Here is a 47,255-nt window from a genome sequence, read left to right as displayed (position 1 = left end):
CCCTCGAACCTCGTCACAAGTCAAGGGTTCGCGGGGCAAATTGCGATTTTATTGGCGGCTTAACTTGGATGGATTGGACACCAAAGGAGGTGTCATTCGACAGTGGGATGAATGATGTGCCAGTGACGCGTCGGAGGTTTGGGGCCGAAGGGTGGAGTATGGGCTCTACCCGGATGTCGTCGCCGACCCGGCCTAAGCTGGCCGAGAGGTAGTTACGAATGGCCTGCTCAACGATTCGCTCAGCCTTGGCAGAAGGCAGTTCCGTGACAGGGCCCGACACCAGCATGCGCATCGGTCGCACGAGTTGTCCGCCACCGAATTTCGGTTCACTCATGCCGCCGATAAGCAGTGCCTTGGCCGCGCGGCGGGGGCGAGCGGCTGGGCGGGACCGCGATGGCCTACCGCAACGACTGGAACTCGACCGACCAGGTGCCGCAGCGGGCCGTCAATGAGGGCCTGATCCAGCGCTTCGGCAATATCGATCCAACCGACGGCGGCTATGCGTCGCGCTACAGCGTGTCGGCGGACTGGCTGAGGCCGCTGGGGAACGGCGTGATGCAGGCCAATACCTACGTCATCAAGAGCCGCCTGCAACTATTCTCGAACTTCACCTATGCGCTGAACAACCCGGAGCGGGGCGACCAGTTCGAGCAATTCGAGAATCGCGTGACGGCAGAGCCAACGTCTCGCGCATCTGGTTCGGCAAGCTCGGCGAACGCGACTCGGAGACCGAGATCGGCACGCAGGTCCGCTTCGACCGACTTGACCCGATCACGCTCGCGAACTCGGAGGCGCGGCAGATCTACGAGACGGTGCGCACCGACACCGTCAATGAGACCAGCGCGGCGCTGTACCTGCGCAACACGACCGCCTGGCTGTCGTGGCTGCGAACGGTGGCCGGGCTGCGGGCGGACCAGTTCTGGTACTGGGTGTCAAGCGACAATCCTGCCAACTCGGGCAACGGCAGCGAACGAATCGTCAGTCCAAAGCTGAGCATCGTGATGTCGCCGGCGGACCGGACCGAGATCTTCCTGAACTGGGGACGCGGCTTCCACAGTAACGACGTGCGAGGCGCAACGACCACCGTCGACCCGTCGACGGGGGAGCCGGCGCAGAAGGTCAGCGTGCTGGTACCGGCCACCGGCTACGAGATCGGCGTGCGCACGGCGCGGTTTGTCCCGGGCCTGCAGTCGTCGGCCTCTCTCTGGCAACTCGACATCGGCTCGGAGTTGGTGTTCTCCGGCGACCGCGGCACCACCGAGCCGAGCCGGCCGAGCCGCCGCACCGGCATTGAGCTCGCCGGCTACTACGCTCCGCCGGGTGGCCCGCTTGCCGGCCTCATCCTCGACGCCGACGCCGGATTCTCCCGCGCCCGCTACCGCGACCACGAAGACGTGGGCAACTATATTCCCGAGTCGATCGAGACCACCGCCTCGGCCGGGGTCTCGCTGAACCGGGGCCGCTGGTCGGTCGGCGCGCGGGCGCGCTACTTCGGCCCGCGTCCGCTGGTGGAGGACAACAGCGTGCGCTCGGCGTCGTCGTTCCTGGTCAACCTTAAGGTGGGGTATCGCGTGCTGAAGGACGTGCGGGTCTTCGCAGAAGTGCTGAACGTGTTCGACAAGCGCGTCAACGACATGGACTACTACTACGCGTCGCTGCTGAAGGGCGACACGTCGATCGTTGATGCCAGCGGCGTCGCAACCGGCATCAACGACCACCATATCCATCCGGCGGAGCCGCGGACGTTCCGTGTGGGGGTGCTCTGGAGTTTCTGAAGGCAATGCAGTGATTAGCCTGTGCCGCAATGCCGGGCGCCAACGACCGCACTGATTCATACCAGATGGTTACGCGAGACGATGCGGCAACATCGCCCCACTTCCTGGCTACGCAACCTTCCACGAGAATTGCGCCCGCGTCCTTTTGTACTTCCGCATTGGTCGACAAGCCACACTTCAACATTGTGTTGGCCCTTCCAAAAAAAACCTCGGTCGCAGTGACCGAGGGGCGGACGTCTCACCATTGCGGACGGAATTATTCTCTCTTCTGTTTTCCCCCGCGTTCAGCTTAGTCGTTCGGAGGCCATCCCGGTGGGGCTACTACGTGCTCTACCTCACACGAACCCTCTTTGCGAGAGACCAAAAGCTGAAATGGCGTGCGCTGGGGACGAGCTTCTTGCGGAATTGCTCTCGGAGAATGGACGTCTTTTGAAGACTGCGGAGAATTCTGTTGTATGGCAAACATACTAATCTCGGCAGGGAACGTATCCTCATTGAACTACGGCCAAAATTTTCCGTGACGGCGAGCGACCTTGGGAATGAGTCGCAATGTACTAGCCTGACGTCAGGCCGGTTGAACCATTGATTGAGGTCAAGCAGTGAGCGCAATCACGACCGTACCTTGTCTACTATGCGGTGGCACTGGCGCGACGCTGGCCTGACCGACAAGATCACCTGCGTGGTGGTCGCATGTACCGCTGCGCTGCCTGTGGTGGGCCGCGATGGGCCGCTTTTCCATGTTCGACCCGTGCGAGCGCCGCATGGGAAGATGTTTTTCCGCATTGACCAGCTCCTCTTTCAGCCAGGTCTTCTAGCGCCCCGTCCTGGCCGCATGCCCGTAGTTGGCGCTGGCCGGTAACCGTAAGACGTCAGACCACGTGTGGAGCGCGCAGCGAAACTGCACCGTATGGAAAGCGGGGCGAGTGGCCCTCGACAGGCAGAGACCGACCCTGAAGCGCCGTTCGAGATTGGGCCAGTGCAACGGCGGCTTCCGGACGTACTGCAGCCGTTCGCGAGTTGAGTTAATCGTTGAGTAATCGGCTATCTCAGCTTTTCCTATAGAGGGGCCATACCTTCTGACTGCCGACTTAGCTCCCGGCACGAGATCCCATCGAGGATCCAGATCATGCGTTCCTGGCGAACTGTAAGCGGCCGCGATAGTTGTCGATGAAACTAGAGCCGTCGGGGGAGAAATTCGTCCGAACGACCATTGATGCTCTGAACGCTCTAATCGAAAGCCGAGTTCCCAGTGCAGCCAGGTTGAACCGCCAGGCGTGTGGGAGATGGCTGTACAGCATTGTGAGCTGAAATGCTTTCGCATGATGGCTTTTTTCTTCATCACGATTGGAGTTAGGTCCTCACGGCTGGCTTCCTCGGACTACTGGCGTTGAGTTAGCATGCGCGCCACCTTATGACGCCGCGTAGCCACGGCCAAATCTATCTCACTGCCGGACACAGAGAAAGCCTGCCCACTGCCGGTGGTGGATCGCTCGGCTTGCTGACATTTACTCGGGCGTCGGCGGAACCGTGGTTGCGACTTCCTTGAGCATCCAGGAGGAAATTGTTGCTCTGGCGTGACCAGGGGAATTCCTTGGGCCATGGCGCTCCCAGCCAGACCCTTACCCTACTCGATGGCGCCCGGAAGATGGTGGCTGTATCTTCGGTGTGCGCAACCGAACGGCCGGAGGGGCGGCTCAGCCGGACAATAGTGATCTCTTCATGACGGTCCGGCCGTATAGCGCGGCTTCTTGCGCTTATAGCTTCTTTGATCCAGCCCAAATCCGTGAATGGTTCATCACCTACCTTACGAACATGACCATGTGACTTGTGCGGTAGAAGAGGGCCGCCGAGGCCTGTGATCCGTCGCGTTTCGCGATACCCTGCGGCGCAACATGCGATCGTCGCCGTCTTTGCTATTCAAGGAGAAAGTGATGCAAATCGTACTTGCGGCCGATGGGTCATCGTACAGCGATGCGGCGGCACAATGTGTGGCTGCCGGGAAATTACTGAAGGGGCCGTTGCTCGTACACCTGGTTCACTGCATGCCAGACGTGTCGGGAGAGGTGAAGTCCTACATCAGCGCCGCTGACCTTGCAGCATGGCACTCGGACGAGAGTGGCCGGACGTTGCGCTCTGCTGCTGAGATCCTGAGCGCAGCGGGTGTTCCCTTCGAACAGCACGCGCTGACCGGTTTTGCCCCAGAGCGCATCGTCGAGTTTGCACGTTCTGTCGATGCGGAGGCGATCGTGATGGGCACTCACGGCCGTGGCGCATTCCTGGATGCCATTGTCGGTTCCGTAACGGGCCGCGTCATTGCCCACGCCCCATGCCCCGTCCTTCTGGTGAAGGCTGGCACTGCCAATAGCTAATGACTGGGAATCCCATACGGTTTGACCTCCGGTAATGAGGTCAGATCTGCTATGTCCAGCGATCGCAGTCCGCTCTTTCGCGTGCGCAGCGTCTACAAGACGTATCAAACGGGCGAGGTGGTCGTCCACGCGCTGAACGGTGTGGACCTCGACCTTTATGACCGGGAGTTTGTTGTCCTATTGGGAGCATCGGGAAGCGGAAAATCGACGTTGCTGCATATTCTTGGCGGACTGGACCGCCCCACGTCCGGGACCATCGAATACCGGGACCATGACTTGGCACACGCCGATGAGGCGGGTCTTACCCGTTACCGCCGCGAGCACGTCGGCTTTGTATTTCAGTTCTACAATCTGATTCCGAGCTTGACGGCCCTGGAAAACGTCGCACTGGTGGCCGATATCGCCGAGCACCCCATGAATCCACTCGATGCCCTTGAGTTGGTAGGGCTATCGGCGCGCAAGGACCACTTTCCAGCGCAACTCTCCGGCGGAGAACAGCAGCGCATCGCCATTGCCCGTGCCGTCGTCAAGCAGCCGGACATTCTTCTCTGCGACGAGCCGACCGGTGCGCTGGACTACAGCACGGGGAGGCTTGTACTTGAGGTTCTTCAGCGCGTAAATACGGAGCGGGGCGCAATTACCGCCGTTATCACCCATAACACAGCCATAGCTGCAATGGCTGACCGGGTGCTGCACATCAGCAGTGGCCGCATTACGGAGATTGAGCAGCATGTGAGTCGGGCAAATCCATCGGAGTTGCGATGGTAGCCGCACGCTTCACCATGTTATCGCGCGAGTTGTGGCGGCTTCGCGCCCAGGTTGCTGCCGCGGCGCTTGTCGTCGCATGCGGCATAGCCGTGCTGGTCGCGATGAATGGGGCATGGCGCTCTCTTGCATCCGCCAAGGACCGCTACTACGAGATGCAGCGCTTTGCCGATGTGTTTGCCAATGTAAAACGAGCGCCAGTTTCCCTCGAAGGTCCCATTCGGGCCATCCCGGGGGTGCGCGAAATCCTCATGCGCATCGTCCATGACGTTAATGCGGATGTACCGGGCACGCGCGAGCCGGCCACGCTACGCCTGATATCCCTGCCAGCCCCTGGCAAAGCCGGCATCAATGCGCTATGGGTTTCACGGGGCCGACTTCCCGACCCTTCCCGTGACGACGAAGTCGTCCTTAGTGTCGCCTTCGCAAATGCCAATGCACTGGATGTCGGGGGGCACGTGACAGCCATACTCAATGGTCATGCCCGCCGGTTGACGATCACAGGCCTGGGAATGTCACCAGAGTATGTTTATGAGGTAGGGCAGGGCATGGTGTTTCCGGACAACCGCCGGTTCGGCATCATTTGGATGGGGCACGCCGCAATGGAGTCCGCCTTCGATATGGAGGGGGGCTTCAATGATCTGGTCATCCTGCTTGACGCCGAGGCCCGCCCCCAGGAGGTCGTCACAAGGCTGGACCGGATGCTTCTCCGTTACGGCTGCCTCGGGGTGTATGAACGGACGCTGCAACAGTCGAATCGATTCCTTAGCGATGAACTCGATGAGATCCGCGTGATCGCCAGCTATGTTCCGGCCCTATTTCTGGCGGTGGCGGCGTTCCTGTTGTATACGTTGCTGAGTCGCCTCGTTACCTTGCAGCGGGCTGAGGTTGGCTTGCTGAAGGCGTTTGGCTACAGCACCGGGACTGTGGCTCTCCAATATGTGTATTTTGGCGTGGCGACGGTATTGCTTGGGGTGCTGCTCGGCGTGCCTGGCGGGCTGTATCTGGAGAAACTGCTGGTCGGCCTATACCGCCAGTATTTCCACTTCCCCGCGCTGAACGCCGAGGTCTCCCCCGGGATCGTGGTCGGCGCTGTCATGGCGAGTGTGTGTGCGGCCTCCGTGGGCAGTGCATCGGCCGCCCTGCGCGCAGCGCGCTTGTCGCCAGTTGAAGCGATGCGCCCTGAGTTACCCCCCGGCTTCCGGGCGAGCTTTCTCGACCGTGCAGGCCTCCTGGCGGTGCTGCCCATTCCCCTGCGGCTGATTTTGCGCAATCTGGCTCGTAGGCCGGGCAAGGCCTTGATGTCCATCACCGCCATCGCGCTGGCCGTGGGGTTGACCATCGTCGGACGGTTCGGACTCGACGGCGTCAACACGATTCTCAACCTTCAGTTCGGCCGCGTTCAGCATGAAGACGTGACGTTGATCTTAAACGAGCCGCGCCCCCTGCGGGTCGTCCATGACTTGGCCCAGATGCCGGGCGTCCTGCGAGTTGAGCCATTTCGGATTGTGCCGGTATGGTTGCGCCACGCTAATCGCTCCAAACGCACCGAGATCACAGGTCTGGAAGCCACGGGCGAGTTACATGAGATTGCGGGCTACACCTCCGGACGTCATCCAGTTGCTTCGGACGGGCTTGTGCTCTCGGCAAGACTGGCAGCGGAGCTGGGCGTATCGGTGGGCGAGCGTGTTGAGGTTGAAGTGCTCGAGGGCCACCGTAACAGTCTGGTCATTCGGGTCGCGGATGTCGTCGATGACCTGCTGGGCGCCGTTGCCTACATGGACTACAAGGTATCGTCCCGCTTGCTGGGCGAAGCGCCGGCAATCAGTGGGGCGTACCTCCGTGTCGACGCCGACAAGGCACAATTGCTGTACCAAAGGCTCAAGGGCCTGCCGGTCGTGAGTTCCGTGATCATACGCTCCGCTGTAATCGCCAGCATCCGAAGAACGCTTGATCGGACGTTCGTCGTCTCCAGTCTGGTGCTGGCGGCGTTCGCCACGGTGATCGTGGCTGGGGTCGTCTACAACAACTTTCGCATTGCGCTGTCCGAGCGCGGGAATGAACTGGCAAGTCTGCGGGTACTCGGATTTTCCCAGCAAGAGGTTGCGGGGATTCTGCTTGGCGAGCAGCTCCTTCTGACGGTCTTGTCCTTGCCGGTCGGCATTGCCGTGGGCTATGGCTTGTGCGCCTTGCTCGTCCCCATGTTCGACCGCGAAGCCTTCCGCATCCCGCTCCACCTGAGCAGGCAAACACTGGCCCAGGCATTGCTGCCGGCCATCGGCGCCGCGGCCGTGGCGGGACTGCTTGTCCAGCAGCGGTTGCGACGGCTGGACCTGATCGCAGTGCTGAAAACCAGAGAGTAAGGCGATGCGGTGGTCAAGAGCCAAGACGTTCCTGATGGCGGGTGCTGCCATGATTGCGGCAGGCCTTGGCTATCTGCTGATGCCAGAGCCGGTGGAAGTGGAGGTGGTCAAGCCGTCCGTTGGTGCGATGGCAGTGATCACAACCGAGGAGGGAGAGACCCGCAGCAGGGAACGCTACGTTGTTGCGGCACCTGTCGCAGGAAGGCTGATGCGGATCAGCTTGCGGGAGGGCGACTGGGTGCATGAAGGGGAAGTGGTGGCAGAACTCGCGCCCCTGCCGCTCACGGCCCAGGAACGCGAAGAAGCCCAAGCACGGGTGGCTGCGGCGCGTGCGGCATACCGTGAGGCGCAAGAGCGCGTCCGGCATGCCGCCGAAGACCACGCTCAGGCCCAGCGCGAACTGCAGCGTGTCGAGAGGCTGGTGCGGGAGCGCTTCCTGTCTCCGCAGGCAGGGGAGCAGGCCGCCAACGCTACCATTACCGCCGGCAATGATCTCGCCGCGGCGCGCGCCCGCGCCAGCACCGCCTTGCAGGAGGTCCGCGTGGCAGAAGCCGGCCTGCTGGCCATCGAGGAGCACAAACGGGGGCGCTGGCCGGTCGTGTCGGTTCATGCACCGTTCACCGGAGCCGTATTATCCATTCCGGAGCGCAGCGAGCGGGTTGTCGCTGCGGGCGAGCCCTTGCTGACGATCGGCAATCCACACGACTTGGAGATCGTGGTCGAGCTACTGTCAACGGAAGCAGTCAAGGTGCGGCCGCAGATGCCGGCGCGCCTGGAAGGATGGGGCGGCGAGCAAGCGGTACAAGGCAAGGTTCGGCTCGTGGAGCCCCATGCGTTCACCAAGGTATCCGCACTGGGCATAGAAGAAAAGCGGACCCGGGTGATTATCGACGTTATTGATCCACCCTCTGGGCTGGGCGACGGATTTCGCGTCATAGCGAGCGTTGTGCTGTGGCAGACCGATCACGCGACAAAGTTGCCCGCGAGTTCGCTGTACCGTTGCGGCGGTGCCCAATGGTGTGTGTTTCGGCTTGAGGGCGACCGGGTGCGCAGGACGGAGGTCAGGATTGGTCACCGGAATTCGGATGAGGTGGAACTGCTTTCTCCCTTGACCGACGGCGTACAAGTAGTTCGATATCCGCAAAGCAGCCTTCAGGATGGCCAGCGGGTAAAGCTGCGTACCGACCCCTAGTCCATTGTGTCAGTCGAAATGCACCCCGAATCGACTGCGCCCCTAGGTTACATGCCATGTCGCCGATGTTCGCAACGGCGGCGCCGTTGCCGCGGATTGCGCTTTTGTACGGTGCCGGAGGTGCAGCTTCCCGGTGCGGTTACTCTGGCGCCGTCTGAGAATGAAGGCTGGTGGTCTCCCAAGGTTGCCGCCGCCGGCCCAGCTTGGTCGAGGTGTCGCGCAGGCGCTAATATTTGGCTTGTCGTCGAATCACAAGGCACTGTCAATGCAAAAGCAAGATGGATTGAGTCCTGACGCGGACGAAATGCCAGGGAGTCAGGCTGCGGCAAGACGAAGCACGCTCGTGAGCGTCGCGGTCAATATCGGCCTGACACTCGCCCAGGTTGCCGCCGGAATCTTTGCTGGCTCCCAGGCACTGGTGGCCGACGCCATTCACTCTCTTTCGGATCTGGTTTCGGATTTCGTTGTCCTGTATGCCAGCCACCATAGCAAGAAAGCGCCAAGCGACTCCTATCATTATGGGCACCAGCGTTTCGAGACTGCTGCCTCGCTGATACTTGGACTTCTCTTGCTAGTTGTCGGCGTCGGCATGCTGTCAAACGCCGTACTCAAGCTTGAACATCCGGATTCAATCCAGCCAGTACGAATAGTCGGGCTTTGGGTCGCCCTGGGTGCGCTGGCAACCAAGGAATTGTTGTTTCGCTATATGCTCGCGATCGCCGAACGAGTCCGTTCGAGCATGCTGGTTGCAAATGCCTGGCACGCTCGGTCGGATGCAGCATCTTCGCTGGTGGTGGCGCTGGGGATCCTGGGCAATACCCTGGGTTACCACCTGCTGGATCCGATCGCGGCACTCGTGGTTGGCCTGATGGTGTCAAGAATGGGCTGGCAATTTTCCCGGAGCGCACTGCGGGACCTAATGGATCGTGCGATCGACGCGGAGACGGTAACGGCGATTCGAAGTGCCATGCTCGAAACGCCAGGCGTGCTAGGTGCGCACGATGTGCGGACCCGGAAAATGGGGGACATGATTCTCGTGGACGTCCACCTTGACATCAATGCAGCGGCGAGCGTGAGAGAGGGTCATGACATTGCGCTTGAGGCGAGACGGCGAGTGATGAGCCGAAAAGATGTCCTCAATGTCATGACGCACGTTGATCCGGTCGACGTGGCATGAAATCTTATGGTCAACCGACCAAATGCACTTGGCGGAACTGGTATGAGAAATTGCGATTTGTTCTCACAGAGATAATCAGGTGCATTTTCTCTTTAGTGCTGACGCGCACTTCGACTCTCGTTTCTTCAATACTGCATGGTCAATTTTGGGACGGTAAGGTGTCGACTGCGCGGGGGCTACATAGACTTCTCCATGGATGGATGCCAGCCTTTGTAATACCCTTCGAGCAAAGAGATGAGCTTTATTTTGCCTTGGGAGGACAGGGATGAGCGACATCGCAGACTTGCTTATCCTGGTCGTCGTGATTTTTGGTTTGAATCTGATGCCAGCCTTTGCCCCGCCGACATGGATGGTAATGTCATGGGTGGGCTTTTCGCTGCCGGAGGCCAACCCCGCCGTTCTGGCGCTTGCAGCGGCATGTGCAGCGACTACCGGTCGCCTGGTTTTGGCCCAGATGGCTTTTGGTTTGGTGCGCCAGCGCTGGATGCGTGAGGATGACAGGCGGAACATCGATGTAGTTGGTGAGTGGCTGGGGCGCCGCAAGAGCATGACGGTGGGATTCATGCTGGCTTATGCCTTCAGCCCATTCCCGTCGAACTATCTCTTTATCGCCTACGGCCTCACGGGGATGCGGCTTTGGATGATTGGGCTGCCGTTCTTTGCAGGACGCCTCATCAGCTACTTTGTGTGGACGCATCTGGCTCAGGTGGGCTCGCGCTATCTGGACACGGATCTTGACGGGGCCTATTTCGGTCTCTATTTCGTTCTCTCGCAGTTGCTTCTTCTGGCGGCCGTGTACCTCTTCACAAGAGTGGACTGGGTATGTCTGCTGCATGAGCGACGCTTGCGTTGGCGACGCTCACGGAAATTGTCTTCCCCACCGTGACGAAGCAACGTGCGCTTGAACCTGTCCGATACGGGCAACCTGCCGGTCGAGACGAGGGGGGCGGTGCGACGCCTATGTCGCCAGGCGGTTCACGCGTGCTTCTGCATCGCTGGCGCACCAAGCAAATCGTCGATGCTGACTTGCAGGCCGTCTTGCCAGCCCGGAACCGGGGAACGTAGCTCAAGGGAGGAACCCGCACCGCGCACAATCGCTTCGACGATAGCAAGGCCAAGTCCGCTGCCCGTGGCTGCCGTCGCTCCACGCTCGAACGGCTTTGTCAGACGTTCAAGCTCGTCGTCCGGCAGCACCGGTCCGTGATTGCTCACAGTGAGCGAACCGGTGGCCAACAGCGAAATCCCCACAGGTTGCCCAGGTGAGCCGTGCTTCTGTGCATTCTCGACCAGATTGCGCACGACAATGGCAAATGCGTCCTGATCGATCCACGATGGAACGGGCTGGTCGGGCAGGTCAAGCTGGATCGGGTGCGCAGAGGCCACACGCCGGAAATCCTCGATGACAAGTTCAAGCACCGGCCGTAGATCCTGCGGCGCATCACCGAGCACGCGTCCATTTTCCGCCTTCGCGAGTTGCATCAGCCTTTCGCTGACCCGCGACAGGGTGTGCAAGGACCGTTCGACGTTCTGCACGCGCTCCCGCATGGCGGCGGAAGGCATTTCGTCCATGAGACGTTGCGTCTGTGCGAGGGCCGCGGCAATCGGCGTGCGCAACTCGTGTGCGCTGTTGGCGGTGAAGCTGCGCTCGGCGGCCAGCGCGCGATCCAGCCGGGCCATCAGGTCATTGACTGCGTCGGCAATCGGCGCGATTTCCGTCGGTAACTCCTTCTTTGCGAGCGGCGTCAGGTCGTTCTGGCCGCGCGCGGCAATGCTGGCGCAGAAGCGTCGGATTGGCCGCAGCCCGCTCCAGACGATCAGCCAGATTCCACACAGGCCCACCGGTAGAAACAGGATGAGGACCTTGGCGACCGCGAGCGCGGCTTCCATCACGGCATGCCGGCGCGTGGCAAGCGGCTCGGCGATCATCAGAGAGATCGTGCCCTGTAAGCCCGGCTCGGCGTAAATCCGGTGCGACGGCGTAGAAGTGAAGCCGGCCTTCAGGCCCGGCGGGAAGATGGCCAAAGTGGCGTCGTGCGATCGCAGCAGCAGTCTGCCCTTGTCGTCGCGGACCGCGTAGGTCAGCAATTCGTCGTGCGGGCGAACAGCTGCGATACGTCGGCTGCTATCCTCATCATCATCCGCATCCCGCCCGACGATGTCCATGATGGCGAGCGGCAACAGGCGCTGCGCGGTCTCCTGCAACGCACTGTCCGACATCCGATCGACCTCGCGGCGCAGTACGTAGAATGAAGCCGCCGCGGCGGCGAGCGACAGCACCGCGAGCCCTGCAACCAGCGCTGCCGCGAGTCGACCTTGCAGGCTGCGCAGCATGGTCAGTCCCGCTTGAGCCGATAGCCGAGCCCACGCAATGTCTCGATGACATCGGCACCAAGCTTCTTGCGTAGCCGGCTCATGTGTACCTCGATGGTGTTGCTGCCAATCTCCTCGTTGAAGGAATAAAGGCGATCCTCCAGGCGGCTCCTTGACACGATCATCCCCGGACGCTGAATCAGGGCTTCGAAAAGTGCCCATTCACTGGCAGTCAGGTCAACGTGCTCGTCCCCGCGCATCACGCTGCGCCCCGCCGTATCGATATGCAGTTCGCCGAGTGTGACCAGGGGATTAGGATTGCCCGAATACCGGCGTGACACCGCGCTCACCCGTGCGGAGAGCTCCGACAGGTCGAACGGCTTGACGAGATAGTCATCCGCGCCGGCGTTCAGGCCGGCGATGCGGTTCGATACCTGATCGAGCGCAGTCAAGATGATGACAGGCACGGTCGAACCACCCGCGCGAATCTCTCGCAGGAAATCGAGCCCCTTACCGTCGGGAAGCAGCAGATCGAGCAGGATCAGGTCGTAGTTAGCGGCCGCAAGGTGTCGGCGCGCCTCGGCGATGCAGGCCACGAAGTCGGTCGGATGTCCATCTTTCTCGATCTGGTCGCGGACGGCCTCGCCGAGCCAAGGTTCATCCTCGATGAGAAGGACTCTCATTAAGAGCTCCTTGATAAATGTCTCGCGTGACTTTGGCACGCGAACCTGTCGCCAACATGAAGAAAATTTCTTGTGTCCGCAAGCTTGGCTTCAGGTTTCAGGTGCATTGTGGAGTCCAAGGATGCAAACGGGAGATGTTAGTCATGAAACACCTGCGAATAGCCAGAGGCTTGGCGCTCACGATGGCTGCACTTGTCGGCGCTGCCGGCATCCATCCCGCACTGGCGCACGACAACGACGATTGCGAGGCGCCGGTGAACGCCTGGAAGCCGCGAGACGCTGTCCGGACGGTGGCGCGGCAAAAAGGCTGGCAGATCGACAGGCTCAGGATTGACGACGGTTGCTATGAGGTCAAGGGGCATGATGCCGATGGCCGACGTTTCAAGGCAAAACTTGATCCGGTCACCCTTGACGTCGTCCGTATGAAGCTTGAAGACGCCGACCACGGCGGAGCACGCGGACAGCGGTCGGACGCGAATGCTGGCAAGCCCCCGGCTGACGCACCCCCCGAGAGCTTGATGAAGCCAGGCACGAAGCCCCAGGTCCAGATCCGCTGACCCCTTATTGCCGACGCACCGCGTACCTCATCGGCATTGTCCCTGCTGAAGCAGCCGCAGGCCAATGCGATGAGTGCGATGCCCCCCTTTTGTCCAAATCAGGAGAATCCAGATGAAACACGCCTTCCCGATCGCCGTGCTTGCCGGCGCGCTTGCCGCGCCTTCACTGGCATCCGCGCGCCAGGTCTTGTTCGAAACGCAACTGTCGAGCTATGGCGGAGATGGCGCGTACGTTGCCATGTATGTCACCGATCGCGCCGGACGGTATCAGGGCACGCTGTGGGTGGCAGGGCAAAAAGCCAAGTACTACCGGCACCTGCGCGACTGGTATCGCGCCACGGGCGGCACCGCAAAGGTGGACGGCATCACCGGCGCCAGCGTCGGCGCCGGCAAGACGCTGCGAGCGACTCTGGATCTGTCAGACGCGCTGATCGATGCCGGATATGAGGTCCACATCGACACGGCGGTCGAGGACATGAAGGAGTACCCGTCCGAGGTGGTCGTGCCGCTGACCTCCTCGGGCGCGAACAAGACGTTCAAGGGGAGTGGCAATGTGAAGTCGTTCCGCTATTCACTGTAACCAGGGGCAGGCGAGGAGGTGCCCGATGTTACGCAAGATCCATTCAATCCCCGGTCTCATCGCTGCATTGCTGATGACGATTGTCGCCTTGGCAGGCGCCGCGCTGTCGGTGAACCCGGCACTTGAGCAGGCAAGTGTCCGCCCTAGCCTGGCTCCACTTAGCGTTGCAACGCTAGCCAGCCGCGTGAGCACCTCGATGCCAGACGTCGAAACTCTCACACGCCGGCCGTCAGGCGCGATCATCGCGCACTACGAGGCCGGCGGGGAACAGCGCGCATCGATCATCGATCCCGCTACAGGAAAGGCCGTCGGCGACTATCGCCCGTCGCCTGTCGAGCGTTGGCTGAAGAACCTGCACCGCAAGCTCTTTCTCGGCGACGCTGGCCGGATCGCCACAGGTGCAACTGCTGCCTTCATGCTGTTCGCCGCGTTGTCCGGGCTTGTATTGCTCGCACGCCGGATGGGCGGGTGGTCGCATATCTTGGCCCCGATCCGGGGTGACGGGTTGCAGCGGTTGCATAACGAAACTGCGCGAGCCGCGCTTGCCGGACTCACGCTTTCGGCGATGACCGGGGTCGTCATGTCGTTGACGACGTTCGGCGTGATCCCGGAAGGCGGTGCGCAGCAGCCCGCCCTCGGCGTTTCGGCAATCACCACGCCCCCGATGCCACTGCGGCAGATGCCCGCACTGGCAATAGATGTCTCCAGCCTGCGTCAGTTGACGTTTGCCAACGCCGCCGACCCGAGCAGCATCATCGAAGTGAATACGATGGACGGCGCCGGTTATGTCGATCCGTCGTCAGGCAGATGGCTTGCCTTTCAGCCGGCCGACGCCTGGCAACGTGTGCACGGGGTTGTCCGCATGCTGCACACGGGCGAAGGACTATGGTGGCTCGGTCTGATTCTCGGCGCATCGTCGGCGTCGGTGCCGTTGCTGGCTGCAACCGGCCTGCTGCTGTGGCTGCGTCGACGACGGGCCATGCCGAAGCTCGCCGGCAACGTGCCGGCACGCGACGCGGATGCTGTGTTGCTGTTGGGCACCGAGGGCAATAGCACGTGGGGCTTTGCTTCGGCGCTGCATGCAGCGCTGACCCGGGCAGGTTTTCGCGTTCATGTCGCACCGATGAACGATTTTGCAGCCGGCAGCCGCAGCCTGCGGTATCTGATGGTCCTGACTGCGACCTACGGTGACGGCGGTGCACCGGAGAGCGCTGCACGCTTCCTGCCGAAGCTCGATCGCGTGACGATCCCTGGCGGGGTAGCATTCGGAGTCTTGGGCTTCGGCGACCGCCAGTTTCCTCATTTTTGCGGCTATGCGCGAACGGTTCATGAAGCACTGACTGCCAGAGGGCTAGAAGCACTGACCGATCTGGGCACGGTTGACCGGCAGTCTGAACCCGAATTCCGGCAGTGGTGCGCGGGGCTCGCCGAAAGGCTCGGCGTTTCGCTCGATATCCGCTACACACCATTGCTGCCGCCCACGATACCGCTCAAGCTCGTTTCACGTGACGACTATGGTGCGGATCCACAGGATATGACTTCGGTGCTGCGCCTCATGCCTGCCGAGGGCGGAAGAACCTGGACAACCGCGCTGCGGCAGCGGCTGCCTCGGTTCGAGACCGGGGATCTACTCGGCGTCGTGCCGCCGGGGGCTACATCGCCCCGGTACTACTCGCTCGCGAGCGCGACAGCGGACGGCCTCGTCGAGATCTGCGTGCGGCGTCATCCGAACGGCGTTTGCTCCGGCTATCTCACAGGCCTGCAGCCCGGCGAAACGATTGAGGCGTTCATGCGGCCGAACGCGCGCTTTCGACCGGACGCGGGGAGTGCTCCCGTGGTCCTGATTGGGGCTGGCACCGGGATTGGTCCACTGATCGGTTTTATCCGGCACAACGCGGCACGCCGTCCGATGCACCTGTATTTCGGTACCCGCAACGATGGCGAAGGCTTCTTGTACCACGCCGAACTTAAGCACCTCGTAGCCGACCGGCGGCTGCAGGCACTCACGACTGCCTTCTCACGCTCCGGTAGCCGGAGTTATGTGCAGGACCGCCTTATCGCGGACGCGCAGAGTCTGCGCACTTTGGTTGCTCACGGTGCGCAAATCATGGTGTGCGGTGGCCGAAGGATGGCGGAGGGTGTCGCACAGGCGTGGGAACGCATTCTGACGGATACCGGCTTGTCCGTCGCACAACTGAGAGCGCAGGGACGCTATGTCGAAGATGTCTATTGAGGCGTTGCCAGACACGCAACTCAAGCTTTGGCGCGTGAGCGGTGCGACAATGGGAACCCGCTACACGGCCGCCTTCCATGCGTCACCGAAGACGGAGGAAAAAGAACTGGCGGCGCGGCTTGCTGCGGCGGTTGGCTCGGTTGACGAGCAGATGTCGAACTGGAAGGAAAGCTCCGACTTGTCGCGGCTGAATCGTGCCGAGCTGGACTGCTGGGTGCCGGTGTCCAGGAATCTCGCGGCTTTGCTCGCACGTGCGCTGGAGATCGGCAGCGATACGCACAATGCCTTCAACATCGGCGTCGGCGGCCTTGTCGGTATATGGGGTTTTGGGCCGCCGAGCGAGCAGCATGCACCTCGCCCAAGCGCGGCTGACACGGTTAAGGTAAGCCCGTGCCCGTCTGTGAACGAACTGATCGATGTGGACGTGCAACGGTGCCGGGTGCGCAAGCGGGGACCCGTTGCGCTGGATCTGTGTGGCATTGCAAAGGGATTCGGCGTCGACGAACTTGCACGCGTGTTGAGTGAGCACGAGATCGGCTCATGGCTTGTCGGCATCGACGGCGAGATGCGCGCGTGCGGAAGCAAGCCGGATGGTTCGCCGTGGGCGATCGCGCTTGAGGCCCCGGATTACAAGCGGCACGCCGCAATGGGCGTCATCGAACTGAGCAACGCCGCTATCGCGACGTCCGGCGACTACCGCCACTGGGCTGACACCGACGGTGCGCGTATCTCGCACACAATGGATCCCCGAACCGGCGCGCCACTGTGCAGTTCCGTTGCGTCGGTGACGGTCATTGCACCGATATGTGCGGACGCGGACGCCTACGCGACAGCCTTGCTAGTGCTCGGCGCGCAGGCGGGGCGAGATTATGCTCAGCGCCGGCACCTCGACGCACTCTTTGTGGTACGCGACGGCGATGCGCTGCGCACGATCGGGACCGGCTGCTTTGCCAATGTGCGCTAGGAACCTGGCCAGTTTTGATGCCGGTATGAGCTGTTGCCATACGCCGAGCGCGGCGCTGTCTTCCGTGACGGCATCCCGGTTACGGACATGATCCGGGCCTGGCTCGATGTCTCTGCGCACGCGACGGCGCTGAGCAGGCCGCTGAACTGGGGCACGGGATTCTTGCAAATGCCGTCGGAGAAGGCGGCGACCTCATCGAAATCGCCCGCGCGGCTAGCCTTCAAACTGATCGAATAGGAACCTGAATTCCTAGACGCGGGCACAAGGCCCGTGTCACCAAAGGCCCCACACGAGGTTGTGGCCGATCAGAGTTTGCCGCGGTGCCGCGTGACGCGGGACGTTGTGGATTTCGTTGTGGGGTAATCGTACTTTTCGTGCAAAATCTGGCGGTTTCCCCGAAAGCCTTTGTCCACAACGCTTTCCGACAAGCCCCGCCCCGTTTACCGCCACGAATGAGAGGAGGGCGTAACATATGCGCCCGCGATTCGGATCGCGCCATCTCGATGGGGGCAAGAGATGCCGGGCTTGGGATTTCGCTATGTGGGAAGTGACCGGTTGCCGACGCGGCTGTCGGAATTCGATGTGGAGCGATATTTCGCACTGACCGACAGCGACGTCGCGGCGCTCAGTGAGCGCTTTCGGCCCGATCGGCGCGCTGGGGCGGCCATCCAACTGGTATTCCTGCGCGCAAGTGGGCATAGCCTCGGCCAGGTCAGTACGCTGCCGCGCCAGTTGCTCCACTACATCGGCCAGCGGCTAGGTTTGCCGACGCCGACGATTGCATCGCTTCGGACCCTATATCGCCGGTACAAAACGCTCTATGACCACCTGATCTGGGCCTGCCGGTATCTGGGCTTGAAGTCAATCGGCCCGGACCAATGGGCAGACCTCGAAGCATGGATGCGCAAAAATGCCAAGGAATCACTCACGCTCGACGAACTGCTCCAGCACGCGAACTACTGGCTGTACGAACGAAGGATTTTGATTCCCGCCGACCGGACGTTGCGGGATCTCGGACGATCAGTCTGGGCTGAGATCGAGCGCGACACTCTCGCCCTGATCGAGGCGACCGTCCCTGAGACGCAACTGAGGCGCGCCGATGCAGCGCTATCGAGCCAACACGACGCCGCAGACATGACCGTTCTCGACTGGCTCAAGACGCCGCCGGCCCGGCACAGTCCGACGACGATCACCGACACGCTGGAAAAGATTCGGTTTTTCAAGGAGATCGGGGTACACACATGGACGCTGGACACCGTGCCGATCGATAAGCAGCGTGCGTGGGCACAGCGGATTCAGGCGCGCCGTCCGGTGAAGACCCGCGAGCTCAAAGGGTCGGCGCGCACTCTTGAGCTGGTATTTTTCCTGCGCGTGACGCTGCTCGAGTTGACCGATTCTCTCCTCTATCAAATAGGGCGCCGCGTTTCCGATCTGGTTCGGCACGCCTGGAATTCTCGGGTCGGGACACAGAACCTAGCCTGCAGCAACTCGAGCTTATCGCCAGGCTGCGCGATGACGGCGCGACGGAGTTGCCCATTGAACACGGCGTCCCGATTAGCGCCAACTGGCGCGCTTTGGTCGACTGCGACGATCGAAAGCGTGCACTGCACGCTCTGGAAGCCGCCGCGATCACGAGCTTGCGCAAAGATCTGCGCCGCGGGTCGGTGTGGATCAACCACAGTCTGTCCTTTCGTGAACGTGACCAGATGTTGATTCCGCCGTCAGAATGGGAGTCCGAGCGAGACCGGCACCTATCATTATTGGGTCTACCAGCTACAGCGGATCCCTTTCTCGAGCGATTGACTGAGAATTTGAAGGCCAGTCTCGCCGCGCTGGAGGAGGCTCGCGAAGCCGGACGCGTGACAATCGGCAAGGATGGCGCTCTGCACCTCTCGACACTTGAGGCGCTACCGACGGACGGGATACCGAGGCGCACACGAGACCTGCTGTTCAAGGCGATCGGCACAGCTCAGTTTGCGGATCTCATGATGGAAGTGGATGTCCACACGGGCTTTAGCGAAGTACTGCTGGCGCGGAAGGCACGCGATGCCAAAGAACTTGTCTCGCTCTACGGCGCGCTGATGGCACACGGCACCGAGATCGATGCGAAAGGCGTTGCCGCCATGATTCAGCAAGTCGATGCTGCGGCGATTTCGAACACAATGCGTGTGCTCGAAATGTCGGGCCGGCTGTCGCGCGCCAACGCGCGCGTGGTCGAGTTTCAACGTACGCACCCCATTACCGAGTTGTGGGGAACTGGCCAGCGAGCCTCGAGCGACTCGATGAGCCTAGATACTTCACCTCATCTGTTTTACGCTCGTGTCGATCCGCGTAGGCGCACCCATGCAGTAGGTATCTACACGCACGTCCTGGACCAGCATGGCATCGTGTACAACCAGCCCATCGTCCTTAACGAGCGCCAGGCGGGGGTCGCAATCGAAGGGGCAGTGCGCCACAGCGACACGCGCGAGGACGGCGGCCTGCTCGCGCTTGCCGTTGATACGCATGGGTATACGAACGTGGGAATGGCTGTGTCGAAGCTGCTCGGCTTCGATCTATGTCCGCGGCTACGAAATCTGTCGGAGCGCAAGCTCTATCTAACACGGGGTATGGAGGTGGCCAAAGATCTTGCTCCCATAGTGGATCATGGTATCTCACTGAAGCCCATTCGCGACGGCTGGGACGGGCTGCTGCGGCTCGTTGCATCCATCAAGTCAGGGCGTGTCAGCGCCGTCGTCGCGTTGCAGCGATTCGGCAGCGCAGCTCAAGGGGATCCGATTTATCGGGCGGCGGAACAGCTTGGCAAGCTGCTGCGTACCCTGTTCCTGTGCGACTATTTCAGCAACGTCGAGTTTCGCCGAGAAATGCATGCGCTACTCAATCGCGGTGAGTCGGTGCACGAACTCCAGCGTACGATCTACACGGGCAAGGTGACGCCGGAGCGCGGCCGTCGTCGTGACGAAATCATCGCGATTTCTGGCTCCCTGACCCTGCTGACGAACCTGGTGATTGCATGGAACACGCAGCGCATGCAATCGACAGTCGACGCTTGGCGCGGCAAGGGACAGCGAGTCGACGACGATTGGCTGCGCCGAATGGGGCCGGCGCATTCCGCGCATGTAAATTTTCGGGGCACGTTCCGATTTCCCGTCGAGCAGTACCAGGACATGCTGCTCGAAGCGGCGCCCTGGCAGGCTGCGGCAGGATCATGAGGGCCACCTTCGAGGAGGAGGCAAATGGACATCAATACCGATGCGGTCGACGAGGTTGTCCTCGCGCTGCTTTACCTGAATTTATGCGGTGAGAATCGTGCCTGGAAGAGCCTTGACTGGGACGCGCTGAATCGCTTGCACGAGAAAGGGCTCATCGGGGATCCGGTGAGCCGGGCGAAATCGGTGTGGCTGACCGAAGAGGGCCTGGGTGAGGCCGAGCGGTTGTTCACGAAGTACTTCGTCCGCGCTGGCGACTAGCAAGTCGACACCAGGAATATGTGATCTCTTTCGCACAAATCTGCAACGTGCTTTTCTACATTGTCGGAGGGCTCTGGGGCCAGCGTCGCCGGCAGCGTTGACGCCAGATTTTGCAGCGAAAGGATGGAGGCTGGTGAACTCGACAGTTTCTTAACGCGTTGTTTTGTGAGGAAAATTCTTGGCTCACCGCCAGATTTTGCACGGAAAGTACGATTACCCCTACTTGGAGGTGTGCGTGTTTTCCCATCTCGCCGGAGATTTGCGCTGCGGCGACGTCTGCATCGAAGGATCGGGTAACTTTGCCGACCTTCGCCAGCAATTGATGCCTTGGGGGGAGTGTCAGGCGCTGCTCCACGATTATTGCGACCGGATTGGTCTTGCGTCCGACGCGCAAGGCTTCGTCGACAATCTCAAGAAGCTGCTGACGGAGACGGCCGATCAGGCCGACAGTGAATTTCCCCAGCACGCCGGCGACGTGACAATCAGACCGAGCGGCGAGCCCACGCTCACACACGTCGTAGTCCAGCCAATTTTCGGATTTCTAGTTTTTCAGTGTAAAAGAAGCGCTCGTAGCCCGGCTAAGTTTGAACGGAAGGCGCTCCCCTCTCACGGTTGTCCAGGCAAAGTTGAGATGTCCGGTCGGGGGGTTGGCTCGCGACGCAATGCAGTTCCTGGCGTTCAAGCGGGCCATGGGCATGGGCTACCGCCGTGCTGAGTTCGTGCTCAACGGCTTCGTGCGCTTCGTCCGTGACTCCTGTAAGGCAGTGGTGCTGGCCTGACACGGACCAGTGCAGCTCAGGGTGAGGTTGTCCTACCAGCGGCGCAAGTTCGATTTCGCAGCAGGAAGCTTGGTTTCAGTTTTCGGTTCCGTTACGCGGCCACGATTGCTTCTGCAAGCGCTCTAGCCCTTCCAAAATATCGCTCGGATCCAGTGAGCGCTGGGACTTTTTGCCAGGTGGCCGTCCGCGCTTGCGAGGAGGTCCTTCAATGGTATGCAATCTGCCGACATGGCGTAGAGCCAAAGCTTCGCTTCAAGGTTGCTCCAATCGATGGGGTCACAGCCCCCGATTTTTCTCTGTCAAAGCTTGTCCACCAGATTCTCCTCGGCCCATCGCTATCCAGCCCGCTGGCAATTACCGCAGTAAAGAGAATGCTCGAGAAGGTCGGGAAGCCCGAGCTATGCGAGCGCGTCTTTGCATCAACAACACCTTACCGGGCGTAACCGGCCGAGGTTGGTGCTGCTCATGAGCGAGTGCCGGGAATGCCCAAACGAAAGCGCCACCAAGAGGAGAATGATCTGGTGGCGCTCCGGGTGCGACGAATCTGGCGGTCTGGCCCAAAAAGCTATCGCGAATCAATGCTTTGCAACATCGCTGGTTGCGCGAAGAACAGTAGAGCCTTGCTGACGGCGGCTCTCCAGTTGATCATCGCGCCTTTCCACGAAAGGTACGATATCCCTTGCCGGAAGCGCCTATAGCTGCCAGGACGTACTGAACTTGAGTGTGCGTAACATTGCAAATGTATTACAGCACTGGACATCGTTATCCCTGCAAACATCCGGTACACGGCGATTCGCGCGTTTCTTTCCCGGAGCGGACACCTCGATTGAGACTACAATCCGATTGTTGACGTCAGTGAGGGCGTGCGCAATTAGGAACGGGTCGCGCCCAAGCTGCTCGATTTCCGTGTCATTTAGATCGGGGGCATAGGTAGCGACGACCTGGTCTACCAAGGGCGGGTGGACTTCTTCGTCGAGCACAAGGGCATCCTTGACTTCGTCCTGGCCCAGCCAATCAACTAGAGCATCTTTCTTGACCTTGCCTCCACCATCTTTCACTTCTTCATATGTTTCCAGGGGCATCTTGATGATACCGGCCTGCGCCATGTGAAGTAGCCAAGCCCAGAACTCGGGCACCATATCAATCGGATAGTACTCCCGATGTGCGGTGATAAGAACGTTTGCATCCAATAGGTATAGCTTTTTAGCCACCATATTAGTTGGCCCTTACAAGGGCTTCTACGTTGTTTGCTCGAACGCCAAGAACGCGGCCCGCTTTAGTAGGGGTAACAAATCCCTCCGCCATCGCCCGACGAACTACGTCAAGCAATGCCGCACCAACCTTATGGCGGCGGACGACATAGTAGTTCGGGCCACCCTCGTCGTCTGATCCCTTGGCCTTCTTCTTTGCAGCCTTTTCGCTTTCCCAAGCTTTCCGGAATTCTTCCGAATATGCACGCCATAGCCGAAGTGGAATGCGATTAGCCTTTAGCAATCTGTACGCAACCAAGGCTCTACTTATGCGGCGCCGGCTAGCGAATTCGCCGATCAGAGCCGCGCCTTCTTGTAGATCATCGCCGATCCCTCGAAGTTGAGCTAGCTCTTGATCTGGGAGAAGGATCTCACTAGCAACGTCGTTACAGAACTGTTCAATGTGTTGTTCAAAATCCGACCCGCTAACGCCTGTCGCACCTAGCCAGATATGAGTGAGCTCATGGAGCAAGGTAAATGCCCATGCCGACTTGGCATCCTGATCGTTGATTACGATGAAAGGTGCGACGCGGTCGGCAAGGGCAAAGCCTCGAAAAACTTCGGTGTTGAATGCTGTGTGATGAGTGCCCAGGTTACCGATCAAAAGGACAAAGACCCCGGCCTTTTCAGTCAGCCCGCGGAGATATCCAAATGCGTCCTCAATCGTCTTCCTTCGCCGAAATTCTCCAATATCGAATCGAAGCTTCTCGGAAATCAGTCTGGCTGCATCGTTAACAGAATGCTTTAACGTAATGCTTCCGACGAAAGGCAAGGGCTCTGCCTCCTCTACATCCTCAAGAATTCCACGGACCAGGTGCTGCCGAACATGAACATCACGGACTAGAGCGTCCAGCTTGGGTGCGCTCTCGTGCTCACGCTCGAAGGGCAGTGTCCGGAAATCTTCGCCGCGCTCGCCTCGTTGAGGAGGATGCGCCAAGTAAAATGCAAGCAGAGGGCGGCGATACTGCTTCGCCATCTTGAGGAGGAGAGGCCGGCTTGGCGAGATCTCTCCCTCCTCGTAGGCGTGAAGGATCTCGTCAGCAGGCCTTCTCGCGCCGCCGATCTGAAGCGCCTTCGCAGCTTCCTCCAGATTGAACCCGGCTGTCTCCCTGGCCCACCGGAGGATTTGAGGATTTACTTGCGGCATCGTTAGCGAAAATATCGGTAGGAGGCTCTTGTGTCAGCGCATGCCAGGACAGCTTGCCCTACTTTTCTTCATGCCCAGAATCTACTGCTTCTGAGGGTAACATAGTCAACGTCTTTGAGCAGCGCATCTGACTTGGCGGTAGGGAAAGTTGACACACATAGATCTCAGATTATCCGTTATCGCCGCCCCGGTCTATCTGCAGCGTAGCGGCCGTACGCCAGCAACCGCCAAATAGTGTTCCTTGTCCATTATAGATGAATACTGTATGTATATACAGCACTTTGCGAGATCGTGTCCCTTCATGTCGGAAGCGACCGTCTGCAGAGGAGCGTTGTGAGGGGTGGCCGGGCTCGGCTCAAGCAACTCACTACCCCGCGCCCGCCCCTTCTGACATCATCCATGGCCAGCGCCCGCAGTTGGTCTGCGTCTTCGACAGTGTTCACGTGCCCAGCTATTCGTTAAGCGGACACGATGCTCCCAAGACCTTCACCCCAATTTCGACGGGTTGCCCGGACGTACCGTGACGCGGTACACGGGATCGCGCGCGACCCGGGGGGGCCACAATGGGCGCGCTCGACAAGCTGACCGCGTTTCGGCACGTAATGCAACCGCGTTTAGCAACCGGGCTGCTTATACCCCCAAAGCGGGGTGCAATTATGCTTGGGATTTGTCGTTCTATTGGCGTGGCGCTGAACTACTGCGGTCCTAAAACTTGCGGTTACATATGCGCCTGAATTGTCCATCGTGCGATTCTACCCTCAGTTCAGAACTCGCACTCATTATTTGAACATGAATCCGATTAGATCAAATGCGCGCCCACGCCGCGTATCGAACGCCAGCACGCCATCCTGGACGCAGCTTCTTTTGCAAGAGGGATCCCCAAAACTAGTGGCAGCTTGCAGTTCTGGCATTGGACTATTCTTGCTGTCATCTTATTTTCTCTCCATTGGATTCTCGCCAGACGTTACGCTTGGACAAGGAGCGCTTGTAGTTCTTGAAACCTTTATTGTGGGATTATTTTTTGTCATCTTTATGAGTTTCGGATTAAGCGCAGCCGGCTGGGGATTTAGACTAACTAGCGAAAGTCCAATTCCTTCATCAGGCCCCACGCGATGGCCCATATTGAAAATAGCGTTACTTAGAATCGTTCTCGCGCAGTTGATTGTAATATCGGCTATCTCGATAAACAGTTCAAATGGGCTTCGCGGCATCGACCACTGGAGTTATGTGTGGGGCGCATCTTGGCTTGCATTTCTGCTTGTAGGCCTTTTCCTATGTTTCAACGGCCGGCTACCGAACGAATCGATGAAACAGTTAGTTTGGAACCTGTTAGCCATCGGATTTTGCACTCTTATTGCTATAATATCCGCCGCCTCTTTGTTTAGCCTTGGAAGCAAGGATAACCCCCCGTATTTATATTTTGCACTGTCGGTTCAAATAATATTGTACTCCACCTTGGTTGGAATATCTCCTCGCGATAATCGCACGCTGCCGTTGATATTCATGATAATCTCGCTCGTCGCCTCCGTTGCGGCGCAGAATGCAACGAGCCCATTATTGAGAGTAATGGCAGTTTCCGTAGGAGTGGCCGAGCGAGATGCGGTTGATCTGTTTTTGCCGAGCGATGTTTGCGGACGTGTGAGGCTTAAATCGCAAACCGTATGTAAAGATAACGAGAAGTTAGAAGGTGTCTTGTTGCTTAACAAGCTAGGTGGTATTTGGCTATTGGACATCCAAGGGACAAAATTTACCGTGCCAGGGCAGGGCATTGTGGTCAGAAGGGATGGCACAATTTAGGCCTGTCCCTTGGCGACGACGTCGAGACACGGGCAACAGTGGCACGCGCAGTGAAGTTGTTCGCCGCCTCGAACGCACTGCTGTGATTCTGACGAACGACACTTGAAACAGGGCGCGCCGCGTGGAAAAAGAACGGTTGGAGGAAACGCTTGGGACAGTCTATGCGCTGCTTTTGGCTGAGGGCATGAGCGAGGCGGCTCGACTCGTGCGAGAACATCCTGCGAAAGCGGAGCAAACGGGCTACGACAATTGGAACGGCGGCACCGAAATCTGGGAAATCCAGATCGAGATCCCCGCGCAGGAGTTCGCCCGCCTGGGCGCAAAGCGAGCGCAGCTGGAAGAACAGATCAGCGCGCGACTGAAAACAATCTTGGAGACCGACTTTCAGGACTGGTACTCCGCCAAGCTCATCCCTGCGAAGGTGAGGCTCAAGGACTGGCGCTCGGCAAATGCGGAGTTGCCGAGGCAGGTCCGCATCAACATCCTGGATGGCATGCGGCTCGAGAATGTCGTCTGGTGCGGGACGCTCGATGATGTCGAATTCCTGAGTCGCATTTTCGACTTGCAGCGATTGCCTTCCACCGACAGCCGCTATCAGGACGCCGCGGGTGACATCTGGCAGCACTGCATCAATAACGACGACTGGGATCGCGACTGGGTCTTCAACGATGATCGCTTCGACCTGATCGGCGGCACAAGCGACCAGTTCTTGCGCTTCCTGTGCGAAGTTGTCCATCCCGTGGTACGGCCGGTCCGGGACGAGGCGATCAAGCTGGTGCTGCATTTCAACGAGCAATTGCGCCCGGCCGGCTGGGAACTCTATGAGGAGGAGCGAATCGCGGGCCGCCCCCGGTTTGCCTATCGTCAAGTCAGTCACCATGCCTCGCGGGTCGTGTCACGCGCCCGGAACGTTGCCGATGCCTTGGACGCGGGCTGGATGGCCAAGGAGATCGAGCGCGTCGAGAACGCAGTGGAGCAGGACCCGGCGCTAGCCATTGGAACGGCAAAGGAGCTCGTTGAAACCTGCTGCAAGACGATTCTCACCAAGCGGGGTGTTGGCTTCACGAAATCCGAGGATCTCGGCGACCTCACTAAAAAAATCGCGAAAGAGCTGCAACTTGTCCCAGAGGGAATCAACGATGAAGCGAAGGGTGCGGAGAACATCCGCCTGATCCTACGTAACCTCACTCAGCTGACAAACAACCTGGCACAGTTGCGTGGTCTCTACGGCACCGGGCATGGCCGTGACGGCCAATATCGGGGTCTGCAACCACGTCACGCCCGATTGGCCGTAGCCTCGGCTGTCGCCTTTATCGACTTCATCACCGACACCTACCGCCACAGAGAGGCATGCACGCCAAAATAAGAGGCAGGCCGGTTTGGGCGTCTGAGGTGTCCAAGCTGGCAGCCGCGGTGGCGACGATGGGAGATCCGAAAGCGTTCAAATCGGGGCGGGAGTTTGCGGCATGGCTTGGACTGGTTCCGGGTCAGGTCGACGAGCAGATCAGCAAGCGGCGACCGAAGAACGTAGTGACGGTAGCGCTGGCCAACAAGATGGCGCGGACGATCTGGGCGTTGCTCGCTTTGGTCGGTCCACTTCTATGGTATGGCAACAGGGTATGCTACTCGAGCTGACCGAGACGGAATTCATTGGGATAACATCCGAGTTGGCTCGCGGCCCGGCGTGCGAGAATACGCCGCGACCAGATGCTGACTTGCTGCGGTCGCCAAAACACAACGCGGAGACGATATTGGCCAAGAATCTGCTTTACGGCCTGGTAACGATGGTACTTGCAACATCGGCGTTTGCCGGCGAGCGCTACATAGAAGTATGGAACCCGCCGGAGGCGCACAGTTCTGCCGGGAAACACCTTAAGCCATCGGCACGCAAACCGAAGAAAAGTCGTGTAGGCCCTCCTGCATGCAGCCGGACGCGTCGAGTAGCGGAAGTATCAACATTACGGTCGGCCACAACGACAAGGCCGGGCAGGCCGACATTCAACGACATTCCGAGGCAGATTACGCCAGAGGGCAACGTGCTTCGTGTGGCAGGCGGCCAGTCTCGAATTGGCGTTGAGCGCTGATGCAGTCCGGGTGCTACAAGGGTGATTGTCCTATTGCTGCAATTTGATACGGTCGCGCCCCCAAAATTCATTGGGAGTCAATGACTTGCGAATGCGTCGAAATTTTCGATAGAAGGGACCTCGGAAGCCTTGCTGCGAGCGGGTTTCCGGACCGGTCACCGTATCAATCTGCAGAAAAAGGACGATCACCCCAAATCGGCTCGCGACCTGCAGCGCAGGGCCGAACGCGCCGGGGCCGAAGCGGCGCTAGCGCGCCACCTACTGGCAGAATTGCGGGTGGCGCCACCCCGGCGGGGGGAAGGTAGTGGCGGGCGGCGGCGACCCGCGGGATCCAGGCAGAGATGGCCGACTACGCCCTGACCATGGAGGAACTGCGGTCGACAGGGTGCTTTGATCCGCCGCCAGCCCTGTCGGCGGCGGTCTGCAATGCCGAAGGACTGGCCTTGGACGGACAGGGCGAGATGCAGGCCTGGCTCAAGCGGGCGGTCAATGCGGGGCAAACGCAGGAGTTTTTGCGGGCCGGATAGCGCCGCCAATTACGCCAGCTTAAGCAGTGGATCGGTTTGGGGCACCGTACACTTGTGATAGCAAATTCTTTCTATCAACACGAAAGGGACGATCATATCAGTCCAGCGCGCCTGATGCCGCAAGATCAACCAGAGTATCCACTACATACCGAACCTTCGGTCGAAGGTGCGCGACCTTGGGCCAAACAACATGGACGTCGATGTTTTCGGTCGCAACTGAGTCCAAAAGAGAGACCAGCGTACCCGCCCTCAGGTGCTCTCTTATGAGGCACATTGGCATCTGGCAAATACCTAAGCCCGCAACTGCCGCATCGATGATGGCGTCACCGTCGGTGATTTGGTGTGTCGGCGGAGGAATAATGCGGAAAAGCTGGCCCTGCTGAGTTATACGCCAGGACAGCGGCTGTCCACGGCGGTGCCCAACGATGCATGCATGGTCTTGCAGTTCATCAACTGTCTGGGGCTCGCCTCGCCTTGCGACATAGTCGGGAGCTGCAGCAATGACCATTCTTGTGCTAATTAGCCGGCGGGCGACCAGCGCGCTCGAGCTTTCCAGTTCCCCAAACCGTACGAGAAGGTCGACACCTTCTTCAATCGGGTCGATGAGGTAATCCGAGAACGTCATGGTGAACTGGAGCGCGGGCTGGTCGCGCCCAATCCGGAGCAGGATGGGTACAAGGATACGTCGACCGAATGCTGCCGGCATATCGACCCGCAAGCGACCCACTGGTCGATGTTGGCCGGGGCCCAGTGCGCTCTCAGCCGCGGAAATATCGTCCAGCGCGCCAGCGCAGGCGGAAAAATATGCCTCGCCATCCGCAGTCAGAGCGATGCTACGTGTTGTGCGGTGAAACAGCTTGACCCCCAACCGCTCCTCAAGCTTCGCTATGGACTTCCCCACAGCGGACTTGGTCATCCCTAGCTGTTCAGCCGCCTCGGTGAAGCTCCGGGCTTTTGCGGCAGCGACAAAGATTATGATTCCGCCGAATGAATCCAGTTTAGCCATGGGTTGTGCCATATTTGAAGACCTGTAGTCTTCAAATATGGCTAACGTAGCCTAGTTGTCAACCCATGTATGACGATCTCGTTGCCTGTATCGCTCCGATGAAGACCGATCTCAGATTTTGACGCAGCGCCCGGTCTCGGCTGCCTCAAAGGCACAGTTGGCGATTCGCAACGCGCGAATACCATCCCGGGGAGTTGCCGGCATAGGCGTTTTACCTTCCAACGCCGTCACAAACCGGTCAAGCTCGACCTTGTACGAGTCCGCGTGGCGCTCAAGGAAGAAGTTCAGCAGCGGCTCACGTGCGTCCGTCGCGCCGCTAGTCCACCGACGCAGCGTCGTTGGCCTATGGTTGTCGTTGAGTAACATGCCCTTGGAGCCGAACACCTCCAGGCGCTGGTCGAAACCGTACACGGCCTGCCTCGAGCCATTGATATGGCATTGCTTGCCGGAAGCAGTCCTGAGCAGAACCATCACGCTGTCGTAATCGCCCAGCGCCTCAAGAGCAGGGTCCACCAGGCGATTCCCCATGGCCATAACTTCGACGGGTTCCTCACCCAGCAACCAGCGCGCAGTATCGAAATCATGGATGGTCATGTCGCGGAAGATGCCTCCCGAGTGCCGAAGATACTCCGTTGGTGCGAGACCAGGGTCGCGACTGGTAATGACGATTTGTCTCACGTCACCGACCTCACCATCTTCAATGGCCTGCTTCACGCGCATGGCGTCTGGGTCAAACCGCCTGTTGAAAGCAAGCATCACCGTGCCATGGTGACGTTCAATTTCCTCCACTGCCGCAAGCGCTCGCTCGATATCGAGGTCGATTGGCTTCTCACATAGAACTGGCTTACCCAGTCTGACTGCCCTAAGGGTCAAGTCAATGTGGGTATCAGTCGGCGTTCCAATGATGACCGCGTCCACATCCTCACGGTCGATGGCTGCAGCGCAATCGACGGAGGAGTCGCAGCCAAGTTGCGCCGCCAAGGCTTCCACACCTTCCTTGTACGGGTCAGCTACCACCACCAACTTGAGGCGCCGGTCGGCAGCGACATTGGCTGCGTGAATTTTTCCAATGCGACCTGCACCCAATACTGCAACGCGCAGCATATCTGTCTCCTACTTTGATTAGTACGTTTTGTGTAAGCTATTTGGCCGTCAACATCGCAGGAACTAGGAGCTCGATGGTCACTTCCTGTCAGCCATAACATGCTTGCGACGTCATTCGCTTGCCACCCTGTGGAAAACCCGCGAGATGCGAGTGGACCGCGCTGACTTGCATGATCTACTGCGGCACGCACGCTATGTCTATCGCGATGACAACTGGTTAAGCCAAGCTGCGAATGCTGCCTCCATCGACGCCCCATACCGCTGATGTCACAAAGGACGCGAGGTCGGACGCCAAGAACACAATGACGTTGGCGACCTCCTCGGGCGTGCCGAGGCGCTTTAGCGGCAACTGGCGCAGGGAGAGCTCGTGCTCGACCGCGTCGCGCGGCGACATTCCGTGGAACTTGCCCATCGTGTCCGCGAAGCCACCGTCTTTAGTCCAGAAAGGAGTCCAGACAGGACCAGGGGCGACGGCATTCACACGAATCTTGGGAGCCTCCGCACGTGCCAGGCCTTTGGTAAGCGCGAGCACGGCGGCTTTGGATGCCGAATAGTCGATGGGAACAGGTTCCGGCTGACGTGCGAGGTCGGATGCGTTATTGATGATTACCGCCTTGTCCCGGTTTCTCAGGACGGGCAGCAAGTACCGGCAGGTGCGCACATAGCTCATGAAGTTGAGATTCATCGTGAAGTCCCACTCTTCATCAGACAGTTCATCGAACGTGCGAACTTTTCCAGCACCCACGTTGTTCACAAGGATGTCCACTTGACCATTGTGACGTTGCAGCGCTGCATCAATCCCGGTGATGACGCCATCGGCGCTGGATAGGTCAGCGCGGGCCACCGTGACGTCGGTTCCAATTGCCGAGATTTCCGCTTTGACTTCTTGCAGTGCGTCGGAGTTGATATCGACAAGGCATACGCGAGCGCCTTCCCGTGCGAAGGCGAGGGCAGTGGACCGTCCAATGCCTTGTGCAGCTCCGGTGATGAGAACAATCTTGTCTTTGAGTCCGGTATCCATTTTGTGTCTCCAATTATTCTTTCCTTCTGCTTCGACAGCCCCGATGCGATCTCCGCGCTGCGGTTCGACGACCCGTGGTCCTCGCTAAATCGGTGGCGTGGGGAAATTTGACAAGCAGAAATACGATGCTCATCCTAGCGATTGTCTACTCGTTTGATGAACGGACGAATCTCGATAGACTTCCAGATGCCCGCCTTGTTAAAGGGGTCTCCGTCAACGAACCGTTGGATTTCCTCGGCACCATCCGCCTCGTAGAGAAAGAAGCTGCCAATCATCGTCTCTCCGTCCGGGAGAGTCAGAGGGCCGGAGACGAGAGTCTTGACAGGGGCGGTTTCAAGGTACGCTTTGTGCGCGTCGTAGTGTTCAAGCCGCCGCTCGACCATGCCGGCATGGTCAAGGCAATAGACAATGAAATGCATATCTCACCTTCCAACGTGACAGATTCTCGGACCGTTCAATTCGATGGTTCAATGGTCCCTTGGGGGCACGCCATCGAACGCGTCTTGTATCAGCGCCTGGATTGCTGCACGTTCGATAGGTCGCGGGTTCCAATAAGGGTTCCCAGAGGCAATCTCCGCTGCGCGTTCAACGTCCTCTGCGCGCAACCCGATATCCTTTAGTGCAATTGACGCCCCATTGGCCTTCGCGAGTTCATAGATGCCGATTGCTGCATCGTCGGTGCGCAGGGCACGCGCGATACGCTCCATCGCATCGGGTGCAGCGCGGCGGTTATATGCAAGAGCGTGCGGCAATACAATGGTATGGCTCTGTGCATGCGGCAAGTTGAAGCTGCCGCCAAGCGTGTGGCAAAGCTTGTGATGCAGCGCCATTCCCACGCTGCCGAGTACGGAACCGCAGAGCCAGGCACCATACAGTGCGTCCGACCGCGCCGTGATGTCGTTCGGGGCCGCGACAATACCAGGCAGGGAACGAGCCAGTGCCGCGATACCCTCTTCGGCCATCAAGCTCACGACCGGATTAGCATCTCGTGAATAGAGACCTTCGGCAGCGTGGGCTATCGCGTTAATCCCGCTCGTTACCGACAATTCCACGGGCAACGAAACGGTGAGGTCGGGGTCATAGATGACGGTCCTCGGCAAAACGCGTAAGTCCGTTCCCGTCTTCTTCAGACCCGACTCCGTGATGCCGTAAATCGGTGTCATCTCGCTCCCGGCGTACGTGGTCGGAATAGCCAGGATGGGAAGGCTAGAGTCCAGTGCGATGGCTTTACCCAAGCCGACAGTCGAGCCGCCGCCTACGGCAACCGCACAGTCGGCACCTACCTCGCGCGCGAGGGCGCGCGCAGTGTGCGCCAACTCCATCGGAACATGCATTGTCGCCTTGTCAAAGACGGCGACTGCTCTGTTACCGAGACGAGCTGCCACGGCATCGCCAAGTTGCCTCTGCTCGGGACTGCAAAGAATGATCGCCCGGTTGGCGTTGAGCTGCAGCACTTCGCGCTCCAAATGCTGCAGACTGCCAGCGCCAAAGACAACGCGAGTCGGCCGTCCCTGATAAACGAAATCAAGCTTGTTCATTCAGCGATTCCTCGCATTCTTTGGTGCTGACTACCTGCTCGGATTGATAGTCAACTTGATACCTCTCAATACGCAGGTCACCCAACTCCATGCGCACGCGCAGGTGCTCGGCATGAACCGCATATGCGTCCAGTGCTTCTTGCGATTCGAACTCTGTCACGAGAACTACGTCGCAGGCGTAATCGACCCTGCTGGTGTCGATGCCCACTTCGAGATGGCGCATGCCGGGGATACGTCCGCGTAAGCCATCAAAGCTATCCTTCACCTTTCGAGAAGCAATCTCTCGCTCGACCTGCGAATCGCCACGCACCCGCCACATCACAATATGGCGAATCATGCGGACACCACCGCAGGGTTCAGAACGAAGTCGTAATTCAGGCTGTACCAGGGCGTCTCCCGGAGTTTGCCATCTGGTGCCACACCAGGCTCATGTCGCACCCACTCCGCAATCAAGGTTGAGCGCACACCGAAGACCACATCGGAGTCCAAGTACTGGTCACCGTCACGGAATACGTGCGTGATGAGCGTCTCGTACCCAGGAGCGGCAATCATGAAGTGGAGATGGGCGGGGCGCCACGGATGACGGCCGGTCGCCGCCAGCATACGTCCTACTGGACCGTCGTGCGGAATGGGGTAAGCTTCCGCAAGAATGGAGCGGAAATTGAAAAATCCTTCCGCGTCCGTCTTGAGCCGTCCCCGCGCTTGAAGAATATTGTCGCTTGCATTGATGGGCTTCTGCACATCATAGAAGCCCTCATCATCCGACTGCCACACGTCGAGCCACGCGTTTGGAACTGCGTCTCCATTGGCGCCACGAACTTGTCCGCTTACGTAGCAGGGCGCTCCAGTTGCACCATTCGAGATATCATCGCCGTTGTTATAGATAGGGGCTCCCTCGACGAAGAAGGGTCCGAACACGGTCGCTTCGGTACAATTCGACGGCTTTCGATTATTCTGCGACGTGACCAGCATCGACAAGCCGAGCGTGTCCGACAGTAGTATGAACTCCTGACGTTTGTCGTCAGTGATATGGCCGACTTCGGTAAGGAAATTGATTGCGTTAAACCACTCTTCTTCCGTGAGGTGCACATCGCGGGCAAATGCGTGCAGATGTTGAACCAAACTGGTCATGATGGTTCTTAGCCGCGAATTTTCGCACTTCGCAAACGAGGCAATCACCGCCTGAGTGATTGTGTCTTCATTGATATTACGCATATTTGCGTCTCCGTATCGTGTACGCCTTGCCAAACGTTCCAGTTGAAAAGGTAAGTCCTATCGCGCCCGAAGAAAATGCCCTGTCGTGAAATGACATTTTCAGTCCGCGAAAGAAACGATCAGCGTCCGTTCCGCTAGGCTCCAACGTTCGCCTTGGCGCGCACGATTGTGGAGCTCAACTCTACTGTGTGACGAACAAAACGCACTTTATCTCCACCCGTGACTACACCATAGTGCGTTCAAGTCGGATGGAATAATCGTGAGTGATTGTTCCGCGGTGTGTGACGGAGAAGACTGTGGATCGCTGGACCCAAATTCAACTTTTTGTTTTGACGGCAGACCTGGGCAGCCTGTCCAGGGCGGCTGAGCAGCTAGAGATATCCAACGCGCAAGCAAGTCGAACCTTGGGAGCGCTGGAGGCTCAGCTCGGAACCCGTCTCATTGAGCGCACAACTCGCCGCATGTGGCTGACCGACGCCGGGCGGGAATATCATCGTCGCTGCAGTGCGGTGATTTCGGAACTTGCGGAAGCTGATTCGATTGCTTCTGCAGAAGCCATGAGGCCTCGGGGTGTATTACGCGTAACGAGTTCAGTCTCTTTCGCGACAATGCATATTGCGCCTGCGCTACCGGAGTTTCTGAAGCGGTACCCGGACCTGTCTGTGCAGATTGTGGCTGCAAATCAATACAGAGACTTCATCGAAGCAGGGATTGATGTGGCCATTCGGACAAAGGAGCAAGAAGCCGACTCCGGTATTACTGTCCGGCGCTTGGCTGAAACTCGACGAGTATTGGCTGCCTCACCAGCCTATCTTGCGACGCACGGGCGACCGGAGGCACCGGAGGACCTCAAGAAGCATAAGATGCTTGTTTACAATTTGGCAGTGAGTCCTAATGAGCTGCATTTCCGTCGAGAAAAGGAAGAATGTAGTATCTCCATCTCTTCTGCGCTCGACTCCAATGAAGGCCAGGTTATTGTTGCAGCCGGTCGTGCAGGGTTGGGTATAGTTATTCAACCTCTATACATAATTTACGACGATATAGTGTCTGGCCGACTCATACCCGTCCTGGAGGATTGGCACCTCCCGCGCCTGACAATCAACCTTGCGTATCAAAGTCGTCGACATCAGCCGGCAAAGATTCGTGTTTTTACGGATTTTCTGATTGAAAGGGTCCGAGCCTTGGACCTGGAGAAGCGGTGGATGACGTTCGCGACATAACTGGTGTGCGGACCACGAAAGCACGTCACTAACCTCATGGATGCACTGTCGCCGGTTTGAGGCGACCACGCACCCTAAGCTTCTCCTTATGGCAAAACTACGCCGGAGCGCGTGGGATGTGCCAGAAGCTCCGTCCTTGCGCAGAGCGCAACGCGATTCGGAATAATGACAAAAAAATGCCGTTTCACTCAAACGTATGAGCGAAACGGCTCTGTTGTTTATGTCGGCCCCCTAAATCCGGACAGTACTAAATGTATAGTCCAATAGTAGACGGCTCATTGCTTAATCAGACAACGTGTTGTTCCCCTCCGCGTCGCCGTGCGAGGCGCTCCAGTGGTGCAGCCAGAATGCTGCCAAGCCGTCCCTCGAGTAGCACGACCAGCAGAAGCAGCAGGCCGTTGACCAGCAGAATCTGCGTCGAAGTCGCGTTCAGAAGGCCCAGTCCGTTATTGAGCACGGTCAAAATCAACACGCCACATGCAACGCCTAGCGGAGAACCAATTCCCCCGCCCAAGGCTACGCCACCAACAATCGCCGCGGAAGCGGCTTGCAAAAGGACGTTGCTGCCTAAAGTCGCCGAAGCTGTCGCCAGACTAAGGGAGATCAGACTTCCGCCCAGTGAGGCGAGCCCAGCGGAGATAGCGAAAGCTACGGTAAGCGCGGCACCGACCCGGGCCCCACTCTGAACCGCTGCTTTACGGTGTCCGCCCGACGCATAGATGTCCCGCCCGAGCGTGGTGTAGTGCAGAAAAAGCGCCACTGCGAGGTAGCATCCGATCGTAATCAGGCTGCGCGGCGAGAAGATTCCCAGAAGGTTTTGGTCGAGAAAATCGGAAACGTCTAAGTTCTCGTAGCTCAGAACCCGACCACCCGCAAGCCAATACCCGATACCGGTGAGGAACATCATTGAACCGACGGTAGTGACGAGCGAGGACACGCCAAGCCACGGCAGCAGTACAGCATTTGCAACACCGACAGCCACGCCGAAAGCGACTGCCAAGAAGATACCAAGCAGTACAGAGTCCTGGCCAAACTTCACCGTAATCAGACCAGCAACTGTGGCGATGGCGGCCACACTCAAATCGAATTCACCGGCAATCATCGTTACCGAGAGGCCCAACGCTACGATACCGAGGAGAGCAAAGGCCTGAAGAATCGCGTACAGATTCGCCTCCGAAAAGAACTGATTCACGGAGAGGCCGAACCCGACAGGCATGCCAATAAGCAATACCACACGAATTACGAGATTGAGAATGCGTTGCGACTTATTCATTTCTATCTCCTCTTATTTCTTGCGAGGCTGCAGCTTTGCGAGCAATGCGCCGAAGACCACCGCACCCAGAACAACGATTCCCTTCACTACAAGTTGGTACTCATAGCTGACGCCGCTGACAAGAAGAATGTTGCTAATCACAGCTAGGAAAACTGCGCCGATGACGGCATCCGATATCTGGCCACGCCCCCCGCGGATGGATACTCCGCCGACAAGAACCGCAGCGATGGCATTGAAGTCGAGGTCTATCCCGTAAGTCAGATTGCCTTGCGCAGAGGCCGAAGCGATAAGCGAGCCGGCCAGCGCTGCCGCAGCACCAGCGAAGCCATAGCAGAAGAGTGTTGCGAGGGTTAAGCGGATACCGGCGATGCGGGCGACTTCAGGGCGCATCCCCATCAACCGGATTTCCCGGCCAAGTCGCATCTTCTGAAGAATGAAGCTTCCGATACAGGCGAAGACAACGAGAACAATAATCTGGGTAGGCAGCCAGCCAAACAGCTTACCTTGGCCAAGCCAGCTGGCGTCACCTTTGCCGATTACAGTCAGTCCACCCGTATAAACAACTCCAAGGCCAAGAATGATGGAAGACGTCGCAATCGTCGTAATAATCGGATTTGCTTTGCCCCAGGCAATGACCCAACCTTGCATCACGCCCATCAGAAGGCCCGCTAGCACGACGAGGAACACGGTCGGTCCCAGCCCTAAATGAATCAGCGCCGCGAACATGACCGTGGACACGGCGGCGCTGGCACCCATCGACAACATGAACAGATTGCCGCTCAGCGTGATGAATGCCATCCCGATTGCGCCGACACCTACAGCCGCCACCGAGTACATGAGGGATTGAACGTTCCCGAAGTCGGTGAAGTGAGGAACCGCGGCCCAAGCGATGGCAATCAAGAGGATAGTCGCCATTCGAATCGACGCGGCATGGATGCTCGTTGTGCCGAGAAGGGCGCTACCACAACGCCGGACGAAACTCGGCGATGAGTGAATCGCCGGTTCAAACGCAACTTTATGCATGTCCTACCTCCAAATTCTGGTTCCGAAAGGAGACGTGACCATGTTCCGGCTCGCCGCCGCCCGCGACGATGTCATGCAGGATGGTGTCGCCGTCCATCTCGTATCGTGCCTTGTGCCTGACAACCCGTCCTCGAAATACTGTCAAGACCGTATCTGCAAGCTCCAGGATTTCCTCAAGGTCAGTCGAGTAAAAAATGATTGCAAGCCCGTCGTCCGCCATGCGGCGTAGCGTGGCGTAGATTTCACTACGCGCACCGATGTCCACGCCACGCGTTGGCTCGTTCAGCAGAAGAAGGCGAGGAGCGAGTGCGGCGGCCTTTGCCAGAGAGACCTTCTGCTGATTGCCACCGCTCAGTGTCGATACTTCGTGTGGCAGACGTTTTGGGTCAATCGCAAACATGGCGGCCAACCGCGCGGCTTCCACGTGTTCGGCAGACGTTTGCATCACGCCAGCGCGACTAAATTTCGCCATCACAGACGAAGTGATGTTTAGCGCGATAGGGGCATCGAGAAACACCCCTTTGTCTGCTCGGTCTTCAGCTACATAGGCAACGCCTTCACGGAGAGCCGTGCGTACGCTGCTTATCGAAGCCGGCTTGCCGTCTAACCGTACGGATTCGGAGACGTCTCCACGCAGGCCGGCGAGGGCTTCTACGACCACCTCTGCGCCGGAGCCGAGCTGACCTACCACGGCGATAATCTCGCCAGGAGATACGTCGACCGAAAGGTTATGAAGCTTGTCGTCGACGCTGAGGTTGCTGATGGAAACGCGTGGCGTCACCTTGCCTCGGTTCGCTGGCGGAGCAACGTTGCTATGAACGAGTTCCCGGCCAATCATCGCCTTCACAACCTCTGCCGTTGTCATGTCGGCAGTATGGGCCGTCACAACGTGCTGTCCATTTCTGAATACAGTGATTCGGTCGGTCAATGCGAACACTTCATCGAGGCGGTGACTGACAAAGATCATCGAAGTGCCCTGGTCGCGAAGTCTGCGAGCGACATCGAACACTCGCACGATTTCGGCGTCCGAAAGTGTAGCCGTCGGCTCGTCAAGTAGCAGGACCTTTGCCTGTCGCGACATGCCACGGGCGATTTCTACTAGTTGGCATTCAGCGAGGCTAAGCCGTCCCGCTGGCGAATCAAGCTTTACGTGCGATAGGCCAACGGAGTCCAGATGAGCGCGAACAGAATCGCGGTATTGGCTACGTCGATAAATCTCACCCTGATCCGCGCCGCCAAGCATGATGTTGTCGAGAACTGAAAGCGTCGGAACAATCGCCAATTCTTGGTGAACAATCGAAATCAGCTTGGGGTCGGTTCGATGACCAAGCCGCAATTGCTGTCCGTCAACGGTAATGCTTCCGTCGTCGGGGGAGACGAGGCCACCCAGAATCTTGATGAAGGTGCTCTTTCCTGCGCCATTCTCGCCGCAAAGCGCATGGATTTCACCTGGCGCAAGCTCCAGGCTCACACCGGTGAGCGCTTTGACACCGCCGTAGTGTTTTGTCAGATTGCGAGCACTAAGTAGGCTCGGTACGGCGCCGAGGCCTGCGCCGCTATTTAGATTTTTTTGCATCGTCTTCCTCCTGGAGTGAACATCGGAGGCTGTTCACTCAGCCAGCTCTTCATGCTCCATCGAACCACTGTGGGAGAATTTGGGCATGTCCTATCGCGTTTCTCATGTTGGCGACCAGTCGAGCGAGCGGCACGTTCGTTTGCAGTTCGTTCTGAAGCTCTTCGCGAAGACGAGGAGCTTGGGACGCCCACATGAGAGCGAAGCTACAGCGGCGAGGGAATCGGCATCCCCGACGGTCAGGGATGCCTGACCTTAAGCGAGTCGACTCTTCGGTGGCCACGCCGCGGTTACTTCAAAGATTATTTGTTCGTCTGGTAAAGAGATATGCTCGCCAGTGAATTGATATTTACCGGGGACGAAACTATCGGCGCTAATGCGCGCCCGACAAGGACCGTTACGGTGCTATATCAAGCACAAACGGGCGTCTCATGACGCCCGCGCAGTTTATTCGGCGCTGTGTTGACGTTAGAGAGCGATTCGTCGCATCTCGGACGACGACCGGATTGCCGCATCGACGACGCGTTGAATTTCCCAAGCCTCTCGGAAGTCAGGGGACGCCGGCTTGTTGCGGTCGATGGCGTCAAGGAATCCGGCCATTTCGATGGTTTTCAGGTCATTGAACCCAGTTGGTGGCCGCCTGCGACAGTGAAATTGGAATACGGAGGATGAGCCGGACCCGCTTCAATCCGCGAAAAGCCCGAGGTCCTCGGGTCGGTACCAGCGCGGTAGTAGTGCAACTCGTTGAAGCGCTCTTGCGAGAAGTGCAGAGCTCCCTTGGTTCCGTACACCTCGAATTCGAGCTGCATCTTTCGCCCCGTGGCGACCCAGTTTGCCTCAATCGAACCGGAGCAGCCACGCTCGAAATTGACAATCATCCTCGCGATATCATCGACCAATACTTTCACGATGTTCGGTCGAGCCCTGAGCGATCGGGCGCATCCGATTCACAGTTTCGAGTTGTGCGTCGACCTGCGTAATGGGACCAAGCAGGAAACGTGACAAGCCGACAATGTGGTTGCCGATTTCGGCAAGTGCGCCTGCACCGTTTTCCGGCGAGACCCTCCAGCTGTATGGGATGGTGGGGTCTGCCATGTAGTCTTCGGCGTGCACGCCGCGGAAGCTGGTGATTTCACCAAGCTCACCGTCAGCAATCATCTGACGGGCCAGCTCAAGGATGGGGTTCTTGATGTAGTTGTACCCTACCTGTGTGATGACTCCAGCGGCTTCCGCTGCCTCCATCATCGCCTGGGCGTCTCCGGCTGACGGAGCGATGGGCTTCTCGCAGTGAACGTGCTTCCCTGCTGCAATGGCAGCCAATGCCATCTCCCTGTGCAGACTACAGGGGGTGGTGATGGACACGACTTCGATGGAGCGGTCCCCAAGGAGCGTACGCCAGTCAGTGGTGGCACGCTCGAATCCAAACTGTTCTTGCGCCTTGTGCGCCTCTTGCTCGCTGACGTCAGCGACCGCTACGAGCCGAGGCTGTAGCGTGTCAGGAAAGGCGTTTGCCACTACGCGGTAAGCGAGCGCATGTGCCTTTCCCATAAAGCCGGTTCCAATTACCGCAACACCTATATCGCGTCTCATCCCTTCCACCCAAAGAGATGCTGCCGCATTCGCAGATGCGGCAGCATGAATGCTCTATTCGGAAAACATGTGGCTAATGCCAGTTAGCCATCGGCGTGCGTCTGCTCTTACTTCTGCTGGGAGTAGCAAACCTTCACGTTACCCTTTGTCGCAATGGGATTAGGCAGATATTGAACCGCCTTCGGCGTTCCACCGCTGGCGAGTGTCTTAGCGGCCGCTGCAGCATAGGCGCCATCGTCGAACGGGGATTGATTCACGGTTGCGTAGGCCTTGCCTGCCGAAACCAGTTCTACGCCAGACGCATCGCAGCCATGGCCAACAAGCACGAGCTTCGACGGGTCCAGCCCAAGGCGCTCTGCCGCCGTAACCGTGCCGCGTAGCTGTGCATCATTCTGCGTGTAGACGCCTTTCACGTCCTTGTGCTGGGTAAAGAGCGCGGATGCTGCGGCTCCAGCTTTAACTGCGTCCCAGTCACCAGGCATGGCGCCCACCACCTGGATTCCGGGAGCACTTTTTTTCAGCTCTTTCACGAACCCTTGGTACCGCTGAACTTGCGGCGGAGTGCCCATTGGCCCATTGATGACCACAACTTTTCCGGTCAAGCCGTAGCCCTTTTCCTTGAAGCCCTGAATCATCGCCTTGGCTGCCGCCTCGCCGTTGCTGATGTCATTGGGTCCAGTGAATGCCTTCCAGTAACGCGCGTACTTTTCGTCCGGCATCGAGTTCGAAATCACGAGCGGAATTTTCGCTTGATTGATCTTTCGAATCGACGGAACCATTGCGCTGGAGTCGGTCGGCACGAGAACAATCACGTCGGGCTTCTGGGCGAGTGCTTGCTCGACTTGGGTGGCCTGTTCGTTCGCATCGTAGTTTGTGACCTTCACGTCAAGATTCAGGCCCTGCGTCTGGGCCTCCTTTTGGAACCCCTTAATGTAAAGTGCCCAATACTCCACGCTTTGAGTCGGCATTAGGAGCGTGACGCGGGGCTTGTCTGCAGCATGAGATGCAATGCTCAGCGTGCCAGCAAGAGTGGCGATAGCAATACACGAAATGGTGGGCTTGAGGCACTTCACTTTGAGTCTCCTGGCTAGACGGCTCTCCGGAACGAAGGTCGTCGGTTCTTGAGGTGTTGCGGCTAAGTTAAGCCTTGACTCTTTGGAGAAAAATGCGGTGAAGCGAAAAGATTTTTACATGACGAGCAAAAATCTTCGGGACAGCCTCCAATACAATCGAATCGACGCTGCCCGCCAATAGACAACGTTCTAAGCGGGCCCGCTCCGCTGCCTCGTGTGGTCCATTAAGTGACAGTGAGGGGTGGCCCGACCGGCGCAAGGTTGCCAAGTCGGCATTTGTTTTCTCTATACAGGTAACCCGAAATGTCAAAATCCAATATCGAACTGGTGGCGGCGTATTTCACGCTGGCTGGGGACGTTTATCCGTTTGGGCCGACTGAAATCAGCCCATTTAGCTTCCGATGCCGCGTAGAGGCGGCTGCGAAGGCCGGTTGGGCCGGAATTGGCCTAATCCATTCGGATATCTGGGCCACGGCGGACAAAATCGGCTTTGCCGAGATGCGCCACATCCTTGAAGCAAACGGCATTAAGCATGTCGAGTTCGAATTCCTCGTGGATTGGTATCACACCGGCGAGCGCCGTCGTACGTCAGACAGCATGTGCCACTACTATCTCAAGGCCGCCGAGGAGCTTCATGCGCGCATCGTCAAAGTGGGGCCGGGCATCGGAGAAGACACGGCCGATGTGGCACTGATGGTGAACGAGTTCGGCAAGCTGGCCGAGGATGCTGAGAAGCGCGGCACCCAAGTCATGCTCGAAATCATGCCATTCAGCAATGTCCGAACCATCGAGACCGGTCGCGCCATTGTTGAAGGCGCAAATAAAGCCAATGCTGGTCTATTATTGGACGTCTGGCACCTGTCGCGCGGCAACGTCGACTTCAATGAAATCGCCAACATCAAGCCTGGCTTTATCAAAGGTATCGAACTTGATGACGCCGACCGCTATGCCGTGGAGCCCCTTTGGATGGACACGATTCACAAGCGCCGCCTGCCAGGCGAAGGTGTCTTGGACGTGAAGGGTTTCATCAAGGCCGTTCAGGCGACGGGGTTCGATGGTCCGTGGGGCGTCGAAATCCTGTCGGAGGTTGAGCGCAAGCTCCCGCTAGAAGAAATGGCGGCGCGTGCATATAACGCAACGATTCGTCAGTTCGAAAACTGATTGGTGAGAACTAATTAGTAATAAAGATGGGCCGCGAAGAAATCTCCGCGGCCTTTTCTTCATTTGCGACTCAGCCGCGTCGGGCGCCGCATTCACACACTTCACCCAGGGCGATAATTTCTCAATGGGACAAACCAAATGCTGTCTCTCTATGTACGTTTTGAACTCGTTCCTTTGACCAAAGGCCAATTTGTTTTCCGCCTTTCTGAGCTTATCAAGGCGATGGCCAAAGAGCCAACCTTCGTTAGCGCGGTGCTCTGCGAGGACCCATCAGCGGAAGACAAATTAGTATTGTTTGAGGTATGGAACGGCACCCAAGACGAATGGCTAAGCGAGCAACCGAACAAGCCATACCGAGCGGTGTATGACGAAGCAACAAACGGTTTTGTCACCCACAAGGAGGTTCGGCTCCTTTCTCCCTTGCTCATGCGAAGATAATGGACTGTAAGGCGAGGGGGCTCTCGGCGTTGCGAAGGGTATTTATATCGAATGACGCCAAACCGCACGGTGGTGTGAGCGCCGGGCCGGACCTCTATCTTGATGGAGGAGACAACGCCTCCGAAGTCGCTGACTGAAGCCGGTCATAAGCCCTCACCGCGCAGTGCTGCTGCCATGATTTGGATAGCGCTACAGGGACGCACGCCACACAGCGCTTCTGCGGCACTCACTTTAAAAAAATGCCGACGCTCGCAATCGTGCTGAGGGCGCCGGCCGACAGAAGCAATCTTCGAGGAGACTTCCTTCTGACCGCTTACGGCTGTCCCAAACCTAGCATGGCCCGAGCTTGCGTCACGGTTGCGACTGGGCGCTCATACTCGGCGCATAGCCGGGCGACCTGGCTTACCAAGGCAGCGTTTGATGGAGCTAGGGTATGCTTGTCGAGTCTCACATTGTCTTCAAGACCGGTGCGGCAGTGACCGCCGAGTTCGAGAGACCAGCGAGCCATGGTGATTTGGTCTCGACCTATACCAGCGCCAGTCCAAGTCGCATTGGGCGACAGTCGGTGAAGCGTCCGTACGTAAAACTCAAGGACTTCGCGGTCAGTCGGCATAGCGTTCTTGATGCCCATTACAAACTGGACATGCAGGGCTCCATCGATTTTGCCGGCCTTCTGGAGAGCCGCCGCCTGGAAGACCATCGACAAATCGAATGCTTCAACCTCGGGCTTGATTCCATAGGTTTTCATCTCGCCTGCGAGCCACTCAACCAGGTCAGGAGGGTTGTCATAGACGCGCGTCGGAAAATTCACCGAGCCGGTGGCAAGTGAGGCCATGTCCGGACGCAGGGACAACATGCCTCCGCGTTCCTGGCCCGCGCCTGAGCGTCCGCCGGTTGAGACCTGCGTGATGATTCCTGGGGCATGCTTGCGGATGCCCTCAAGAACCCGTGCGAATCGCTCAGGGTCGGACGTCGGTGTCTCGTCGTCATTGCGCACATGCAAGTGAACGAGCGAGGCGCCTGCTTCGAAAGCCGCCTGAGTGGACTCAACCTGCTCGCTAATTGAGATTGGTACGGCGGCGTTGTCCTTCTTTCGAGGCAAAGAGCCCGTAATTGCAACCGAGATAATGCAAGGGTTTTTCACTATTTGACTCCGATAGAGTTATACGAATGGAGGTCTAGAATCGCCCTAACGTCGCGACTGTGGTCGACGCGGTCAAATGCTTGCGATGTTTCAAGGACCAGCGGCGAGTACGTTCCGCACTCGCCGCCGTTTATCGATTCCGCATTAAGTTCAGAACCAATGCACCATGCCGGTGTAAACGCCTTGTTGGGCGGAACCCTGAAGCGGCCTGTTATCGCCCGCCTCCGAGGTGAATGCCGCATTTCCGCCGTTCATGACGTGACCGACAGTCGCATAAAACATGGTCCGCTTGGAGAAGTAGTAGTTCGCACCAACCGCCAGCAAGGTTCCGTTGCCACCACTATTGTTTCGGTTTGCCCGGTAGACGCCGCCGATGAGCTGCAGGGCTGGTGTGGCTTGATAGTTGGCGCCAAGCCAGTAAAGCTCCTGCTTGTTGGCAGCGGTAGGGTTATCGGCCGTCGCTACGGTGTTGCCGCCGGAGCGGGTCAATGCATAACCTCCATACATCTTCACGTCGCCTACTTGATAGACAACGCCCGTCGCATACAGTCGGGAAGCGGTATAAAGGCTATTGAATCCACCGTCAGCGTCACGGATTTCCTCGTAGACTCCCTTCACCACGAGGGGCCCATTCTGATAGCTGACACTGCCGCCAATTTGCTTGCCAGAGTTGAACTGGCCGGCCGTACCGTTAAGGCCGAACTGGCCACGGAACGAAAATCCGCCCCAGCTCGGCGAGTTATAAGTAACGGTGTTCGCTCGCGACCCCCAAATTCGACCATTTGCCAAGGTCGCCAGACTGGTATTTTGGTACCCCATCGGGTCGAGTGCGGAAATCTCGCTGTCCGGCAGCCCCATCGCTCGGCCGAGCCACAGTGCGCCGAAGGTCTTGCTGGCGACGCCAACATACGCATAGCGGTTGAAGAGGCTGGTGCCCGTTGAGCCAGCATCTGTCGAGAAGCCGCTCTCCAGGTTCATTACCGCGCTTAGTCCTCCGCCGAGATCTTCCTGTGCGCGCAGCCCCCACCAGCTTGTCCCCCAGTTTGGCGCATAGCGAAAGGTGTCTGCCGTGTCTCCGCCAGGTTGGGCAATCTTGTTGAGGTAGCCAACACCCCCGACCAGGCGACCGTAAAGCGTGACGCTGTTTTGCGCATAGGCCTCACCCACTGCAGCCAACGAGATTAGGGTGACTACAGCGCTCAGGACCTTGTTGTTCCTCTTGGCAATCATTTTTTTCTCCTCCAATGTATCTGTGATGTTTTGTTAATTGAAAATCGCGGCACCCTATGGTCAGCGCAACACTTTCTGGCTTCACACCATGAAGCGGTTGCGAGATGAATCATAAAGATCGACGCAATAGCTCTCCGACCCAACATCAGTGGCCGGGAATCTTTTCAGATGCTGTTTAGGCAGCTTTAGAACCCTGCAACACAGGTACTTCCCCGAGACTGCGTAGCAAATCGCAGCGGCGTGGTCTGAAGCAAGGCGGTGGATGTAAAGGATGCCCATGACATATGCCTAGTCCGTGGCTAGGCCTGCCAAGTCCGCCTTTGCAGCGTCGACGCATAGGCGGACAGTGGGCACATGGTGACCACTCTCAAACTGGTTCTCGAATTCCTCCGTTTCAACCTATCGCGTGTCTTGTTGTTTCCAGGTCGTTTTGATATCTGACGTAAAGCGGCCTCAATTTGGGGCAGTGTATGGATGTCACGAAGCCTGAAAAATGCACGTGTGGCAATTCACCTTTGCGTCTGTGGAAGAATGGCCGCGAGTGGACAAACTCAACGGTCACGAACTGGGAGGTACATTCGTCGGCGCGTCGCGGGAGCGCATGTTGTGTTGCATGTGTTGCAGCCGGTCTCAGCGTCTGCGCACAGACTTGGGCGTCCTAGAGCACAACAGTTTCGACGGGTTACTTTGCTGAGACGCAGCACCTTCTGCCAGCTTGATTCGGACCGATCTCGAATGCGCGGCGAGCACGGTGTCGAAGTCAAGCTAGGTGCCTGCTATCAATCGCTCTTGACGAAACACAGAGCTCCAGCCATGCCCAGTGCCCCTAAGGCGCTGTTGGGCGCTGTCGAAGCTTTAGAGGAGCCAGTCCAGCAGGATGGCCATGACGGGTAGACGTACTGCAGAACTGCGCTACGGCTTCGCTGAAGGTGGGCTCATCCCCGCGGACAGCACCTACGTATGCCAGACCAGTATGGGGACTTGAATGGGCCCACCAAGAAGGCCAGAAGGGCTGCTAACCCGGACACGTCGTATCAGAGAGGGACTTAACATAACGCCCGTAGGGGGCGAAACTTGTCTGTCCAGGCAAAGTTGAAATGTCCGGTCGGGGGGTGCGGACGAAAATTTGGACTACTTGGAGGTAGGTCATGTTTTCGTACGAGGATCGCATCAGGGCGGTCAAGTTATATTTTAAGTACGGCGGGAAGACGGCAACGGTAGTTCGTGAGCTGGGTTATCCATCAGGTAAGAACCTGAAGCGGTGGGTCGAGACCTACCAGAAATTGGGAGACTTGCCCAAGCGCCGCCTTCCGAGGCAGCGATACACGCTGGAGCAAAAGCGCGCGGCGGTGGATCACTACTTTGACCATGGCTGTTCTCTGACTGTCACCCGCAGAGCCCTCGGGTATCCGAGTAGCCAACTGCTTCGCTGCTGGATTGAGGAGCTGCGCCCTGGCTCGCGCCGCATGGTCACGAGCACGAACACCAGTGCACCGTTTGCACCCGATCAGAAGCGGCAGGCGGTCACAGACCTTTGCGCCCGCCAAGGCTCCGCGCAGGATGTAGCGAAAAAGGTTGGAGTAAGCAGACCGATGCTGTACAAGTGGAAAGATCAACTGCTCGG

At 58.5% G+C, this 47,255-nt stretch carries 40 protein-coding genes and 4 pseudogenes; 23 read left to right on the top strand and 21 right to left on the bottom strand.

Features of this window, described 5'->3' with window-relative positions:
• Positions 1 to 13: 13 nt before the first annotated feature.
• On the bottom strand, positions 14 to 343 hold the full coding sequence (locus J8I82_RS33770; RefSeq protein ID WP_284183242.1) for a methionine adenosyltransferase: 330 nt from the start codon (positions 341 to 343) through the stop codon (positions 14 to 16).
• 14 nt (positions 344 to 357) lie between these two features.
• Here J8I82_RS33770 and J8I82_RS33765 point away from each other — a divergent pair.
• The 7 genes and pseudogenes from J8I82_RS33765 to J8I82_RS33735 form a co-directional block, all read left to right on the top strand.
• A pseudogene (locus tag J8I82_RS33765) lies at positions 358 to 1,775 on the top strand (TonB-dependent receptor); the annotation flags it as partial.
• 1,931 nt (positions 1,776 to 3,706) lie between these two features.
• Positions 3,707 to 4,144, top strand: a complete 438-nt coding sequence (locus tag J8I82_RS33760) for a universal stress protein (protein ID WP_245180431.1) — start codon at positions 3,707 to 3,709, stop codon at positions 4,142 to 4,144.
• 51 nt (positions 4,145 to 4,195) lie between these two features.
• Positions 4,196 to 4,912 carry an ABC transporter ATP-binding protein gene (locus J8I82_RS33755; protein ID WP_209764028.1) on the top strand — a complete coding sequence of 239 codons (717 nt, stop codon included), beginning with the start codon at positions 4,196 to 4,198 and terminating at the stop codon, positions 4,910 to 4,912.
• The gene (locus tag J8I82_RS33750) at positions 4,906 to 7,272 is read left to right on the top strand and encodes an ABC transporter permease (protein WP_209764027.1); all 2,367 of its coding nucleotides are present in this window, start codon (positions 4,906 to 4,908) and stop codon (positions 7,270 to 7,272) included. Before J8I82_RS33755 ends, J8I82_RS33750 begins: the two co-directional genes overlap by 7 nt.
• 34 nt (positions 7,273 to 7,306) lie before the next feature.
• A complete protein-coding gene (locus J8I82_RS33745; protein WP_209764026.1) occupies positions 7,307 to 8,464 on the top strand; it encodes an efflux RND transporter periplasmic adaptor subunit in 1,158 nt (385 codons plus the stop codon).
• 265 nt (positions 8,465 to 8,729) lie between these two features.
• Positions 8,730 to 9,641 carry a cation diffusion facilitator family transporter gene (locus tag J8I82_RS33740; protein WP_209764025.1) on the top strand — a complete coding sequence of 304 codons (912 nt, stop codon included), beginning with the start codon at positions 8,730 to 8,732 and terminating at the stop codon, positions 9,639 to 9,641.
• A 274-nt stretch (positions 9,642 to 9,915) separates the two neighbouring features.
• Positions 9,916 to 10,527 carry a hypothetical protein gene (locus tag J8I82_RS33735; RefSeq protein ID WP_431831607.1) on the top strand — a complete coding sequence of 204 codons (612 nt, stop codon included), beginning with the start codon at positions 9,916 to 9,918 and terminating at the stop codon, positions 10,525 to 10,527.
• Between the two features lie 89 nt (positions 10,528 to 10,616).
• Here J8I82_RS33735 and J8I82_RS33730 read toward each other — a convergent pair whose 3' ends face one another.
• A complete protein-coding gene (locus J8I82_RS33730) occupies positions 10,617 to 11,972 on the bottom strand; it encodes a sensor histidine kinase (protein WP_209764023.1) in 1,356 nt (451 codons plus the stop codon).
• Positions 11,973 to 11,974: 2 nt separating this feature from the next.
• Complete coding sequence (locus J8I82_RS33725; protein ID WP_209764021.1) at positions 11,975 to 12,634, bottom strand: response regulator; 660 nt, start codon at positions 12,632 to 12,634, stop codon at positions 11,975 to 11,977.
• A gap of 143 nt (positions 12,635 to 12,777) precedes the next feature.
• Here J8I82_RS33725 and J8I82_RS33720 point away from each other — a divergent pair, with 143 nt between their 5' ends.
• The 8 genes and pseudogenes from J8I82_RS33720 to J8I82_RS39455 all read left to right on the top strand — a co-directional run.
• Entirely contained in the window at positions 12,778 to 13,191 is a 414-nt protein-coding gene (locus J8I82_RS33720; protein ID WP_209764020.1) for a PepSY domain-containing protein, read from the top strand.
• Between the two features lie 112 nt (positions 13,192 to 13,303).
• The gene (locus tag J8I82_RS33715; protein ID WP_011301279.1) at positions 13,304 to 13,771 is read left to right on the top strand and encodes a DUF2271 domain-containing protein; all 468 of its coding nucleotides are present in this window, start codon (positions 13,304 to 13,306) and stop codon (positions 13,769 to 13,771) included.
• A 25-nt stretch (positions 13,772 to 13,796) separates the two neighbouring features.
• Positions 13,797 to 16,004, top strand: coding sequence for a PepSY domain-containing protein (locus tag J8I82_RS33710; protein WP_209764018.1), 2,208 nt, complete (start codon positions 13,797 to 13,799; stop codon positions 16,002 to 16,004).
• Positions 15,985 to 16,968 (top strand): FAD:protein FMN transferase, encoded by a 984-nt coding sequence (locus J8I82_RS33705; RefSeq protein ID WP_209764017.1) that lies wholly within the window; start codon positions 15,985 to 15,987, stop codon positions 16,966 to 16,968. Before J8I82_RS33710 ends, J8I82_RS33705 begins: the two co-directional genes overlap by 20 nt.
• Before the next feature lie 33 nt (positions 16,969 to 17,001).
• Positions 17,002 to 17,205 carry a hypothetical protein gene (locus J8I82_RS33700; protein ID WP_245180430.1) on the top strand — a complete coding sequence of 68 codons (204 nt, stop codon included), beginning with the start codon at positions 17,002 to 17,004 and terminating at the stop codon, positions 17,203 to 17,205.
• Positions 17,206 to 17,484: 279 nt separating this feature from the next.
• Positions 17,485 to 20,180, top strand: a pseudogene (locus J8I82_RS39460) (Tn3 family transposase).
• 24 nt (positions 20,181 to 20,204) lie between these two features.
• Positions 20,205 to 20,438, top strand: a complete 234-nt coding sequence (locus J8I82_RS33690) for a DUF6429 family protein (RefSeq protein ID WP_209764016.1) — start codon at positions 20,205 to 20,207, stop codon at positions 20,436 to 20,438.
• 220 nt (positions 20,439 to 20,658) lie between these two features.
• A pseudogene (locus J8I82_RS39455) lies at positions 20,659 to 20,970 on the top strand (Tn3 family transposase); the annotation flags it as partial.
• Positions 20,971 to 21,909: 939 nt separating this feature from the next.
• On the opposite strand, the gene J8I82_RS33685 reads toward J8I82_RS39455, so the two are convergent.
• Both J8I82_RS33685 and J8I82_RS33680 read right to left on the bottom strand, forming a co-directional pair.
• The gene (locus J8I82_RS33685) at positions 21,910 to 22,431 is read right to left on the bottom strand and encodes a DUF4411 family protein (protein ID WP_209764015.1); all 522 of its coding nucleotides are present in this window, start codon (positions 22,429 to 22,431) and stop codon (positions 21,910 to 21,912) included.
• 1 nt (position 22,432) lies between these two features.
• A complete protein-coding gene (locus J8I82_RS33680; RefSeq protein WP_209764014.1) occupies positions 22,433 to 23,614 on the bottom strand; it encodes an ImmA/IrrE family metallo-endopeptidase in 1,182 nt (393 codons plus the stop codon).
• A gap of 921 nt (positions 23,615 to 24,535) precedes the next feature.
• Between J8I82_RS33680 and J8I82_RS33675 the strand changes: the two genes are divergently transcribed.
• The 4 genes and pseudogenes from J8I82_RS33675 (at position 24,536) to J8I82_RS33660 (ending at position 28,022) form a co-directional block, all read left to right on the top strand.
• Entirely contained in the window at positions 24,536 to 25,411 is an 876-nt protein-coding gene (locus J8I82_RS33675; protein ID WP_209764013.1) for a hypothetical protein, read from the top strand.
• 121 nt (positions 25,412 to 25,532) lie between these two features.
• Positions 25,533 to 26,777, top strand: a complete 1,245-nt coding sequence (locus tag J8I82_RS33670; protein WP_284183241.1) for an abortive infection family protein — start codon at positions 25,533 to 25,535, stop codon at positions 26,775 to 26,777.
• A 41-nt stretch (positions 26,778 to 26,818) separates the two neighbouring features.
• Positions 26,819 to 27,046, top strand: a pseudogene (locus tag J8I82_RS33665) (transposase); the annotation flags it as partial.
• Positions 27,047 to 27,836: 790 nt separating this feature from the next.
• A complete protein-coding gene (locus J8I82_RS33660) occupies positions 27,837 to 28,022 on the top strand; it encodes an H-NS histone family protein (protein WP_209764012.1) in 186 nt (61 codons plus the stop codon).
• Between the two features lie 97 nt (positions 28,023 to 28,119).
• Here the strand turns inward: J8I82_RS33660 and J8I82_RS33655 are convergent, their stop codons facing one another.
• From J8I82_RS33655 to J8I82_RS33625, 7 genes are all read right to left on the bottom strand, one after another.
• Positions 28,120 to 29,028 (bottom strand): LysR family transcriptional regulator, encoded by a 909-nt coding sequence (locus J8I82_RS33655; RefSeq protein WP_209764011.1) that lies wholly within the window; start codon positions 29,026 to 29,028, stop codon positions 28,120 to 28,122.
• A gap of 111 nt (positions 29,029 to 29,139) precedes the next feature.
• The gene (gene iolG / locus J8I82_RS33650; protein ID WP_209764010.1) at positions 29,140 to 30,132 is read right to left on the bottom strand and encodes an inositol 2-dehydrogenase; all 993 of its coding nucleotides are present in this window, start codon (positions 30,130 to 30,132) and stop codon (positions 29,140 to 29,142) included.
• A 217-nt stretch (positions 30,133 to 30,349) separates the two neighbouring features.
• Positions 30,350 to 31,153: an SDR family NAD(P)-dependent oxidoreductase gene (locus J8I82_RS33645; RefSeq protein ID WP_209764008.1), complete on the bottom strand. Its 804-nt coding sequence runs from the start codon at positions 31,151 to 31,153 to the stop codon at positions 30,350 to 30,352.
• 134 nt (positions 31,154 to 31,287) lie between these two features.
• Positions 31,288 to 31,572: a YciI family protein gene (locus J8I82_RS33640; RefSeq protein WP_209764006.1), complete on the bottom strand. Its 285-nt coding sequence runs from the start codon at positions 31,570 to 31,572 to the stop codon at positions 31,288 to 31,290.
• A gap of 48 nt (positions 31,573 to 31,620) precedes the next feature.
• A complete protein-coding gene (locus J8I82_RS33635; protein ID WP_209764004.1) occupies positions 31,621 to 32,691 on the bottom strand; it encodes a maleylacetate reductase in 1,071 nt (356 codons plus the stop codon).
• Positions 32,678 to 33,028 (bottom strand): Dabb family protein, encoded by a 351-nt coding sequence (locus J8I82_RS33630; protein ID WP_209764002.1) that lies wholly within the window; start codon positions 33,026 to 33,028, stop codon positions 32,678 to 32,680. Before J8I82_RS33630 ends, J8I82_RS33635 begins: the two co-directional genes overlap by 14 nt.
• The gene (locus J8I82_RS33625) at positions 33,025 to 33,906 is read right to left on the bottom strand and encodes an intradiol ring-cleavage dioxygenase (RefSeq protein ID WP_209764001.1); all 882 of its coding nucleotides are present in this window, start codon (positions 33,904 to 33,906) and stop codon (positions 33,025 to 33,027) included. Before J8I82_RS33625 ends, J8I82_RS33630 begins: the two co-directional genes overlap by 4 nt.
• A 296-nt stretch (positions 33,907 to 34,202) precedes the next feature.
• On the opposite strand from J8I82_RS33625, the gene J8I82_RS33620 reads away from it, so the two are divergent.
• On the top strand, positions 34,203 to 35,126 hold the full coding sequence (locus J8I82_RS33620; RefSeq protein ID WP_209763999.1) for a LysR family transcriptional regulator: 924 nt from the start codon (positions 34,203 to 34,205) through the stop codon (positions 35,124 to 35,126).
• Positions 35,127 to 35,412: 286 nt separating this feature from the next.
• Here J8I82_RS33620 and J8I82_RS33615 read toward each other — a convergent pair whose 3' ends face one another.
• From J8I82_RS33615 to J8I82_RS33595, 7 genes are all read right to left on the bottom strand, one after another.
• The gene (locus J8I82_RS33615; RefSeq protein WP_209763997.1) at positions 35,413 to 36,399 is read right to left on the bottom strand and encodes an ABC transporter permease; all 987 of its coding nucleotides are present in this window, start codon (positions 36,397 to 36,399) and stop codon (positions 35,413 to 35,415) included.
• A 12-nt stretch (positions 36,400 to 36,411) separates the two neighbouring features.
• A complete protein-coding gene (locus J8I82_RS33610) occupies positions 36,412 to 37,422 on the bottom strand; it encodes an ABC transporter permease (protein ID WP_209763995.1) in 1,011 nt (336 codons plus the stop codon).
• A complete protein-coding gene (locus J8I82_RS33605; protein WP_209763993.1) occupies positions 37,415 to 38,998 on the bottom strand; it encodes a sugar ABC transporter ATP-binding protein in 1,584 nt (527 codons plus the stop codon). The genes J8I82_RS33610 and J8I82_RS33605 overlap by 8 nt, the downstream gene beginning before the upstream one ends.
• A 465-nt stretch (positions 38,999 to 39,463) precedes the next feature.
• Positions 39,464 to 39,595 (bottom strand): hypothetical protein, encoded by a 132-nt coding sequence (locus J8I82_RS39450; RefSeq protein WP_336620926.1) that lies wholly within the window; start codon positions 39,593 to 39,595, stop codon positions 39,464 to 39,466.
• An 11-nt stretch (positions 39,596 to 39,606) separates the two neighbouring features.
• Complete coding sequence (locus J8I82_RS38690; RefSeq protein WP_245180429.1) at positions 39,607 to 39,903, bottom strand: Gfo/Idh/MocA family protein; 297 nt, start codon at positions 39,901 to 39,903, stop codon at positions 39,607 to 39,609.
• Positions 39,884 to 40,585, bottom strand: coding sequence for a Gfo/Idh/MocA family protein (locus tag J8I82_RS38685; protein ID WP_280908694.1), 702 nt, complete (start codon positions 40,583 to 40,585; stop codon positions 39,884 to 39,886). The genes J8I82_RS38690 and J8I82_RS38685 overlap by 20 nt, the downstream gene beginning before the upstream one ends.
• Positions 40,586 to 40,692: 107 nt before the next feature.
• Positions 40,693 to 41,658 carry a sugar ABC transporter substrate-binding protein gene (locus J8I82_RS33595; RefSeq protein WP_209763991.1) on the bottom strand — a complete coding sequence of 322 codons (966 nt, stop codon included), beginning with the start codon at positions 41,656 to 41,658 and terminating at the stop codon, positions 40,693 to 40,695.
• A 303-nt stretch (positions 41,659 to 41,961) separates the two neighbouring features.
• Between J8I82_RS33595 and J8I82_RS33590 the strand changes: the two genes are divergently transcribed.
• Together J8I82_RS33590 and J8I82_RS33585 are read left to right on the top strand one after the other, a co-directional pair.
• Entirely contained in the window at positions 41,962 to 42,819 is an 858-nt protein-coding gene (locus tag J8I82_RS33590; RefSeq protein ID WP_209763989.1) for a sugar phosphate isomerase/epimerase family protein, read from the top strand.
• A 138-nt stretch (positions 42,820 to 42,957) separates the two neighbouring features.
• Positions 42,958 to 43,257 (top strand): antibiotic biosynthesis monooxygenase, encoded by a 300-nt coding sequence (locus J8I82_RS33585; RefSeq protein ID WP_209763988.1) that lies wholly within the window; start codon positions 42,958 to 42,960, stop codon positions 43,255 to 43,257.
• Positions 43,258 to 43,570: 313 nt separating this feature from the next.
• On the opposite strand, the gene J8I82_RS33580 is transcribed toward J8I82_RS33585, so the two are convergent.
• A complete protein-coding gene (locus J8I82_RS33580) occupies positions 43,571 to 44,401 on the bottom strand; it encodes a 3-oxoadipate:acetyl-CoA acetyltransferase (RefSeq protein ID WP_209763987.1) in 831 nt (276 codons plus the stop codon).
• Between the two features lie 150 nt (positions 44,402 to 44,551).
• Positions 44,552 to 45,631, bottom strand: coding sequence for a porin (locus tag J8I82_RS33575; RefSeq protein WP_209763986.1), 1,080 nt, complete (start codon positions 45,629 to 45,631; stop codon positions 44,552 to 44,554).
• Between the two features lie 1,148 nt (positions 45,632 to 46,779).
• On the opposite strand from J8I82_RS33575, the gene J8I82_RS33570 reads away from it, so the two are divergent.
• A partial coding sequence (locus J8I82_RS33570) for a transposase (protein WP_209763985.1) occupies positions 46,780 to 47,255 on the top strand: 476 nt, incomplete at its 3' end.

Origin of the sequence: Cupriavidus consociatus, assembly GCF_017814975.1 — a bacterium.
GTDB lineage: Bacteria > Pseudomonadota > Gammaproteobacteria > Burkholderiales > Burkholderiaceae > Cupriavidus > Cupriavidus consociatus.
The sequence above is the reverse complement of the archived record's forward strand: the minus strand, read 5'-3'. Positions and strand labels throughout refer to the sequence as shown.

Bases quoted from the DNA above. Each gene is read 5' to 3' on its own strand.
- J8I82_RS33760 (WP_245180431.1), top strand. From the start codon at position 3,707: ATGCAAATCGTACTTGCGGCCGATGGGTCATCGTACAGCGATGCGGCG.
- J8I82_RS33755 (WP_209764028.1), top strand. From the start codon at position 4,196: ATGTCCAGCGATCGCAGTCCGCTCTTTCGCGTGCGCAGCGTCTACAAG.
- J8I82_RS33750 (WP_209764027.1), top strand. From the start codon at position 4,906: ATGGTAGCCGCACGCTTCACCATGTTATCGCGCGAGTTGTGGCGGCTT.
- J8I82_RS33745 (WP_209764026.1), top strand. From the start codon at position 7,307: ATGGCGGGTGCTGCCATGATTGCGGCAGGCCTTGGCTATCTGCTGATG.
- J8I82_RS33740 (WP_209764025.1), top strand. From the start codon at position 8,730: ATGCAAAAGCAAGATGGATTGAGTCCTGACGCGGACGAAATGCCAGGG.
- J8I82_RS33730 (WP_209764023.1), bottom strand. From the start codon at position 11,972: ATGCTGCGCAGCCTGCAAGGTCGACTCGCGGCAGCGCTGGTTGCAGGG.
- J8I82_RS33725 (WP_209764021.1), bottom strand. From the start codon at position 12,634: ATGAGAGTCCTTCTCATCGAGGATGAACCTTGGCTCGGCGAGGCCGTC.
- J8I82_RS33720 (WP_209764020.1), top strand. From the start codon at position 12,778: ATGAAACACCTGCGAATAGCCAGAGGCTTGGCGCTCACGATGGCTGCA.
- J8I82_RS33715 (WP_011301279.1), top strand. From the start codon at position 13,304: ATGAAACACGCCTTCCCGATCGCCGTGCTTGCCGGCGCGCTTGCCGCG.
- J8I82_RS33710 (WP_209764018.1), top strand. From the start codon at position 13,797: ATGTTACGCAAGATCCATTCAATCCCCGGTCTCATCGCTGCATTGCTG.
- J8I82_RS33705 (WP_209764017.1), top strand. From the start codon at position 15,985: ATGTCGAAGATGTCTATTGAGGCGTTGCCAGACACGCAACTCAAGCTT.
- J8I82_RS33690 (WP_209764016.1), top strand. From the start codon at position 20,205: ATGGACATCAATACCGATGCGGTCGACGAGGTTGTCCTCGCGCTGCTT.
- J8I82_RS33685 (WP_209764015.1), bottom strand. From the start codon at position 22,431: ATGGTGGCTAAAAAGCTATACCTATTGGATGCAAACGTTCTTATCACC.
- J8I82_RS33680 (WP_209764014.1), bottom strand. From the start codon at position 23,614: ATGCCGCAAGTAAATCCTCAAATCCTCCGGTGGGCCAGGGAGACAGCC.
- J8I82_RS33660 (WP_209764012.1), top strand. From the start codon at position 27,837: ATGGCCGACTACGCCCTGACCATGGAGGAACTGCGGTCGACAGGGTGC.
- J8I82_RS33655 (WP_209764011.1), bottom strand. From the start codon at position 29,028: ATGGCTAAACTGGATTCATTCGGCGGAATCATAATCTTTGTCGCTGCC.
- iolG (WP_209764010.1), bottom strand. From the start codon at position 30,132: ATGCTGCGCGTTGCAGTATTGGGTGCAGGTCGCATTGGAAAAATTCAC.
- J8I82_RS33645 (WP_209764008.1), bottom strand. From the start codon at position 31,153: ATGGATACCGGACTCAAAGACAAGATTGTTCTCATCACCGGAGCTGCA.
- J8I82_RS33640 (WP_209764006.1), bottom strand. From the start codon at position 31,572: ATGCATTTCATTGTCTATTGCCTTGACCATGCCGGCATGGTCGAGCGG.
- J8I82_RS33635 (WP_209764004.1), bottom strand. From the start codon at position 32,691: ATGAACAAGCTTGATTTCGTTTATCAGGGACGGCCGACTCGCGTTGTC.
- J8I82_RS33630 (WP_209764002.1), bottom strand. From the start codon at position 33,028: ATGATTCGCCATATTGTGATGTGGCGGGTGCGTGGCGATTCGCAGGTC.
- J8I82_RS33625 (WP_209764001.1), bottom strand. From the start codon at position 33,906: ATGCGTAATATCAATGAAGACACAATCACTCAGGCGGTGATTGCCTCG.
- J8I82_RS33615 (WP_209763997.1), bottom strand. From the start codon at position 36,399: ATGAATAAGTCGCAACGCATTCTCAATCTCGTAATTCGTGTGGTATTG.
- J8I82_RS33610 (WP_209763995.1), bottom strand. From the start codon at position 37,422: ATGCATAAAGTTGCGTTTGAACCGGCGATTCACTCATCGCCGAGTTTC.
- J8I82_RS33605 (WP_209763993.1), bottom strand. From the start codon at position 38,998: ATGCAAAAAAATCTAAATAGCGGCGCAGGCCTCGGCGCCGTACCGAGC.
- J8I82_RS39450 (WP_336620926.1), bottom strand. From the start codon at position 39,595: ATGGCCGGATTCCTTGACGCCATCGACCGCAACAAGCCGGCGTCCCCT.
- J8I82_RS38685 (WP_280908694.1), bottom strand. From the start codon at position 40,585: ATGAGACGCGATATAGGTGTTGCGGTAATTGGAACCGGCTTTATGGGA.
- J8I82_RS33590 (WP_209763989.1), top strand. From the start codon at position 41,962: ATGTCAAAATCCAATATCGAACTGGTGGCGGCGTATTTCACGCTGGCT.
- J8I82_RS33585 (WP_209763988.1), top strand. From the start codon at position 42,958: ATGCTGTCTCTCTATGTACGTTTTGAACTCGTTCCTTTGACCAAAGGC.
- J8I82_RS33575 (WP_209763986.1), bottom strand. From the start codon at position 45,631: ATGATTGCCAAGAGGAACAACAAGGTCCTGAGCGCTGTAGTCACCCTA.